53 protein-coding genes and 1 pseudogene are annotated in these 56,603 nt (G+C 67.3%); 29 read left to right on the plus strand and 25 right to left on the minus strand.

Annotation, left to right across the window (positions count from 1 at the left end):
- Positions 1–6 precede the first annotated feature (6 nt).
- Complete coding sequence (gene ada, locus OXS49_RS11300; RefSeq protein WP_267424265.1) at positions 7–1,083, minus strand: bifunctional DNA-binding transcriptional regulator/O6-methylguanine-DNA methyltransferase Ada; 1,077 nt, start codon at positions 1,081–1,083, stop codon at positions 7–9.
- Between the two features lie 201 nt (positions 1,084–1,284).
- On the opposite strand from ada, the gene OXS49_RS11305 reads away from it, so the two are divergent.
- The gene (locus OXS49_RS11305; protein ID WP_267424191.1) at positions 1,285–2,328 is read left to right on the plus strand and encodes a hypothetical protein; all 1,044 of its coding nucleotides are present in this window, start codon (positions 1,285–1,287) and stop codon (positions 2,326–2,328) included.
- Positions 2,329–2,446: 118 nt separating this feature from the next.
- The gene (locus OXS49_RS11310; protein WP_267424193.1) at positions 2,447–3,064 is read left to right on the plus strand and encodes a class I SAM-dependent methyltransferase; all 618 of its coding nucleotides are present in this window, start codon (positions 2,447–2,449) and stop codon (positions 3,062–3,064) included.
- 38 nt (positions 3,065–3,102) lie between these two features.
- Here OXS49_RS11310 and OXS49_RS11315 read toward each other — a convergent pair whose 3' ends face one another.
- The 3 genes from OXS49_RS11315 to OXS49_RS11325 form a co-directional block, all read right to left on the minus strand.
- Positions 3,103–4,611, minus strand: a complete 1,509-nt coding sequence (locus OXS49_RS11315) for a hypothetical protein (protein ID WP_267424195.1) — start codon at positions 4,609–4,611, stop codon at positions 3,103–3,105.
- A 179-nt stretch (positions 4,612–4,790) separates the two neighbouring features.
- Positions 4,791–6,044: a glycosyltransferase family 2 protein gene (locus OXS49_RS11320; RefSeq protein WP_267424197.1), complete on the minus strand. Its 1,254-nt coding sequence runs from the start codon at positions 6,042–6,044 to the stop codon at positions 4,791–4,793.
- Positions 6,045–6,269: 225 nt separating this feature from the next.
- The gene (locus OXS49_RS11325) at positions 6,270–7,016 is read right to left on the minus strand and encodes a YebC/PmpR family DNA-binding transcriptional regulator (protein WP_244007778.1); all 747 of its coding nucleotides are present in this window, start codon (positions 7,014–7,016) and stop codon (positions 6,270–6,272) included.
- A gap of 196 nt (positions 7,017–7,212) precedes the next feature.
- Here OXS49_RS11325 and OXS49_RS11330 point away from each other — a divergent pair, with 196 nt between their 5' ends.
- Together OXS49_RS11330 and OXS49_RS11335 are read left to right on the plus strand one after the other, a co-directional pair.
- Entirely contained in the window at positions 7,213–8,253 is a 1,041-nt protein-coding gene (locus OXS49_RS11330; RefSeq protein ID WP_267424200.1) for an SDR family oxidoreductase, read from the plus strand.
- A 103-nt stretch (positions 8,254–8,356) separates the two neighbouring features.
- Complete coding sequence (locus OXS49_RS11335) at positions 8,357–9,331, plus strand: MBL fold metallo-hydrolase (protein ID WP_267424202.1); 975 nt, start codon at positions 8,357–8,359, stop codon at positions 9,329–9,331.
- Here the strand turns inward: OXS49_RS11335 and OXS49_RS11340 are convergent.
- From OXS49_RS11340 to OXS49_RS11355, 4 genes are all read right to left on the minus strand, one after another.
- Entirely contained in the window at positions 9,328–10,080 is a 753-nt protein-coding gene (locus OXS49_RS11340; RefSeq protein ID WP_267424204.1) for an HAD-IA family hydrolase, read from the minus strand. The genes OXS49_RS11335 and OXS49_RS11340 overlap by 4 nt on opposite strands.
- Positions 10,074–10,760, minus strand: coding sequence for a ribulose-phosphate 3-epimerase (gene rpe, locus OXS49_RS11345; protein WP_267424267.1), 687 nt, complete (start codon positions 10,758–10,760; stop codon positions 10,074–10,076). Before rpe ends, OXS49_RS11340 begins: the two co-directional genes overlap by 7 nt.
- 224 nt (positions 10,761–10,984) lie before the next feature.
- Positions 10,985–11,845, minus strand: a complete 861-nt coding sequence (locus tag OXS49_RS11350) for a phosphoribulokinase (protein WP_244007768.1) — start codon at positions 11,843–11,845, stop codon at positions 10,985–10,987.
- A gap of 22 nt (positions 11,846–11,867) precedes the next feature.
- Complete coding sequence (locus OXS49_RS11355) at positions 11,868–12,923, minus strand: class 1 fructose-bisphosphatase (RefSeq protein WP_244007766.1); 1,056 nt, start codon at positions 12,921–12,923, stop codon at positions 11,868–11,870.
- A 182-nt stretch (positions 12,924–13,105) separates the two neighbouring features.
- Here OXS49_RS11355 and OXS49_RS11360 point away from each other — a divergent pair, with 182 nt between their 5' ends.
- Both OXS49_RS11360 and OXS49_RS11365 read left to right on the plus strand, forming a co-directional pair.
- The gene (locus OXS49_RS11360; RefSeq protein ID WP_244007764.1) at positions 13,106–14,053 is read left to right on the plus strand and encodes a LysR family transcriptional regulator; all 948 of its coding nucleotides are present in this window, start codon (positions 13,106–13,108) and stop codon (positions 14,051–14,053) included.
- A complete protein-coding gene (locus tag OXS49_RS11365; RefSeq protein ID WP_267424207.1) occupies positions 14,050–15,291 on the plus strand; it encodes an FAD-dependent oxidoreductase in 1,242 nt (413 codons plus the stop codon). The genes OXS49_RS11360 and OXS49_RS11365 overlap by 4 nt, the downstream gene beginning before the upstream one ends.
- Positions 15,292–15,298: 7 nt before the next feature.
- Here the strand turns inward: OXS49_RS11365 and OXS49_RS11370 are convergent, their stop codons facing one another.
- From OXS49_RS11370 to OXS49_RS11380, 3 genes are all read right to left on the minus strand, one after another.
- Positions 15,299–16,540: an MFS transporter gene (locus tag OXS49_RS11370; protein WP_267424208.1), complete on the minus strand. Its 1,242-nt coding sequence runs from the start codon at positions 16,538–16,540 to the stop codon at positions 15,299–15,301.
- Positions 16,541–16,623: 83 nt separating this feature from the next.
- On the minus strand, positions 16,624–17,535 hold the full coding sequence (locus OXS49_RS11375) for an amino acid ABC transporter substrate-binding protein (protein WP_244007758.1): 912 nt from the start codon (positions 17,533–17,535) through the stop codon (positions 16,624–16,626).
- A 281-nt stretch (positions 17,536–17,816) separates the two neighbouring features.
- Positions 17,817–18,713: a LysR family transcriptional regulator gene (locus tag OXS49_RS11380; protein WP_244007756.1), complete on the minus strand. Its 897-nt coding sequence runs from the start codon at positions 18,711–18,713 to the stop codon at positions 17,817–17,819.
- A 97-nt stretch (positions 18,714–18,810) separates the two neighbouring features.
- Here OXS49_RS11380 and OXS49_RS11385 point away from each other — a divergent pair, with 97 nt between their 5' ends.
- The gene (locus OXS49_RS11385) at positions 18,811–19,437 is read left to right on the plus strand and encodes a glutathione S-transferase (protein WP_244007754.1); all 627 of its coding nucleotides are present in this window, start codon (positions 18,811–18,813) and stop codon (positions 19,435–19,437) included.
- Positions 19,438–19,445: 8 nt separating this feature from the next.
- Positions 19,446–20,360, plus strand: a complete 915-nt coding sequence (locus OXS49_RS11390) for a pyridoxamine 5'-phosphate oxidase family protein (protein ID WP_267424209.1) — start codon at positions 19,446–19,448, stop codon at positions 20,358–20,360.
- A gap of 7 nt (positions 20,361–20,367) precedes the next feature.
- Here OXS49_RS11390 and OXS49_RS11395 read toward each other — a convergent pair whose 3' ends face one another.
- Positions 20,368–21,021, minus strand: a complete 654-nt coding sequence (locus OXS49_RS11395) for a glutathione S-transferase family protein (protein ID WP_267424211.1) — start codon at positions 21,019–21,021, stop codon at positions 20,368–20,370.
- Positions 21,022–21,206: 185 nt separating this feature from the next.
- Here OXS49_RS11395 and OXS49_RS11400 point away from each other — a divergent pair, with 185 nt between their 5' ends.
- The 5 genes from OXS49_RS11400 to OXS49_RS11420 all read left to right on the plus strand — a co-directional run bounded on the left by OXS49_RS11400 (position 21,207) and on the right by OXS49_RS11420 (position 26,820).
- Complete coding sequence (locus OXS49_RS11400) at positions 21,207–21,587, plus strand: response regulator (protein ID WP_012320502.1); 381 nt, start codon at positions 21,207–21,209, stop codon at positions 21,585–21,587.
- Between the two features lie 68 nt (positions 21,588–21,655).
- A complete protein-coding gene (locus OXS49_RS11405; protein WP_244007748.1) occupies positions 21,656–23,629 on the plus strand; it encodes an AI-2E family transporter in 1,974 nt (657 codons plus the stop codon).
- Between the two features lie 122 nt (positions 23,630–23,751).
- Positions 23,752–25,371, plus strand: coding sequence for a hybrid sensor histidine kinase/response regulator (locus OXS49_RS11410; protein ID WP_267424213.1), 1,620 nt, complete (start codon positions 23,752–23,754; stop codon positions 25,369–25,371).
- 18 nt (positions 25,372–25,389) lie between these two features.
- Positions 25,390–25,701 carry a plasmid stabilization protein gene (locus OXS49_RS11415; RefSeq protein ID WP_267424215.1) on the plus strand — a complete coding sequence of 104 codons (312 nt, stop codon included), beginning with the start codon at positions 25,390–25,392 and terminating at the stop codon, positions 25,699–25,701.
- 657 nt (positions 25,702–26,358) lie between these two features.
- A complete protein-coding gene (locus tag OXS49_RS11420; RefSeq protein WP_244007742.1) occupies positions 26,359–26,820 on the plus strand; it encodes a hypothetical protein in 462 nt (153 codons plus the stop codon).
- A 39-nt stretch (positions 26,821–26,859) separates the two neighbouring features.
- On the opposite strand, the gene OXS49_RS11425 is transcribed toward OXS49_RS11420, so the two are convergent.
- Positions 26,860–27,756: a 2-dehydropantoate 2-reductase gene (locus tag OXS49_RS11425; protein ID WP_267424268.1), complete on the minus strand. Its 897-nt coding sequence runs from the start codon at positions 27,754–27,756 to the stop codon at positions 26,860–26,862.
- Positions 27,757–27,767: 11 nt separating this feature from the next.
- Entirely contained in the window at positions 27,768–30,869 is a 3,102-nt protein-coding gene (locus tag OXS49_RS11430; protein WP_267424218.1) for an FAD-binding and (Fe-S)-binding domain-containing protein, read from the minus strand.
- Between the two features lie 115 nt (positions 30,870–30,984).
- Here OXS49_RS11430 and OXS49_RS11435 point away from each other — a divergent pair, with 115 nt between their 5' ends.
- The 6 genes from OXS49_RS11435 (at position 30,985) to rpmG (ending at position 36,418) form a co-directional block, all read left to right on the plus strand.
- Positions 30,985–31,323, plus strand: coding sequence for a hypothetical protein (locus OXS49_RS11435; RefSeq protein ID WP_244007738.1), 339 nt, complete (start codon positions 30,985–30,987; stop codon positions 31,321–31,323).
- A 130-nt stretch (positions 31,324–31,453) separates the two neighbouring features.
- Positions 31,454–33,775, plus strand: a complete 2,322-nt coding sequence (gene rnr / locus OXS49_RS11440; RefSeq protein ID WP_267424220.1) for a ribonuclease R — start codon at positions 31,454–31,456, stop codon at positions 33,773–33,775.
- A gap of 23 nt (positions 33,776–33,798) precedes the next feature.
- Positions 33,799–34,263, plus strand: a complete 465-nt coding sequence (locus tag OXS49_RS11445) for a DUF983 domain-containing protein (RefSeq protein WP_267424222.1) — start codon at positions 33,799–33,801, stop codon at positions 34,261–34,263.
- Positions 34,220–34,963, plus strand: a complete 744-nt coding sequence (locus OXS49_RS11450; RefSeq protein WP_244007732.1) for an NUDIX domain-containing protein — start codon at positions 34,220–34,222, stop codon at positions 34,961–34,963. Before OXS49_RS11445 ends, OXS49_RS11450 begins: the two co-directional genes overlap by 44 nt.
- The gene (locus tag OXS49_RS11455) at positions 34,960–36,144 is read left to right on the plus strand and encodes an MFS transporter (RefSeq protein ID WP_267424224.1); all 1,185 of its coding nucleotides are present in this window, start codon (positions 34,960–34,962) and stop codon (positions 36,142–36,144) included. Before OXS49_RS11450 ends, OXS49_RS11455 begins: the two co-directional genes overlap by 4 nt.
- A gap of 106 nt (positions 36,145–36,250) precedes the next feature.
- Positions 36,251–36,418: a 50S ribosomal protein L33 gene (rpmG, locus tag OXS49_RS11460; RefSeq protein WP_160532473.1), complete on the plus strand. Its 168-nt coding sequence runs from the start codon at positions 36,251–36,253 to the stop codon at positions 36,416–36,418.
- 129 nt (positions 36,419–36,547) lie between these two features.
- Here the strand turns inward: rpmG and OXS49_RS11465 are convergent, their stop codons facing one another.
- A complete protein-coding gene (locus OXS49_RS11465) occupies positions 36,548–36,898 on the minus strand; it encodes a hypothetical protein (RefSeq protein WP_267424226.1) in 351 nt (116 codons plus the stop codon).
- Between the two features lie 1,132 nt (positions 36,899–38,030).
- Here OXS49_RS11465 and OXS49_RS11470 point away from each other — a divergent pair.
- Entirely contained in the window at positions 38,031–38,903 is an 873-nt protein-coding gene (locus OXS49_RS11470; protein WP_267424228.1) for a MipA/OmpV family protein, read from the plus strand.
- On the opposite strand, the gene OXS49_RS11475 is transcribed toward OXS49_RS11470, so the two are convergent.
- Positions 38,873–39,226, minus strand: coding sequence for a helix-turn-helix transcriptional regulator (locus tag OXS49_RS11475; RefSeq protein ID WP_267424229.1), 354 nt, complete (start codon positions 39,224–39,226; stop codon positions 38,873–38,875). The two genes, OXS49_RS11470 and OXS49_RS11475, sit on opposite strands and share 31 nt — an antisense overlap.
- A gap of 156 nt (positions 39,227–39,382) precedes the next feature.
- Between OXS49_RS11475 and OXS49_RS11480 the strand changes: the two genes are divergently transcribed.
- Positions 39,383–39,670 carry a hypothetical protein gene (locus tag OXS49_RS11480; protein ID WP_267424230.1) on the plus strand — a complete coding sequence of 96 codons (288 nt, stop codon included), beginning with the start codon at positions 39,383–39,385 and terminating at the stop codon, positions 39,668–39,670.
- A 516-nt stretch (positions 39,671–40,186) separates the two neighbouring features.
- On the opposite strand, the gene OXS49_RS11485 is transcribed toward OXS49_RS11480, so the two are convergent.
- Complete coding sequence (locus OXS49_RS11485) at positions 40,187–40,468, minus strand: hypothetical protein (RefSeq protein WP_267424231.1); 282 nt, start codon at positions 40,466–40,468, stop codon at positions 40,187–40,189.
- Positions 40,469–41,318: 850 nt separating this feature from the next.
- Between OXS49_RS11485 and OXS49_RS11490 the strand changes: the two genes are divergently transcribed.
- The 3 genes from OXS49_RS11490 (at position 41,319) to OXS49_RS11500 (ending at position 43,102) form a co-directional block, all read left to right on the plus strand.
- Complete coding sequence (locus OXS49_RS11490) at positions 41,319–41,531, plus strand: hypothetical protein (RefSeq protein ID WP_267424232.1); 213 nt, start codon at positions 41,319–41,321, stop codon at positions 41,529–41,531.
- A gap of 174 nt (positions 41,532–41,705) precedes the next feature.
- A complete protein-coding gene (locus OXS49_RS11495) occupies positions 41,706–41,978 on the plus strand; it encodes a DUF1488 family protein (protein WP_267424233.1) in 273 nt (90 codons plus the stop codon).
- A 782-nt stretch (positions 41,979–42,760) separates the two neighbouring features.
- Positions 42,761–43,102 carry a hypothetical protein gene (locus OXS49_RS11500; protein ID WP_267424235.1) on the plus strand — a complete coding sequence of 114 codons (342 nt, stop codon included), beginning with the start codon at positions 42,761–42,763 and terminating at the stop codon, positions 43,100–43,102.
- 9 nt (positions 43,103–43,111) lie between these two features.
- Here the strand turns inward: OXS49_RS11500 and OXS49_RS11505 are convergent, their stop codons facing one another.
- Together OXS49_RS11505 and OXS49_RS11510 are read right to left on the minus strand one after the other, a co-directional pair.
- Complete coding sequence (locus tag OXS49_RS11505) at positions 43,112–43,411, minus strand: PilZ domain-containing protein (RefSeq protein WP_267424237.1); 300 nt, start codon at positions 43,409–43,411, stop codon at positions 43,112–43,114.
- 128 nt (positions 43,412–43,539) lie between these two features.
- The gene (locus OXS49_RS11510; protein ID WP_267424239.1) at positions 43,540–43,917 is read right to left on the minus strand and encodes a hypothetical protein; all 378 of its coding nucleotides are present in this window, start codon (positions 43,915–43,917) and stop codon (positions 43,540–43,542) included.
- An 845-nt stretch (positions 43,918–44,762) separates the two neighbouring features.
- Between OXS49_RS11510 and OXS49_RS11515 the strand changes: the two genes are divergently transcribed.
- Positions 44,763–45,941: a glutathionylspermidine synthase family protein gene (locus OXS49_RS11515; RefSeq protein WP_267424241.1), complete on the plus strand. Its 1,179-nt coding sequence runs from the start codon at positions 44,763–44,765 to the stop codon at positions 45,939–45,941.
- 319 nt (positions 45,942–46,260) lie between these two features.
- On the opposite strand, the gene OXS49_RS11520 is transcribed toward OXS49_RS11515, so the two are convergent.
- Complete coding sequence (locus OXS49_RS11520; RefSeq protein ID WP_267424243.1) at positions 46,261–47,178, minus strand: LysR substrate-binding domain-containing protein; 918 nt, start codon at positions 47,176–47,178, stop codon at positions 46,261–46,263.
- Positions 47,179–47,278: 100 nt separating this feature from the next.
- Here OXS49_RS11520 and OXS49_RS11525 point away from each other — a divergent pair.
- From OXS49_RS11525 to OXS49_RS11540, 4 genes and pseudogenes are all read left to right on the plus strand, one after another.
- Positions 47,279–48,456, plus strand: a pseudogene (locus OXS49_RS11525) (alanine racemase).
- Positions 48,457–48,539: 83 nt separating this feature from the next.
- Complete coding sequence (locus OXS49_RS11530) at positions 48,540–48,860, plus strand: RidA family protein (RefSeq protein ID WP_267424270.1); 321 nt, start codon at positions 48,540–48,542, stop codon at positions 48,858–48,860.
- 58 nt (positions 48,861–48,918) lie between these two features.
- The gene (locus OXS49_RS11535; protein ID WP_267424245.1) at positions 48,919–49,554 is read left to right on the plus strand and encodes an HAD-IA family hydrolase; all 636 of its coding nucleotides are present in this window, start codon (positions 48,919–48,921) and stop codon (positions 49,552–49,554) included.
- Positions 49,555–49,978: 424 nt separating this feature from the next.
- Positions 49,979–50,374 carry a GFA family protein gene (locus OXS49_RS11540; protein WP_267424272.1) on the plus strand — a complete coding sequence of 132 codons (396 nt, stop codon included), beginning with the start codon at positions 49,979–49,981 and terminating at the stop codon, positions 50,372–50,374.
- Between the two features lie 393 nt (positions 50,375–50,767).
- On the opposite strand, the gene OXS49_RS11545 is transcribed toward OXS49_RS11540, so the two are convergent.
- The 5 genes from OXS49_RS11545 to dctA form a co-directional block, all read right to left on the minus strand.
- Positions 50,768–51,925, minus strand: coding sequence for an alpha/beta hydrolase (locus OXS49_RS11545; protein ID WP_267424247.1), 1,158 nt, complete (start codon positions 51,923–51,925; stop codon positions 50,768–50,770).
- A 137-nt stretch (positions 51,926–52,062) separates the two neighbouring features.
- Positions 52,063–52,797: a haloacid dehalogenase type II gene (locus OXS49_RS11550; RefSeq protein WP_267424249.1), complete on the minus strand. Its 735-nt coding sequence runs from the start codon at positions 52,795–52,797 to the stop codon at positions 52,063–52,065.
- A gap of 276 nt (positions 52,798–53,073) precedes the next feature.
- Positions 53,074–53,628: a hypothetical protein gene (locus OXS49_RS11555; RefSeq protein WP_267424251.1), complete on the minus strand. Its 555-nt coding sequence runs from the start codon at positions 53,626–53,628 to the stop codon at positions 53,074–53,076.
- Positions 53,625–55,070 carry a thioredoxin gene (locus tag OXS49_RS11560; protein ID WP_267424253.1) on the minus strand — a complete coding sequence of 482 codons (1,446 nt, stop codon included), beginning with the start codon at positions 55,068–55,070 and terminating at the stop codon, positions 53,625–53,627. The genes OXS49_RS11555 and OXS49_RS11560 overlap by 4 nt, the downstream gene beginning before the upstream one ends.
- 117 nt (positions 55,071–55,187) lie before the next feature.
- Entirely contained in the window at positions 55,188–56,570 is a 1,383-nt protein-coding gene (dctA, locus tag OXS49_RS11565) for a C4-dicarboxylate transporter DctA (protein WP_267424255.1), read from the minus strand.
- Positions 56,571–56,603 lie beyond the last annotated feature (33 nt).

Here is a 56,603-nt window from a genome sequence, read left to right on the forward strand (position 1 = left end):
CTTTGCTTAGGGCGCCTCCGCCTCGCGCTGGAGCAGATCGCGCTTGCGCGCCACACCCCAGCGATAGCCGGAGAGCGCACCGTCCGAGCGCACCACCCGATGACAGGGGATCGCAACCGCGATTGCATTCGCACCGCAGGCCTGCGCCACGGCCCGCGTCGCAGCGGGGAGCCCGATGGCGCGGGCGATCTCGGCGTAACTCGCGGTCGACCCCACGGGGATGCGCCGCAGCGCTTCCCAGACCCGCTGCTGAAAGGCGGTGCCGCGGATGTCGAGGGGCAAATCGAGGCCGCGCCCCGGCGCCTCGACCAGACCGATGACCCGCGCCATCCAGTCCTCGAAGACAGGATCGCCCCCGACGATCTCCGCGCCCGGGAACCGGTCCTGAAGATCCTGCAGGAGCGGCTCCGGCGCGTCGCCCAGCAGGATCGCGCAGATGCCCCGATCGGTCGCCGCCACCAGGATCGCGCCCAGGCTGCAGGCGCCGATTCCGAACCGGATGCGCAGGCCTGCCCCGCCCTTCCGATAGACGGCGGGGGCCATGCCCAAGCGCGGGGCGCCCTCGGCGTAGAAGCGGCTCGCCGCGCCGTAGCCGGCCTCGTAGAGCGCCTCGGTGACCGAACGCGCCTCGGGCAGCCGGGCGGCGAGGCTGGCAGCCCGGTGCGCGGCGGCGTAGGCCCGGGGCGTCACGCCGGTGGCGGCCTTGAACACCCGGTGGAAGTGATAGGCGCTCATCCTCGCGGCCGCGGCGAGTGCGGCGAGGGTCGGCGCGGACTCCGCCGTCTCGATCAGCCGGCAGGCGCGGGTGATCGCCTCGGCCTGGCGCTCGGCAAGGCCCGGCGCATCGGGCCGGCAGCGCAGGCAGGGCCGGAAGCCGGCGGCCTCCGCCTCGGCGCAGGTTCGATGGAAGCTGACGTTCTCTGGCCGGGCGGCCCGCGCCGCACAGCTCGGCCGGCAGTACACGCCGGTCGTGCGGACCGCGTACACGAAGGTGCCGTCTGCCCGGGCGTCGCGGGCGGCAAGCGCCGCCCAACGGTCGGCATTCGGATCCGTCGCCGGATCGGGGCTCGGAACGAGGCTCATGGCGACGGCGCTCTGCGGCTGGGCGGACGCGGTGAGGATGGGCATGACGGACACAACCGGGCGAGACGGAGGAACGATGCGTCATCCTGGCCGTCCGCCGCCGGCCCGGCATCCCGCGCCTTGCCGCCGAATTCGCGGCGCCAGCGTCCCAGATCCGGGGCGATGCTGTAAAGGCGGACGACCTGCCGCACGAGGGTGACCGTGGCGCCAAACAACACCGACCATATCCACGTCGGACAGGACGGGTGGCTGTTCCTGAAGACCGGGACGAACGACGTCCTCGGCCAGTACGAGCGGCCCGAGGAGACGACCGAGCTCGTCTGGCAATGGCGCAGCCTCATCGCGACGCGGGAGCGGCGCCTGCGCGCCATGGGGACCCTCTACCGGCACGTCGTCGCCCCGGAGAAGCTGATGGTCTACGATCACCGGCTCGACGGGATCACGATCCGGCCGAGCGCTTCGCCGGCCTACCGGCTGCTCCACACCGAACCGCCGTCGCGTCGCCTCAGCGGCCCGTTCGGCCTCTACGCCGCCTGGCGCAGGCGTCGTCGCTGGCGGGAGACCTGCATCGACCTCGTGACGCCGCTGCGCGCGGGACGCGACGCGACCGACCTCTACTGCCGGACCGACACGCACTGGTCCTTCGAGGGCTGTTATTGCGCCTACGCGGAGATCTGCCGGGCGCTCGGCGCCGAGCCCCGGGCGGATCTTCGGGACCGGCCCTCCTTCGAGACCGACCACGACGGCGATCTGGGCAGCGCCTTCGATCCGCCGCGGCGGGCGCGGTCACGGACCGTGATGATCCAGCAGGATGCGGTGCGGACCTATGCCAGCCCGATCGTCGAGACGCGCGAGAAGGCGGGCCTCCTGCATACGCTGCATGTCGGCGCGCATGTGGTCTACGGCAACGCCAAGGCCACGGATCCGCGCCGCGTGGTGCTGTTCGGCGATTCCTTCTCGCACGTCATGCCGTACATGCTGACGATCCTGCTGGCCGAGACCTTCAGCGAGCTGCATTTCGTGTGGAGCACGTCGCTCGACTGGTCCTATATCGCGAAGGTCCGGCCCGACATCGTGCTCACGGAAGTGGCCGAGCGCTTCATGGTCCAGTTGCCCGACGACACATTCTCGGTGGAGGCCTACGCCGAGGAGCGGTTCGGCGCGGAGCTGGCGGCAGCCCGTGCCGAGCCCGTCCGGACACGCGCCTCATCGCAACGTCGATGCACAAGCGAGACGACCGGATAGCGCGGGCGACAAGCCAGGCGCCCCGAGGAACGCGATATGTCCCTCACGCATCACCTTTCAGACCATATTCGGAGTTTAGCGTTTCGCCTGACAGCAATGATGTCGAGGGAGCCGGCCGTTGAAGGCGTTGATCGGAAAACTACACGGTGATCTGATCTTCGACAGGCGAACGCGCGTTCTTGCCGAATCCCTGACCGGTCTGCTGCCCCGTGACGCGACCGTTCTCGATGTCGGCTGTGGTGATGGAACCATCGCCGGCCTCTGTCGTACGATCCGGCCCGATATCCATGTCGAAGGCATCGACGTCTTCGTGCGGCCCAGCACGGTCATCCCGGTGAGCGCCTTCGACGGAAAGACCCTGCCGTTCCCGGATCGGTCCTGGGATGTCGTCACCTTCATCGACGTTCTGCACCACACGGAAGACCCGGGGCAACTTCTCCGGGAAGCCGCGCGGGTCGCGCGTCGCTACGTCATCCTCAAGGACCATCTGTCCGAGAACAGCTTGGACCGCCTGTCGCTCTCATTGATGGATTGGATCGGCAACGCGCCTCACGGTGTCGCACTGACGTACAACTATCAATCGTCGCAACAATGGATAAATCTGTTCGCGCGCGCGAATTTGCAGGCCGACGCTGAGACCAGCGATATTCCCTTATATGTCTTTCCTCTGAATTTATTCTTCGGCCGGAGACTTCACGTCATCACACGGCTTCGCCCTGACCACCCGGGCTCATAGCCAAGGCTGGAAGCGATTGACGCGGCAGAAGCCAGACCTCAGCTGGCCATTGCGCCCGGTGACGGAACACGCCTGTTCTGCCGAAACCAAGCCGCAATCAGCAACGCCAGAAGAGGGATCAGCCAGATAACGCGCGCTTGGTAGCGGGCGAAGACACCGGATACGGCCCCGCAGATCATCGCGTTCACGATCACGCCCACCACGATGAGCACCACGGCACCGGCGAACGGCGGAACCGGATCCGATCCGCCCGGCCGCGCAGGCACGAAGAGATCAAAGCATCGTGTCTTGACCGTCGACCACACGATGAAGATCCAAGCCACCATCACGACGACAATATGAACGATTGCGACAAACAGAGGATTCGCCCGGACGTCACAGCTCTTCGGGATGGCGTCGCAGGATTGCAGATCGGGCACGATGCGCTGGATCGCCGTTCGATCCCACCACGCGAGTTTGAGGAACCGTGCGGGCGAGCTCATCGGCTCGGCAACATAGAAGGTCATCAATTGCTGCAGCCCATTCTGCAGAAGGCGCGTGATGACGGCTACGGGATCACACGCGACAACCGCCGATACGAAGGCGGGCTCCTCGTCGCGTAGTCTGGTCCTGATCTCGTAGGTCGAGGTCGAGAAGATCCCCTTCAAAGGGTCATCCGACCAGAGGATCTCGTCCTCACTGGCCACCGGCCTATTCGTAAACCGGCATAGTGTCGGGCTGGCCCCACCCGGACAAGCGGACGCCAGATAATCTCGGCCCGGTCCGTCGGCGAGGAGGCGCGCCATGAGGAAGGGCGGCGTCCGCTGCGCGACCCCGACATCCGCGCGGTAGATCGCGCCGAACGCCCAATTCATCGAAACGGCCACCAGGATGGACATGGCGAGCCAGCCCGCGCGGCCCGCGACGAGCCGCAGCGGTGTCTTGAACACGGCCAGGATCGCGAGGGCGGCGACCGATAGACTCGCGGCGAGTGCGATATTGGCGGCATGAAACGTGAGGCTCGCCACGAGCAGCACCCACAGCATGGAGCGCTCCCATGGGGTAAGCTGCGCCGGACAGAAGGCGAGGATCGCCAGGGCAATGATCAGCAGTCCGGCGTAGAGATCCGGCATCGCGAAGGCTGCGAAGAACGGCAGGCTTGTGCCGAGCCCGAGCATCAAGATCACAGACTGGTAGAAGATCGGCGAGGCCGCCGGCAACATTGCGCGGATCAAGATGCAGATCGACCACGCCGCCAGGAAGGCTTGGCCCGCAGCAAGCAGCCACAAGGTTCCAAACCTGACGGCCAGAACAAGAACGAGGCCGTAGAACGGGGATCGGCCGCCCGCGATCGTCGCAGGCGTCTTGTCGCGCATCGCGTGCGATTCCGGCATGACCGAAGTCGGATCCGTCAGGCGGTTCCTGTCGAGATCCGGCAGCGCGATGCCCAGACGCCAAGCCAGATACTCTCCTTGCGAGTAATACTGCACCGTGTCGTTGAAAACTGATGGCCTTCCGTTGGCCGCCGCGACGGCGAACAGCACGGCACTGGCGAACAGGACATGCATCCACCAGGCTCGGCGCATGCGTCCGGCCACAACGCCGCGTCCAGCCCGACGACGCCGCGTGGCGGCATCCGAAGATACGGCCGTCATCATAGTCATGACCTTTGACAGGAAGCGCCGCGACAGTCAGCGCGCGCCGTCGCCCCGGTTCTGCTGAGGGCGGAACCGGCAGCGCAACCGGTTCAAGCTGCCGATTGCCGGCGTTCCGCCGCCGACATCTCCACCTTCGGAGCCTCGGATTGCAGGAAATCAGCCTCGTTGCCGCCGATCACGGCGAGGAGAAAGCCGCCGAGTGCATTCTGAGCGCCGACCACCAGAAGCGTCGTCCCCGCCACCGCGGGCAGGACGCTGCCGATCGGGCCGTAGCTGTTCCGGGACCAATACCAGATCACCAGTGCGAGGATGGCTACGCCAGCCATGAAGGTGATGAGGCCGGCCCCGAGCATCGTTTCCAGTGAAACCCAGCTTGTCCATCGCGCATGACGCCGACTCGGTCTGCGGTATCCCTCGCGCGCACCGTAGAGATGCGTCGCCGCCGCGAACAGACTCAGGTTGTGGGCCAGTCCAAGCATCGCGCCAGCCAGGATCACCCAATAATTGCCAAGGAAGAACGTCCGTTCTTGACCCAGAGCCAAGGCGGCCGCGGCCAGCAGCAGGATTGCAAGCCCGCCGCTGGCGAGGAGAGCCGCGGGGGCAGCGAAGATCCCGGTCGGGCTCAACATCAGCAGGTATCGCAGGTGGCGCCATCCGTCCCGCCACGGGCGCAGGTGCGAACCACGGCCGCGACAATCGCGCGACAGGGTCGCCGGACTCTGGGTGATGCGCTCGCCGTTCAGGGCCGCTTTGATCACCATCTCGCTGGCGAACTCCATGCCGCTCCCGCGCAGCTTCAGCCGGCGATGGCACCCCTTCGTCAGAGCGCGCAAACCGCAATGCGCGTCCTCGATGCCGGCCCGGAACAGCAGGTTCAGGATGCCGGTCAGCACGGGGTTGCCGATGTAGCGGTTCTTCCACGGCATGGCACCGGCGGCGATGCCGCCCTGGAAGCGCGAGCCCATGCAGAGATCGGCGCCGGAGCGCAGGGCCATCACCATGGCGACCGCATCGCGGAAGTCGTAGGAACCGTCGGCGTCGCCCATGACGAGGTAGCGGCCTTGGGCCGCCTGAAAGCCGCCGTTCAGTGCAGCCCCGTATCCGCGCCGGGAAACCGCAATCACGCGGGCACCGGCCGCGGCCGCAATCGCGCGGCTCTCGTCGATGCTGCCGTTATCCGCGACGATGATCTCACCGTTCAGCGCGTGCGTTTCGCTGAGCTGATCCAGGGCCGCGCGCGCCGTCGCCAGGGCGGAAGGCAGGGCCTGCTCCTCATTGAGACACGGAATGACGATGGAAACGTCGATCGGGCCCGCGCCTGAAGTCCAGTCGTTCCGACCCATAGAAACCGTCCGAGCTGCTCATCGGGCACGCTACGGAACGAGAGCCTGCGGTTCGGTTAACCAAATCGGCATCGGCTGACGTTTGATTTGATCTCCGCCCGATGTGACCCATTCGATCGTGAAGGGGCAGCGGAGGCCGTACATACCGGCCGAAGGCGTCATCCCCTCACACGACAGCGGCGGTTCCAAACTGCCTCGCGGAAGAACCGCCCCGTTGCGCCGCGCTCAGTCCTGCAGCTTGGCCACCAGTGCGTCCGACAGGGCGAAGTTCACGTAGACGTTCTGGACATCGTCCTGATCCTCGATCACCTCGACGAGGCGGATCAGCTTCTCGCCGGTCTCGTCGTCGACATCGATCGTGTTCTGAGCCTTCCAGATCAGACCGGTGCGGTTCGGCTCGCCGAAGCGGGTTTCGAGGGCCTTGGCGACATCACCGTAGGAATCCTGGGCGCAGATCACCTCGTGGCCGTCCGGGCCGGAGCTCACGTCGTCGGCGCCGGCCTCGATGGCGGCCTCCAGCATCGTGTCGGCATCGGCCACGGAGGCCGGATAGGCGATCACGCCGACGCGGTCGAACATGAACGCGACCGCGCCGGTCTCGGCGAGGCTGCCGCCCGACTTGGTGAAGGCGGAGCGCACGTCCGAGGCGGTGCGGTTGCGGTTGTCGGTCTGCGCCTCGACGATCAGGGCGGCGCCGCCGGGGCCGTAGCCCTCGTAGCGGATGTCCTCGTAGTTCTCGCCATCGGCGCCAGCGGCCTTCTTGATCGCGCGCTCGATATTGTCCTTGGGCATGTTCTCGGCGCGGGCCGCCAGGATCGCCGCCCGCAGGCGCGGGTTCATCGCCGGATCGGGCGTGCCGAGCTTGGCCGCCACGGTGATTTCGCGGGCGAGCTTGCCGAACACCTTCGAGCGGACCGCGTCCACCCGGCCCTTGCGGTGCATGATGTTCTTGAACTGGGAATGGCCTGCCATGGCGTGTCGGACTTTGTTCTTGGGCGCGGGCGAGCTTGAGGACCCCGCCGACGCGGCTGTGAGGTCGCCCGCGTTATAGGCCGCCGGGTTTCGCCGAAGCAACGCGGTCGCCCAAGCTGTTCGTGATCGGAGAAAAGCGGAAAGATCGCCGCGGTCGAGCGTTGCCGCAGGGAATGTCTCTCGCGCCAGGGATGCGATGTCGAGCCGGAACGGACGTAATACGGTGATGGTGGCAGGCGCGAGCGCCGGCGTCGGACGCGCAGTCGCTCACGAATTCGCCCGGCACGGCTGGAACGTCGGTCTGATCGCCCGGGGCGAGGCGGGGCTGCGCGGCACGATCCGCGACGTGGAGCAGGCCGGCGGCCGGGCCTTGGCCTTCCTGGCGGACGTGGCCGATGCCGACGCCGTCGCGCAGGCCGCCGACGAACTCGCCGAGCGGTTCGGCGGTATCGACGTGTGGGTCAACAACGCGATGGTGACGATCTACGCGCCCGTGCAGGACACCAAGCCGGAGGAATTCCGGCGGGCAACCGAGGTCACTTATCTCGGGCAGGTTCACGGCACGCTGGCCGCTCTGCGGCACATGGTGCCGCGCGACCGGGGCACGATCGTCCATATCGGCTCGGCGCTGGCCTACCGGTCGATCCCGCTCCAGGCCAGCTACTGCGCCGCCAAGGCCGCGGTGCGGGGCTTCGTCGACAGCCTGCGCAGCGAATTGCTCCACGATGGCAGCCGGGTGCGACTCACGATGGTGCAGCTGCCGGCGGTGAACACGCCGCAATTCGATTGGGCGCGCTCGCGGCTGCCGCGCAAACTCGAGCCGGTGCCGCCGATCTACCAACCCGAGGCCATCGCCCGCCACGTGTACCGGGCGGCCCACGACGCGCCGCGGGAATTGTGGATCGGCGCCTCGGCCTGGAAGGCCATCGTCGGAAACATGCTGATCCCGGGCTGGATCGACGGATACCTTGCCCGGCACGGCTATCGCGGGGAGATGACCAGCGTGCAGGCCCAGAAGAACCGCCCCGACAACCTCTACGACCCGGTCGACACCGATCCCGGGGCACATGGGCGCTTCGATTCCCGTGCGACCGCGCATGTTACTGCAGCCGACCCACGCTGGCTCAAGCTCGGGCTTGCGGCGGCTCTGGGTGTCGTCGCCGGCACGATGCTGTTCGCCACCGAGGCGCACGGACGGAGCGAAGGGCAAGCAGATCGCCGGCTTGGCAGGGATTGACCCTTCGAGGTTCACTCGCTGGTGCGCGGCATCGTGACTCCGTCGGCTTTGCGGAGTTTGGTGCCTCGCATCCCACTCGGCTTGCGGCTATCGGAAGAATCAGATGCCGATCACGACCCGTCGCGAGTTCATGCGGAGCGCGATCGCCGGAGGCACCCTCCTAAGCCTCGGTGAGCATGCGCGGGCCACGGCCCCCCTCGGCGGACCCCAGGCGCCGGGCTACTATCGAATGCGCCTCGGCACCTACGAGGTCACCATCGTCAACGATGGCGCGCGAAGCTTCCCGATGCCGGACCGCTTCGTGCGCAACGTCCCGCGGGACGAGGCGCTCGAAGCCGCGCAGGCCGCCTACATGCCGCCCGGTCAGGTGACGGTGCCGTTTAACCCGACCCTGATCAACACCGGCTCGAAGCTGATCCTGATCGATACGGGGAACGGGCCGGTCGCGGGCGGGCCGGTCGGACGCCTTACGGAAAACCTGGCAGCCGCCGGGGTCAGGCCCGAGGATGTAGACCTCGTGCTGATCTCACATCTTCATCCGGATCACACGAACGGGCTCAAGACCGCCCAGGGTACGCTCGCCTTTCCGAATGCCGAGATCCGGGCGGCCTCGCCCGATTGGGCGTTCTGGATGAGCGACACCCACATGGCCCAGGCCGCCGATCCGGTGACACAGGCCTACTTCGCCAACACCCGGAAGGTTCTCGCCGATCTGAAGGACCGGGTCCGCACCTTCGCCTGGAATGAGGAGGTCGCTCCCGGGATCACGGCGCTCGCCGCCCCCGGGCATACTCCGGGCCATACGGCCTTCGCGGTGGCTTCCGGATCGGACCGGCTGCTGATCCAGTCCGACGTGACCAACATCCCGGCGTTCTTCCTGCAGCACCCGGACTGGCACGTGATGTACGATTACGATGCCGATCAGGCACAGGCGACGCGGCACCGCTTCTACGACATGGCCGCAGCCGAGAAGTCCTTGGTGGTGGGTTATCACTTCCCTTTCCCGTCGCTCGGCCACGTGGAGCGGGCCGGGTCGGGTTATCGTCTGGTGCCTGTCGCCTGGAGCGCTGCGCTCTAATCGTCGGATGCCTCATGCCACCGCATGAGGCCCGCCAAGTCTACGACGCCACCCGGCCATTCCACCCCACCGATGTGCTGGTGCGGCTGCCCCGGCTCTCCGAGATCCGAGACCGCCGAGAAGGCTCCGTCGAGCTTGTGGCTGCCGGTATAGCGACTGCGGGTCGCCAAGACCGGAAGGCCGGCGGCGCGCGCCGAACTGATCCCGGCGGCCGAATCCTCGACCGCGACGGCCTCCGAGGCGGCGATGTCCAGGCCGGCGAGCGCCAGGAGAAACACGTCCGGGGCGGGCTTCTTGCGATCCGCCTCGTCGCCCGCCGCGATCACGTCGAAGGGCGCATCGCCCGGCGGAAAGTTGATGGCCAGCAGTCGGTCGACATTCGGCCGGCTGGTGGTGGTGGCGACGGCGAGCCGGATGCCGGCCGCCCGGGCCTCGGCGATGAGCCGGGCGATACCGGGTCGCAGCGGCAACCGGCTCTCGGCCACAAGTGCGCCGTAGGCCGCCGTCTTGCGGGCATGAATCTCGGGCGCCAGCGCATGGAACGCTTCGGCTCCAGCCGGCTGCTGCGTGTCGATGTAATGGGCGAGCCGTTCCTTGCCGCCCATCACGGTGAGCAGATCGGCGTAGAGCGCCGCGTCCCAGTGCCAGGGAAGGCCCAGTTCGGCGAAGGCGCGGTTGAACGCCTGCCGGTGCAGGTCCTCGGTCTCGGCCAACGTGCCGTCGACGTCGAAGATCAGCGCCCTCAGCACGAGAGGTCGCGGCCGGAGGCGCCCTCCGCGCCATCCCGGATCGCCGCGATACGCTCCGCATAGGCGCTCGGTCCGCCACTGAAGACGGCGTTGCCGGCCACGAAGGTGTCGGCGCCGGCGCGGCTCGCAGCCCGGACGGTCTCGGGGTCGATGCCGCCATCGACCTGGATCCGGATGTCGCGGCCCGCCACCATCGCCCGCACCCGCGCCACGGATTCCATGGCGCTCTTGATGAAGCTCTGGCCGCCGAAGCCGGGATTGACGGTCATCACCAGCACGAGGTCCACGAGGTCGAGCACCGGCTCCACCACGGCGGCCGGGGTGCCGGGGTTGATCGCCACGCCGGCGCGCTTGCCGAGGTCACGGATCGTCTGGAGCGAGCGGTGGATGTGCGGTCCGGCCTCGGCATGGACCGTGATGCCGTCGGCACCGGCCTCGGCGAAGGCCGCGAGGTATGGATCCGCCGGGGCGATCATCAGGTGGACGTCGAAGTACTTCTGCGTATGCGGGCGCAGCGCCTTCACCACCGGGGGGCCGAAGGTGATGTTGGGCACGAAATGGCCGTCCATCACGTCGAGATGGATCCAGTCGGCCCCCGCTGCGTCCACGGCGCGGGTTTCCTCCGCGAGCATCGAGAAGTCGGCCGAGAGGATCGAGGGGGCAATGATGGGAGGAAGCATCACGGGTCTTTCAGCAACGGCGGGCTCGGATGACGGTCAGCACACAGGCCGATCCGGTTCGGACCCTCATCCTGAGGTGCCGCGGAGCGGCCTCGAAGGAGGGCTCCAGGGATCGCGCGGCCGGCTGAAGGGCTCCTTCGAGGCCTCCGCTGCGCTTCGGCGCCTCAGGATGAGGGTCTGGGCGAGATCAACGTTTCGGTTCGGTCCAAGATGCCCCTCCCCTGTCAGGCCAGCCGGCGTCGCCGTTCGACGAGTTGCATGATCATCGGCGTCAGGATCAGCTGCATGGCGAGATCCAGCTTGCCGCCCGGGATCACGATGGAATTGGCCCGGCTCATGAAGCTGTCGTGGATCATGGAGACCAGGTAGGAAAAATCGATCCCCTTCGGGTCCTTGAACCGGATCACCACCATCGACTCGTCGGCGGTGGGGATCCAGCGGGCGATGAACGGGTTCGAGGTGTCGACCGTTGGTACACGCTGGAAGTTGATGTCGGTGAACGAGAATTGCGGGCAGATGGTCTGCACGTAATCGGGCATCCGCCGCAGGATCACGTCGGTGACGGCGTCCGTGGAATAGCCGCGGAACGACCGGTCCCGGTGCAGCTTCTGGATCCACTCCAGGTTGATCACCGGCACGACACCGATCTTCAGGTCGGCATAACGGGCGATGTCGACATCCGGGTCGGCCACGCAGCCGTGAAGGCCCTCATAGAACAGGAGATCCGAATCTGGTGGGAACGCCTCCCACTCCGAGAAACTACCCTCGGCGATCCCGTAGGCCTGCGCGTCATGCTGGTCATGGGCGTAGTGACGGGTCCGGCCGGTGCCATTTTCGGCGTAGCTGCGGAACACCGCCTCCAGCTCCGGCAGCAGGTTCGCCCGCGGCGCGAAGTGCGACAGGGTCGGCTCGCGCGCCATCATGGCCCGCATCGTGTCCCGGTCGAAGGCATGGAAGCCGTCGCCCTCGATGAACACCGCCCGCACGTCCTCGCGGCGGAAGATCTGCTCGAAGGTGTTGCGCACCGAAGTGGTGCCGGCCCCTGAGGAACCGGTCACCGAGATGATGGGATGACGCGCCGACATCGTTTACGACTTCACGGCGCGGTTATGACCGCATCAGGCCGCGCTGGCCGAAGAGTGGCGAGCGGCCGGCATCGGGCTTGCCGCCCCCGTAATAGGTTGCGACGCAATCCACCTCCTCGGTGGAGCCGCAGACCAGCGGGGCGCGCTCATGGATGCCGGTGGCTACGAGGTCGAGGATGCGCGTCTGACCGTCCGTGGCCGCGCCGCCGGCCTGCTCCACCAGCATCGCCACGGGGGCGACTTCGTAGAGCAGCCGCAGGCGGCCGCGGGCGTAGTTCTTCCGGGCATCGCCCGGATAGAGGAACACGCCACCCCGGGTCAGCACGCGCTGAATGTCGGCCACCAGGGAGGCGAGCCAGCGCATGTTGTAGTCCTTGTCGCGCGGGCCCTCGGTGCCACGCTGGCAATCCTCGATATAGGCCTTCACGGGGGCGTCCCAATGCCGGGCGTTCGAGGCGTTGATGGCGAATTCCTTGGCGGAGGTGGGCACCGCCATGGCGGGGCTCGTCAGCTTGAACGTCCCGTCCTTGCGGTCGAGCACGTAGGATTGGGTGCCCTGGCCGAGCGTCAGGACCAGCGCCGTAGCCGGGCCGTAGGTCACGAAGCCGGCTGCGATCTGCGCCGTGCCGGGGGTCGTGAACGAGGCAAGCGGATTGGCCGGGTCCTTGATCGACGGCCGGATGCCGAAGATCATCCCCACCGCCATGTTGACGCCGATGTTGGAAGACCCGTCGAGCGGATCGATCGCGACGGCGAGCGGCGCGTCCGGGTTCAACCGCATCACCTCCTCGGCCTCCTCGGAGGCGACCTCGGCCACGGGGGCGCCCCGCAGGGCGGCCGTCACACTCTCGTGAGCGATCACGTCGAGCGCCTTCTGCACGTCGCCGTCGCTGTTGTGCTCGCCCGCCGCCGCGAGGTCGCCGCCGAGCGACCCGCGCCCGATCCGCTCGCTGATCTCCGCCGCAGAGCGCGCCACCGCGGCGATCACCACGGCAGCATCCTTCAGCGCCGGGTCGGCCGCCACGGCCTGCGCCAGGCAGGCCTCGAGGGGCGTCCCGATCGCCGTTGAATTTGCCATCGGCCTATCCTTCCTGCTCGGATCCCGCCCGCCGGGATCGCGCGTTCCGCGCGGGCTCTGTAGCGGCCGCTCCGCCGGCAAGATAGCGGTCCCGGCCCTTGGATCGACAGGAACCGGTAGCCCGGCGTTCAAGATTTCTGTGCGATCTTGTATGAAAGCACAAAAAATACGAGACCTCGGCGATGCGCAACCTCTCCCTCAAGCAGCTTCAGGCAGTGGCGGCGGTGGCCCGGCTCGGCACCATGACACGGGCGGCCCAGGAACTGAACGTGACCTCGGCCGCGCTCTACGCGCGCATCCGCCAACTGGAGGAAGAAGCCGGTTTGCTGCTGTTCGACCGGACACCGGGCGGTCTGAAGCCGACCGATGCCGGCCGCGAGATGCTCTGGGCGATCGACAGCATCAACACCGTGCTGGAAACCTGCACCGACCGGTTGCGGACCCTGCGCGGCGCCGAGGGCGGACGCGTCGCGCTCGGCGTCGTCTCGACCGCGAAGTATTTCGCGCCCCAGGTGATCGCCGGCTTCGTCAAGAAGCATCCGGGCGTCGAGATCAGCCTGTCGGTGCGCAACCGCGGCCAGACCGTGGAGGCGCTCCGCGGCTACGAGATCGACTTCGCCCTGATGGGTCGCCCGCCCCGGGATTTCCCGATCGAAGCCGCCACCTTCGGGCCCCACCCGATCGTGCTGATCGCGGCCCCCGACCATCCCCTGGCCGGCAAGGCCGGCCTGACCCGCGAGGATCTCACCGATCAGCCGTTCTTCCTGCGGGAGGAAGGCTCGGGCACGCGGATGGTGTTCGAGGAATTCATGGCCGGCGTGCTGGTCAAGCGGGCGCCGCTGGAGATCGACACGGGCTCGAACGAGACCATCAAGCAGGCTGTGATGGCCGGGCTCGGCATCGCGCTGCTCTCGGTGCACTCGGTCGCAGCGGAGTTGGACAGCGGGCGCCTCGTGCTCCTCGACGTGAGGGGCCTGCCGATCCGGCGCGACTGGTACGCGGTTCGCCGCGCCGACAAGGTGCTGGGTCCGGCGGCTTCCGCGGTCTGGTCCTACCTGATGACGGAGGGCGCGCGCAGCCTTCCTGGGGTCGCGCAGAGCGGCCTCGCCCTCGCTGGAGCCCAGGCGTGAGCCCGGCCGGGATCGTCGTCGCGGGCGCGGGCCAGGCGGGCTTCCAGCTCGCCGCCTCCCTGCGCGAGGGCGGCTTCCGGGAGCCGATCACCCTGGTGGGCGACGAGACCGCCCTCCCCTACCAGCGCCCGCCCCTGTCAAAAGCCTACCTCGCCGGCAAGACCGACCGGGAGGGCCTGTTTTTGCGCCAGCCCGGCTTCTTCGCCGAGCACGCGATCATGCACCGGCCGGGGATCCGTGCCACCGCGATCGATCGGGCGGCCCAGCGGCTCCACCTGTCGGACGGCGACAGTCTCGCCTACGATCACCTCGTCCTCGCCACGGGCGCCCGCAACCGCCCCCTGTCGGTCCCCGGGGCCGATCTGGGTGGCGTACACCAGCTGCGCGGGCTGGCGGATGCCGACGCATTGAGGGCGGAGATCGCGGCGGCCCGGGCGATCGTGGTGGTGGGCGCGGGCTTCATCGGCCTGGAATTCGCCGCCGTGGCGGCCGGGCGCGGACTCCCGGTGACGGTGATCGAGGCGGCCGCGCGGCCCATGGCCCGGGCGATCTCGCCCGAGATGGGGGCGTTCTTCCGGACCGCCCATGAAGCGATGGGCGTGCGCTTCGCCTTCGGGGCCGGCGTGACGGCGATCACCGGCCGGGACGGCCGCGCAACTGGTATGTCCCTTGCGGACGGACGGGAGCTCCCCGCCGACCTCGTCCTCGTCGGCATTGGCGTGCTTCCGAATGGCATCCTCGCCGCGGAGGCCGGGCTGCCGGCCCAGGACGGCGTCCACGTCGATGCCTTCCTCGCCACCCCGGATCGGGCCATCTCGGCGATCGGCGATTGCGCCCGGTTCCCGAGCCCCTTCGCATCCGGGCTCACGGCCGACGGCACCGTGCGGATCGAATCCGTGCAGAACGCCATCGACCAGGGCCGGTGCGTCGCGGCCCGGCTGCTGGGCAAGCCCGCCGCCTACGGTGCCTTGCCCTGGTTCTGGAGCGACCAGGGCCCGCACAAGCTGCAGATCGCCGGGCTGTCGGGTCCCGACGATGCCAGCGTGGTCCGCGGGTCCGGGCCGGCCTTCTCGGTGTTCCGCTTCCGCGACGAACGCCTGAGCGCGGTGGAATCCGTCGACCGGGCCGGCGACCACATGGTTGCCCGGCGTCTCCTCACAGCCGGGACACCGCTGACGCCGGATCAGGCGGCCGATCCGGGCTTCGATCTCAAGGCGCTGGCGATGGGGCGGCCCTGAGGATCACTCACCCCGGGAATGCCACCGGCGCCGGCTTCTGCCGCAAGGCATAGGCGGTGCCGATCCCCAGCGCCAGGATGGTGACGGCGCAGCCCATGAGCGCCCCGAACTGACCGAGCCGGACCAGCGCCTGCCCAATCACCGCGACGCCGAGCGCCTGTCCGCAGAAGAACGAGAACGCGTGGAGCGCCACCGCGGAGGCCCGCGCCTTGGGCGCGACCTCGGTCACCTGAGTCTGGTAGGTGTTGTGCAGCATGTAGAAGCCGAGCCCCATGGCGGTGAGCGCGGCGCAATCGACCTGCCACGTGCCCGCCAGTCCGACCACGGTGAGCGACGCGCCGCAGATCAGGCCGCCACCGATGAGCATCCGCGGCAGGCCGAGCAGCCGCACCAGCAGCCCAACCAGCGCCGAGTAGATCAGGCCGCCGACCGCAAAACCGGCCAGCACGAGGCCGGCCTCGCGTGGGCCGCCCTCGCCACGGGCCTCGATCAGCGGCGCGAGGTGCGGAAAGACGCCGAAGATCGCGATAGCCTCGATGAACACCGCCGAGAACAGCACCCGCGCCCGGGGATTACGCAGGATCGTCCGATAGCGCGTCACCGCCTCGCCGAAGGCCGGGCGGCGGGCGGGGGCCCGGCCGGCCCGGTCGAAACCCAGCACCGTTGCAGCGCACGCGAAGGCCGCCACGGCGGCTGTGACCGCGAAGACGCCGCGCCAGCCGATCGCCGCCTCGATCAGGCCCGCGAAGGTCGAGCCGGAGAGCTGGCCGAGGATCACCGCGACCAGGAAGCGCCCGATCGCCACTTGGCGGCCCTCCATCGGCACGCGGTCGCCGAGCAGCGCCAGGGAGAGCGGGATGCAGCCCCCCGCCGCCGCACCCGCCAGCATCCGAAGGCCGAACAGGCTGCCGATATCGGGGGCGATGCAGCACAGGGTGAGGGCCACGGCGAGCACCGCGAGGCAGGTGCTCATCACCCGCTCCTTGCCCAACGCGTCGCCGACCGGCCCCAGCACAGGCTGGATGAACGCGTAGGGCAGCGCGAAGGCGGTGGAGAGCAGCGCCACCGTGTGGGCGTCGCTGCCGAGATCCCGGGCGAGCACGCCGACGAGGGGCTCCACCGAGCGCAGCGCGAAGGTGCTGCCGAACCCCGCGCAGGCCAGCACGACGATCAGGCGCGGGATCGATGTGTCCGGCGGCGCGGCGCGGGCGGTCGCAGGGGTGAGAGCCGGCTCTGTGCTGTCGGTCATGGGGGCGCTTCGCGACGCGGACCAAGATCGGTCAAGCCGCATCGCATCTCCCCGGCCCGAGCGGAACCCCGATATGCGATAGATCAGTGCGCGTAGAACGCAGGATCCGAATCGTCCGTCGGGTGGGCGAACGCCCAGCGCAAGGCGGTGGACAGCGGCACATTGTAGGTGAGGCCGCGCGGCGGCACCGGCTTCAGGAACCAGCGGTCATAGATCGTCTGGATCTCGGGGCTGCGGTAGAGGTCGGCGGTGGCCCGGTCCACCACCGCCTTGAAGGCCGGATCGTCCCTGCGCATCATGATCCCGTAGGGCTCCGGGTTGGACAGCGTCTCGTCGCTGACCACGTAGGCGGCCGGTTCCTTGGACTGGGCCGCCACGACGCTGAGCTGCACGTCGTCCATCACGAAGGCCGCCGCACGGCCGGTCTCGACCATCAGGAACGCCTCCGGGACGTCCTTGGCGGCGATCACCGTGATGCCGAGCTTGCGCTCGTTGTTGGCTTTGATCAGCATCAGGATGTTGGTCGAGCCGGCCACCGACGAGACGGTCTTGCCGCGCAGATCGTCCAAACTGGCGATGTGCTGATCCTTCTTGGAAACGAAACGGGTGGCGGTCAGGAAGTGGGTGTTGGTGAACGCCACCTGCTTCTTGCGCTCGGCGTTGTTGGTCGTCGTCCCGCATTCGAGATCGACCGTGCCGTTGGTGATCAGCGGGATGCGCGATGAGGAATTGACGAACTCCATCCCGACCTCGAGGCCCGGCCGCTTCAGCTCGCGCTTCACGGCGTCGGCAATCTTCATGCAGATGTCGATCGCGAAGCCGACCACCTTCTGGTTCTGGTCGATGTAGCTGAACGGAGGCGCGGTATCGCGCACGCCGAGGACCAGCCGGTTGCTGTCTTGGATCTTCTTGAGGGTGCCGGTGAGGGCATCTGCCCGGGCCGGCTGCGACATGGACAGCGCGACGAGGGCCGCGAGGAGAGACAGCAGACGCATGGGCTGGCTTGATCCGATCGTCGCGCGTCGGGGCAGTCGACCGGTCGTAACCGGTGGAGCCCGAATGCGCGTCCGATCAGGCTCCGAAAGGCCTATCAGCAAGAGTCCGGCCGCGAAGAGATCGGAAGCGTCGATAAAGACACATCGTACCGCCGCCCAAGCCGATCACGCGACCGTATTCGCTGGCGCAGCGAAGTGACCCAGTCGAGCGCGCCCCACCGAACGGGCGCCACCCCGGATTGCTTCGCTGCACGCGCAAGGACTCTGGCGCCCTCAACGGGTTAGCCCACGGCCTCGGCGCGAAGCACGGGCAAGGCCCGGAGTGCCGCGGTGGCGAAGTCCAGGAAGGCGTTCACCCGGGCTGGCCGGAAATCCGCGCTCGGGGTCACGAGTTGCACCGGCACCGGCGGCGGCTCATGAGCGGCGAGCAGGCGCACGAGGCGACCGGCCGCAATGTCCTCCGCTGCTTGGTACGACAGGACCCGCGCGATACCCCGCCCCGCCCGGGCGGCGATCAGCGCGGCTTCGACCTCGTTGACGATGAGGCGCGGCGCGAGGCGCACGCGGTTCACCCCGAAACGCCATTCCCGCAGCCCCGAGCGCCCGACGCCCAGGATGGTATCGTGCTCGGCGAGATCGGCGGGCTTGCGTGGCGTACCCCGGGCGGCGAGGTAATCCGGGCTCGCCACCACGATCTGGCCAACCTGCCCGACGCGGCGCGCCAGGAGGCGCGATTCGGCGAGCTGCCCGATCCGCAGGGCGATGTCGATCCCCTCGTCCACGAGATCGAGGTTGCGGTCGGCCAACACGAGTTCGACCTGCGTCTCCGGATAGGCGTCGAGGAAGCCCGACACGACCGGTGCGACGTGCTTGCGTCCGAACAGAACCGGCGCTGTGATCCGCAGGAGGCCCCGCACCACGTCGCCCGACGCCCCCGACACGGCCATCTCGTATCCCGCAAGAAGGCCCCGGGCCCGCTCGGCGAGATCCAGGCCAGCCTGAGTCGGGGCAAGGCGCCGTGTCGTACGCTCCACGAGGCGGCTGCCTGCCCGGGCCTCGAGGCTGGCAAGTGCCCGGGTCGCCGCCGCGGCGGAGCGGTGCAGCCGCCGCGCTGCCGCGCTGAGGCTGCCGGCATCGACGATCGCGACGAAAAGAGCGAGTTCGTCCAGGCGATCCATCGATTGTTGTGACCTGTGAAATTCTGATTGCCAGAGACTCGGGATTTTCGCCGGTCCACGCAAGGGCAATATCGGTCCCGTCAGGGAGACGCACACGATGACCGAACCCGATCTCACCCTCTACGGCCTGCGCCTCTCGGGCCATTCGCACCGCGCCGAGCTGTTCCTATCCCTGCTCGGGCTACCCTTTCGCTTCGTCGAGGCTGCGAGTGCCGCGCAGCGGGAGGCGGCAGCCTTCGGGCGGCTCAACCCCCTCGGCCAGATCCCGGTTCTGACCGACGGCGACGCGGTGATCGCCGACAGCAACGCGATCCTGGTCTATCTCGCTGCGCGCTATGCGCCGCACAGCGGCTGGATGCCGGGTGATCCACTCGGCGCCGCGCAGGTCCAGCGCTGGCTGTCCATTGCGGCCGGAGAGGTGCGGTATGGGCCGGCGCTCGCCCGGCTGATGGTGGTGTTCGGCGTCCAGGCCGACCGCGCCACCGTCCATGCCGCGGCGGCCCGGATCCTCGCCTTCATGGACAGCCATCTGGCCGATCGCCGATACCTCGCGACCGACCGGGCGACGCTCGCCGACATCGCCTGCTATTCATACGTCGCCCACGCACCGGAGGGCGGTGTGTCGCTGGCGCCCTACCCGGCCGTGCGGGCGTGGGTCGCCCGCGTGGAGGCGCTGCCGGGTTTCGTCCCGATGCCGGCTTCCCCCATCCCCGAACCCGTCTGAGGTGTGCCATGGCGAGCTTCCATGCCGACGAGATTCTGGCTCAAGCGCGGGCCGGCCACGTCCTCGGCGAGACCCCGGCGATCCGCGCCTTCATGCCCGAGCAGCACCGCTTGTTCTTCGCGGGCCTGCCCTACCTCTTCGCGGGCACGGTGGACGCGGACGGCGCGCCGATCGCCACCATGCTGACAGGGCAACCCGGCTTCGTGCGAGCGCCCGACGCGACGCACCTGACCATCGCGGCGCCCCTCGACCCGGCCGATCCCGCGGCCCGGGCACTCGTGCCCGGCGCCGAGGCCGGCCTGCTCGGCCTCGATTTCGCGACGCGTCGGCGCAACCGGGTCAACGGCCGCATCGTGCGGCGCGACGGGGATGGGGTGACGATCGCGGTCGCCCAGAGCTTCGGCAATTGCCCCCAATACATCCAGAGGCGCATGGCCGACCCGGTGCAGCGTTCGCCGGGGCCGATCGAACTCCTCTCCGCTCTGGACGCGGACGCCGCGGCCCTGATCCGCGGCGCCGACACGTTGTTCGTTGCGACCCGATCCCGGGACGGCCTCGCGGAGGGCGGCGGTGATATCTCGCACCGGGGCGGCCGGCCGGGCTTCGTCCGGGTCGACGGTGACGTGCTGACGGTGCCGGACTTCTCCGGCAACCGCTACTTCAATACGCTGGGCAACCTCCTTGGCGAGAACCGGGCAGCGCTCCTGTTCCTCGACTTCGCGCGCGGCGACCTCGTGGTTCTACAGGGGCGCACGGTGATCGACTGGAGCGGCATGGGAGCGGCGGACTTCACGGGCGCGCAACGCTCTTGGTCGTTCACCGTCGAACGTGGCTGGCGGCGGCGGGCCGCCGTGCCCCTGCGTTGGAGCCAGCCCGAGCCGGCGCCGCAGCTCGCACGCACCGGCATCTGGGAGACGGCGTGACAGCCCGTCAGTCCGCCCCGGCCTTGGCGGCCGCCTCGTGCTCCGCGGCGAGTTGTGCGTCCGCGGCTGCCATTGTCTGGAAGGCAGGCCGGGACCGGACCCGCTCGACATAGCTGGTGAGCACCGGGTCGGGCGCGACAAGGCCGAAGCCCGTGGTCCAGCCGAGGGCACTGCCCCACAGGATGTCGGCAGCGCTGAACCGGTCGCCGAGGAGGTAGGGCCCCGGCGTCAGCGCCTCGGTCACACGCGCGATCACGCTGTCGTAGTCCGCGTAGGCCGACATGGCGCGCGGACCGGGCTCCCGCTTCAGGTGGCGGTCGATCACCGCGGGCTCGAAGCACGAACCGTAGAACACCATCCAGCGCAGGTAGACGGCGCGCGCCGGGTCGGTCGTGGCTGGCGCGAGACCGGCATCCGGGAACAGGTCGGCCAGATAGAGGTAGACCGCCGCCTGCTCGGTGACCAACGCGTCGCCGTGCCGGATCGCCGGCACCTTCGCCATCGGGTTGATGGCGCGGTAGGCCTCCCGGAGATGCTCGCCGGCGCGCATGTTGAGCGTGTGGAGCCGGTAGGGCACGCCCAGCTCCTCAAGGAGCACGCGCACCCCGGACGAACGGGTATTGGGCGCGTGATAAAACGTGATGTCAGCCTTATCCGCCACGCTGCTGTTCCCTGAAGTTGCCGATTCGGGTCGCGGCACGCTCTTACCGGCTGACTGCCGGGTCAACTGGTGATCGAAGCCCCCTTCTCCGCGGACCGGAATCGCGGCAGGAACGTTGGGCGATTGTGCGATGCCGCGCGTTGGCCGGTCGGCCGGCACGACGCGAGCCGGGGATTCGAGTTCTGATGGCGAAGATTCTGCTGGTCGAGGACCACGAAGAGATTTGGGACTTCCTGTCCCGGCGGCTCAAACGGCGCGGCTACGAGGTGATCCTGGCCCATGACGGCGAGGCCGGCGTTCGGCAGGCCCGCTCGGGCCAGCCCGACGTGATCCTCCTCGACATGAACCTCCCGGTCCTCGACGGCTGGTCGGTCGCCCGCACGCTGAAATCAGGCACCGACACGCGGGCGATCCCGATCATCGCCCTCACTGCCCACGCGATGTCGGGGGATCGCGACAAGGCGATCCAGGCGGGCTGCGACGACTATCATCCGAAGCCCGTCGACTTCTCGAAGCTGCTCAGCCAGATCAGCGCCGCTCTGGGCGAGACCGCACAGGCGAGCTGAGGCGGATCCGTTCGCCCTCGAAGCCGTTCCCACCCGACCCCCGCGTGTGAGAAGTTTGGAGCGTGTCCGTGAGCGAGGATCCCGTCACTGCCCAGCGCCTGCGGGAGGGCCTTCCGGTCTTCGTGACGCTGGCGTCGCTCCTGCTGGTCGTGGCGACGATGGCGGCGCTGTATCTCGGGCGCGATATCCTTGTGCCAGTGACGCTGGCGATCCTCCTCAGCTTCGTCCTGGTGCCGGCGGTTCGCCTGCTCCGGCGCCTGCGCGTGCCCCGCGTGGCCGCGGTGATGCTGGTGGTGGTGATCGTGTTCGGCGCGCTGTTCGGGATCGGCAGCTTGATCGCCAGCGAGGCGTCCCAGCTCGCCGCCGACCTGCCGCGCTACACCCAGACGATGCGCACGAAGATCAAGGACCTGCGCGGGGCGACTGCCGGAACCGGCAGCCTCTCGCGCATCGTCGACATGGTTCAAGATCTGAGCGCCACGTTGCAGCCGCCGCCTGCTGCTGAGATCAAGGGTGAGCCCGGCTCGCGCACGCACCCGCTCACCGTGGAGATCACCCCCGCCCGCGCCAACGTGGTGGACACGCTCCAGACGTTCGCCGGCCCCCTCGTTCACCCGCTGGCGACGACGGGTCTGATCCTGATCTTCACGATCTTCATTCTGCTGCAGCGCGAGGATCTGCGGAACCGTGCGATCCGGCTCGCGGGCGGCTCGGAGGACCTTAGGCGGACCACGGCGGCGATCGACGATGCCACCGGACGGCTCAGCCGCTTCTTCCTGGCCCAGCTTGCCCTCAACCTCGCGTTCGGCGTCGTGATCGGTGTCGGTCTTTGGGTGATCGGCGTGCCGAGCCCGACCCTGTTCGGCGTGCTGGCGGCGATCCTGCGGTTCGTGCCCTATATCGGCGCTGCGATCAGCGCGCTGTTGCCGCTGATTCTCGCCGCCGCGGTCGATCCCGGCTGGTCGATGGTGATCGCCACCGCGGCGCTGTTCCTCGTGGTCGAGCCGATCTGCGGCCACGTCATCGAGCCGCTGCTCTATGGTCATTCCACCGGCCTCTCGCCGGTGGCCGTGATCCTGGCGGCGACGATCTGGACTTTCCTATGGGGACCGATCGGCCTCGTGCTCGCGACCCCGCTCACCGTCTGTCTCGTGGTGCTGGGGCGGCACGTGGAGCGGCTCTGGTATCTCGATGTGCTGCTCGGCGATCAACCGGCCCTGTCGCCGCCCGAAATCTTCTACCAGCGCATGCTGGCCGGCGATCCGGCCGAGGCGATCGACCAGGGCTGGCAGTTCCTGAAGGAGCGTGCCCTGGTCACCTACTACGACGAGGTTGCCCTCGCCGGCTTGCTGCTTGCCCAGGAGGATATGTCGCGCGGGACCCTCGACCGCGAACGCCAGAAGGAGGTTGGTGGGGCGATCCGCAGCGTCGTGGACCGCCTTGGGACCGCGCCGGTCGCGCGGCGGATCCGGCGTTCATCGGGACGCAGCCCCGATACCGAGACCGCAGCGGCGTTGGCCGCGATCGGACCCGACCGGCAGGTGGCGGGCATCGTTCTCACCCGCGAGGATCTGGCGCCCCACTGGCGCAGCGAGACGCCGGTTCTGTGCGTGTCGAGCCGCGGCCCGTTCGACGAGGCGGCGACCCTGATGCTCAGCCAGATCCTCGGCCGGCATGGGCTGGCTTCGCAGGTCATGTCGATGGCGGCGATCCGCGCCGGCGAGCGGCCCGAGAATCCGGAGGGGCTCGCGCTGATCTGCTTCTCCTATCTGGAGCCGGTGAGCCTCTCGCAGATCCGCTTCACCGTCCGTCAGGCGCGGGCCGCAGTGCCGGGCGTGCGCATCCTCGTGGGCTTCTGGCGCGAGCGCGACCCGGCGACGCTGGAACGCCTGCGCCGGGCGACGTCGGCGGATTTCCTCGTGACCTCGCTCAACGAGGCGCTGTCGGCGGTGCTGAGCACATGCCGCGAGCCGACGCGACGGGTCGCTCCCGTTTCGCAGGTCCCGCTGCCCGATCCGGTCCCCACGACGGCGACCGCCTGAGCGTTCAACTCGGAGAACCCGTTCGGTCGACTCCGCGTTGCTGACCACCAGGGTCCACACCGGCAGGTCATGAAAGGCCGCCCGGCCCCGCTTCCACGGCTTCAAGGTGAAGACCGCCTCGCATGTCCGAGACCCCAGAAACCCCACCCTCTGGCCCCGGCCCGCAGGTTCGGGACAGCGCGCCGGGCGACGTCACGGATCGCAAGAGCGACATCTTCTTCGCGGCGGTCGAGACGACGCGGATGCCGATGATCGTCACCGATCCACGCCAGCCCGACAACCCGATCATCTTCGCCAATCGTGCCTTCCTGGCGATGACCGGCTACACGCCCGAGGAACTGATCGGCCGCAACTGCCGCTTCCTGCAGGGTCCGGAAACCGACCGCGAGTCGGTTGCGCAGGTCAAGGCAGCCATCGCCGAGAAGCGGGAATTCGCCACCGAGATCCTGAATTACCGCAAGAACGGCTCGACCTTCTGGAACGCGCTGTTCGTCTCACCGGTCTACAATGCCGATGGCGAGCTTGTATACTATTTCGGCTCGCAGCTCGACGTCTCGCGTCGCCGCGACGCCGAGGAAGCGCTCGGCCAAGCGCAGAAGATGGAGGCGCTCGGCCAGCTCACGGGCGGTATCGCGCACGATTTCAACAACCTGCTGCAGGTGATCGTCGGCTACGTCGACATCCTGGCGGCCGGACTCGAGAAGCCGGATGCCGACCGCGCCCGGCTGGGTCGCGCCACCGACAACATCCGGCAAGCGGCCGAGCGCGCGACCACGTTGACGCAGCAATTGCTGGCTTTCGCCCGCAAGCAGCGGCTGGACGGGCGCGCGGTCAATCTGAACACCCTCGTCGAGGGGATGGGCGAGATGGTCGCGCGCTCGGTGGGCGAGGCGGTCAAGGTCGAGCTCGATCTCGCACCGGATCTCTGGAACTGTCGTGTCGACCCGACCCAGGCCGAGGTCGCGATCCTGAACGTGCTAATCAACGCCCGCGACGCGATGCCGGACGGCGGCACGGTACGGATCTCCACGGAGAACAGCGAGGTCGCGGCCAGCGGCAGGGAGATCGGGCCCCTGCGCGCTGGCCGCTACGTCAGCATCGCGGTCCGCGATACCGGCACCGGCATTCCACCGGCTGTGCTGGCCCGGGTGATGGATCCGTTCTTTACCACCAAGGAGGAGGGCAAGGGCACGGGCCTCGGCCTCTCCATGGTGTACGGCTTCGCCAAGCAGTCGGGCGGCGCGGCACAGATCGAATCCACCGTGGGCGAGGGCACGACGGTCCGTCTCTCGTTCCCCGCGACCGATGGGGCCGTCAACACGCCGCCGAAAATCTCCCTGCGGTCCGTCGACCGTCAGGGAACCGAGACGATCCTGATCGTCGATGACCGCGAAGATGTCGCCGAACTCGCCCGCACCATCCTGCGGGATTTCGGCTATGTGACGCTGGTGGCCGGCAATGCCCGCGAGGCGCTGGAGATCCTCGATTCCAGCGAGCGCATCGACCTGTTGTTCACCGACCTGATCATGCCGGGCGGCATGAACGGCGTGCTGCTCGCCCGCGAGGCGCGGCGGCGCCAGCCTAAGCTCAAGGTTCTGCTGGCGACCGGCTACGCGGAGGCCAGCCTGGAGCGAACCGACATCGGTGGTTCCGAGTTTGACCTACTCAACAAGCCTTACCGGCGCACGGAGTTGGTCCGCCGCGTGCGGGCCATCCTCGACGGTCCGACCGGGGTGGGCTGAGCGCACGGGAGTCGCGCGATGGCACAGGGCGACAAGTCGAAGTACACGGACAAGCAGAAGCGCAAGGCCGAGCACATCGCCGAATCCTACGAGGCCCGCGGCGTTCCGGAGAACGAGGCGGACGCCCGCGCCTGGGCCACCGTCAACAAGGACGACGGCGGCGGGAAGAAGCCCGGCGGCTCCGGACGCGGCAAGCACACCAGTCATCCGGCCGCTCACAAGGGCGGCGAAGCCGGCGGAAAAGCGTCCAGCGGGCGAACGGCCGCTGAGCGCTCCGCCTCTGCCAAGAAGGCAGCCGCCACCCGGAAGGCCAACGCCGCGGGCGCGTGATCCAGGGTGTAGGTCTGGAGCTTTTTCACGACAGATTGTGGCCGAACCGAAGACCGCCCATCCGACCATCGGCCGGACCGACGTCATCGATACGGTCTCGACCTGAAAGAACCGTCGGAAGATTTCAGGTCCGAACGGCGGGATGAACGGCTCCGCTCAAGCGCACCACACCGTTCCAGGAGATTCGCCCTTAAGTTGCGTCCTTGAAAGCGCGTGATAATCCCGCCCGGTCTCAGGCTTTTGGCGCACGCGAGACGGCGGGCCAATCGGGATAGATTACATTCGTGGGCAGCGTCTCGGATTTTTTCTCAGATCCTGGATTCGAACCCGGGGACCTTTGACGCGCCCCGATCCATCTGAGAATTAGGGCTTCACTTGTAGAGGCTCCGCGTTTGCTCGTTTTCGGCATAATGCTGGCCCATACAGCAGCGGATCTTGCCCGACGCCGATGAGTACGACACATACCACAGCCCTCGACTGATAATTAATTGTCAAATCAGCTATTTGCACCCGAATTTCGCAAAAAGCCGCTCCGAAATTTGTATTCATTCAATGTCGCGTCGCATGTTAGGGGGCTAGCGGCGGACCAGCGCCTATGTTGTGCTCCGGCGACGGGTAGCGCCCACGCTGGGCGAATTTGACCAGAGGGATTTCACGATGACCGGCGCCAAGACTGACTTCCTGTGCAGCGAGGGCGTCCAAGAGCTTTTAAAGCTCACGAACCGGCAGTTCGTCGGCTGGGACGCCGCCCTCCGGAGCGAATCGGGTCAGACTACGGATGCCGGGGACGCCATGGATCTCTGGCACATCCTGTCATACTTGGCGCTGCAGCCCGGACTCAGGGTCGAGAAGAAGCTTGCCTTCGGCAGCATCAAGATCGCGTCGTTGAGACCGGAAACCATTCGGAAGTACGTCGCGAAGGCGCAGCGTCTCGGCTTCATCGCGACCATCGACTCGATGGGCTCACGGCACATCCAACTCACCCCCGCCGGCGTCGCCGTGGTTGCGGACACCATGGACCAGTGGATCGTCGATTTCGGAGAGATCCAGCGGCGGTACTTCACGGCGGAGCCCGCGATCCGGTCCGACAGGATGGTGGCCGAAGCGGGCGTCTTCTGATCGCGCGGCGGGCAATACCGCGCGTGGCGTACTCCGTACTCAGCCGCTGCCACGTGCCTCGGCGAGCTTTACGAGCGTGTGCAGCATCCGATTGGCCGGCGTCGGGATACCCAAGGCGGCTCCCATGCGCACCACATAGCCGTTCAGGTGGTCGATCTCGCTGCGGCGTCCCCGGGCGAGATCCTGCGCGGTTGAGGAACGCTGATCGGCCATGGTGGTGCTGAGGCTGAGCACGTGGTCGAGGATGTCGGCCGGCACGGACACCCCGGCCGCTCCGGCCACGGCGACGCATTCCTGCACCACGTCGGTCATGCTCGCGACTACGCCGACTCCCCGCACCAGTTGACCGTAGGGGAGCTGTGTCAGCGCCGAGAGGGCGTTGTAGGCGCAATTGAGGATCAGCTTGCCCCAAAGGGCGTCGATGGCTCGGGCCGACACGCTGGTCGGGATGCCGGCTGCCGTGAAGGCGGCGGCAATGCGCCCGCTCTCCGCCGAGGCGCCAATGATCAGGTCGCCCCGCCCATTGTGGCGGACGCGCCCCGGCCCAACCATCTCGGTGGCGACGTAGACCGCCACCGGCACGACGGGATGCCCGAGGATGGCGGCCAAGCGCTCGGCATTGTCGACGCCGTTCTGGAGGCTCAAGACCACCGTAGCGGGATCCAGGTGCGGGGCGATCATCGCACCGGCCGCTTCGGTGTCGCCGGATTTCACGCAGACCAGGACGAGGTCCGCCCCGGCGACCCCGTTCCCCTCCGTGGTCGCTTGCACGGGGACGGCACCGGTTCCGGCCCCGGTGTCGAGGACCAACCCCGGCGCCCGGACCGCCTCGACCAGGGCGGGGCGTCCGATCAGCGTGACCGCGTGGCCGGCTTTCGCCAAGAGGAACCCGTAGTAGCAGCCGACCGCGCCGGCTCCCACCACGGCGACGGTCAGGCCCGTGCCGCTCACGTCGCCGCAGCCGCCGCGCGCTCCGGATGGAACGGCGCAGCGCCGACCTCTGAACGGATATGCTCGAGAAGCGCCTGGGCCGGGTGGCGCAGCCGCACGCCGTCGACCAGCTTGGCCTGGGACCGGCAGGAATAGCCATCGGCCAGCAGCGTGCAGCCGGGGGCCTCGGCGACGTGGCGGGCCCAGCTCAGGCCGTAGATCGTCTCCGAGGTGGCGCGATGGCGGGCCTCGTGCCCGTAAGTCCCGGCCATGCCGCAGCAGCCGGCCGCCGGCACGTCGAGCCGCAGCCCGAGATGCGCGAACACGGCCTGCCAGTCGCGCACCGCCCCCGGCGCGTTGGTGCGCTCGGTGCAGTGGGGCAGGAGCCGCATGGTTCGACCGCCCTGGCGCGACGGGATCCGGTCGAGCTGGGTCGCCAGCCATTCCTGCAGGAGATGGACCTTCGGCAGGTCATCGCCCAGCACCTGCACGTATTCGGACCGGTAGGTCAGCGCCATCGACGGATCGATGCCGACCAAGGGCACGCCCTGCTGGGCGAAGGCGCGCAGCATCGCGGCGTTGGAGCGCGCGACGGCGGCGAACCGGGCTAGAAAGCCGTGGACGTGCAGCGGCTTGCCGTTCGGCCGGTAGGGCATCAGCCAGGGCCGGAAGCCGAGGGCGATCAGCAGCGCGCAGGCGTCGGTAACAACGTCCGCGTCGAAATGGCTGGTGAAGGCGTCTTGCACCACCAGCACCGCCGTCGCGCGCTCGTGCGGGCTCAGCCGCGCCAATGCTTCGGGGCTCGCGACCGCGACACCGAGACCGGCCAGCTGCGTCCGGAGATCGAGCGGCGACAGGTTGGGGATCGCGACCAACCCGGCCTTGGCCAGGGTCAGGCGTGCGATCGGGTTGGTCAGGAGGGCATTGCTCAAGCGCGGCGCCCTGGCGGCCAGCGGCAGCAGCGATTCCAGCGCCGCCACGAGGTGGTCCTTCAGGGGCCGGGCGTAGCGTGTGTGATAGAGCGCCAGGAACTTCGCCCGGAAGGTCGGTACGTCGACCTTGATCGGACAGGACCCCGTGCAGGATTTGCAGGCGAGGCAGCCATCCATCGCCTCCTTGACCGCGTGCGAGAAATCTTGGACCGCGTGCGAGAAATCTTGCCGCTCCGACCGCGGCCTCAGGGCACCCAACAGGGTGGCGGCCACGTCGCGGAACCAGCCGGAATGCTGCCGCGCCAGCTCGGCGCTCGGATCGAGGCCGTCCGCCGTCGCCTGGCGCAACCACTCGCGCATCAAAGAAGCGCGACCCTTCGGCGAATGCCGGCGCTCTCGGGTCGCTTTCCAGGATGGGCACATCGCCTCGTCGGCATCGAAGGAGAAGCAGGCGCCGTTGCCGTTGCAGTGGAGCGCCTCGTCGAAAACCTGCCGGACCGGCGCCGGGATGGTACGGTCCTGCTCGCCCCGGCGCGGCACGCCGTCGATCCGCGTGAGGCTCTGTCCCCGCGCCGAGGCGATCTTGCCCGGGTTCATCCGGTCGCCCGGATCGAAGGCCCGCTTGATCGCCTCCAGTGCCGGCATAAGAGGCCCGAACGTCTCCGGCACGAACTCGGACCGAAACCCCTTGCCGTGCTCGCCCCAGAGCAAGCCGCCATACTTGGCGGTGAGCGCGACGACGCCCTCGGTCACCTCTCGGATCAGGCCGTTCTGGTCCGGATCCTTCAGATCTATGGCCGGCCGGACGTGCAGCACGCCGGCATCGACGTGGCCGAACATGCCGTAGCGCAGCCCCTTGCCGTCGAGGAGGGCGCGGAACTCCACGATGTAGTCGGCGAGCCGCTCCGGCGGGACGGCGGTGTCCTCCACGAAGGGGATCGGCCGGGCATCGCCCTTGGCGGCGCCCAGCAGGCCCACGGCCTTCTTGCGCATGGTCCAGAGCCGCTCGATCGCCGCCCCCCGGGCGATGGCGAAGCCCAGGCGCTTGGTGTCGGTGCCGCGCTCAACCGCGAGCATGTCGGTGAGCCGCGTGAGGGCGGCCTCCACGCCGGCCTCGTCATCGCCGACGAACTCCACGAGGTTGATTCCGTCCACTGGCCGCCCGGCCGGATCCTCGGGGAAGAAAGCCCGCACCTCGGCCCAGATCGGGTCCTTGCGGGCGAGCGCCAGCACGGTGGAATCGATGGTCTCTACGGAAGCCGCGCCGAAGGGCAGCAGCGCCTGCGCGTCGCGAAGCGCCGCATCGAAATCCACGTAGGAGAGCGCCACCAGCACCGCGGCCTTCGGGATCGGCAGAACGTTCAGCCGCGCCTCGGCGATCAGCGCCAGCGTGCCCTCCGAACCGCAGAGTACGCTCTTGAGGTCGAACCGACCCGCGGCATCGCGCAGATGCGCGAGGTCGTAGCCGGTCAGGCAGCGGTTGAGCTTGGGGAAGCGCTCCTCGATCAAGGTCGCGTACGCGGTGACGACGGCGTCCACGGTACGGTGGATCTCACCGACCCGGTCGTTGCGTCCCTTGGCGGCTTTGAGGCCCTCTCCATCCAGGGGCTCGGCGGCCCAGACCGTGCCGTCGGTGAGCACGCAGGTCAGCGCCAGAACGTGGTCCCGGGTCTTGCCGTAGAGGCACGAGCCCTGCCCGCAGGCATCCGTCGAGATCATCCCGCCGAGGGTGGCGCGGTTCGAGGTGGAGAGCTCGGGCGCGAAGAACAGGCCGTGCTTGGCGAGTTCCCGGTTGAGCTGATCCTTCACGACCCCGGGCTCGACCCGGACGCTTCGGTTGACGACGTCGATCTCCAGGATGCGGTTCATGTGCCGCGAGGTATCGACCACGAGGCCGTGGCCAAGAGATTGGCCATTGGTGCCGGTCGCCCCGCCGCGGGGCCGGATCACGATCTCGGAGAAGCGCGGGTCGTCGAGGAGCTTGGCGATGCGCACAAGGTCATCGCGGGAGCGCGGGAAAGCGACGGCCCCCGGCTCCACTTGGTAGATCGAGTTGTCGGTGGCGAAGACGGTGCGGTCGGCGTCGGACAGCGACAGGTCGCCCTCGAAGCCGCGCAGCCGCAGCTCCGCACAGGCCGCGGCGTAGAGCGGCACGGCCTCGGTTCGGCGAGTCAGGACCGGGATCATGCCTGCCTTCTACACCGCGCCGATCGCCAGGAAAGATCGGCGGTTCTGTCACACCGGCCTGTTTCCGGATGGCATCCGGCTTGCCACGCCTTCGGACCCTTCGGAATGGATACCCATGAACGCGAGCGTGGAACGGGTCAGGGATGCCCTGGCCGAGCTGATCAAGGCAGCCCTGATCTCGGACGATGCGACAAGCCTCGCCTGCCGGGATGCAGGCCGCGCCAAGCTCGCGGCACTCGCTGGCGATCCGCCCGACCCGGCGAGCCTGCGCATGGATGGCGCTTGGACGTTGGCGATCCAAGCGGCCGAGACGCCAGAACTGGCGCCGCAAGAGGGGCAGGTGAACCTGACTTTGCCGCGCGCCTGCCCGTTCAGCCTGACTGAGATCGTGTCCCCGGGCTTCGACGTGGATCAAGCGGTCGAGAATATCCGCAAGATCGCCTCGACCGGTTGATCCAGCCTGTTGAGGAAAGCCGGCCCGGCGTTGCCGTGGGCGCTCCGGGGACCCATCTTGGAATGTCGGGACCGGATTGGTCCTGAGCCCACTTGGGCTTCGTTTTCCGAGAACCAGCCGGCACCACCTTTTGGCACGTCGCACCACCACCCCGGGGGCCGAGCCCGCCGCTCCGCCGCCCATCCCCACCCGTGAGCAGATCCTCGCCTTCGTGGCCGAGTCGAAGGAGCCTGTCGGCAAGCGCGAGATCGCCCAGGCCTTCGGCATCAAGGGGGCCGCCAAGATCGAGCTGAAGCGCATCCTGAAAGAGATCGAAGAGGATGGCGCCCTCGACCGCGGGCGCGGCGGTCTCGCCCCGGCGGGCCACCTGCCGCCGGTGGTGCTGGCCGATATCCGCTCGCGCGACCGCCATGGTGATTTTCTGGCCGTCCCCGTCGAGTGGACGGGCACCGGCAAGCCGCCCGCCATCGTGCTCATGCAGCCGCGCGGCCCGCGCAAGGGCACTCGGCCGGCGTCCGGCATCGGCGACCGCGCTCTGATCCGGGTCGAACGCGACCCCGAGGGCGGCTACACGGGCCGGGTCATCAAGGTCATCGGGAAGAACAAGGCCGAGATCCTCGGCGTCTACCGCGCCGGCGCGCAGGGCGGCCGGATCGTGCCGGTGGAGAAGCGCTCGCAGGGCCGCGAGATCCTGATCCCACCGGGCGAGGAGGGGCAGGCCCGCGACGGCGACCTCGTCAGCGTCTCCCTAGAGCGCGAGACCCGGTTCGGCCTTCCCAAGGGGCGCGTGCGTGAGCGGCTGGGCTCGCTCGGCTCCGAGAAGGCGGTGAGCTTGATCGCGCTGCACCTCCACAACATCCCGCACGTTTTTGCGGATTCGACCCTGGCCGAGGCGGATGCCGCAGAACCCGCGACGTTGCAGGGCCGAGAGGACTGGCGCGACCGGCCGCTCCTGACCATCGACCCGCCGGACGCCAAGGACCACGACGATGCCGTCATGGCCGAAGCCGATCCCGACCCGGCCAACCCGGGCGGCTTCATCCTCACCGTCGCCATCGCGGATGTAGCGGCCTATGTCCGCGCCGGATCGAGCCTCGACCGGGAGGCGCTGGAGCGCGGCAATTCGGTCTACTTCCCCGACCGGGTCGTACCGATGCTGCCGGAGCGGATCTCGAACGACCTGTGCTCGTTGCGCGAGGGCGAGGATCGGCCGGCGCTCGCCGTGCGCATGGTCATCGCCGCCGATGGCGAGAAGCGCCGCCACGGCTTCCACAGGGTGATGATGCGCTCCCGCGCCAAGCTCGCCTATGCGCAAGCGCAGGCCGCGATCGACGGGCAGCCGGACGCCGCCACCGCCCCCCTGCTGGAGCCGGCTTTGCGCCCCCTCTGGGCGGCCTACGCGGCCCTGCGCGCGGCCCGAGACCGCCGGGGCCCGCTCGCCCTCGACCTGCCCGAGCGCAAGGTCCTTCTGTCCCCGGACGGCGCGGTCGATCGGGTGATCGTGCCGGAACGGCTCGACGCGCATCGGCTGATCGAAGAGTTCATGATCCAGGCGAACGTCGCCGCAGCCGAGACCCTGGAGCAGGCGAAACAGCCGCTGATCTATCGCGTCCACGACGAGCCGGCGCTCGAAAAGATGCGGGCGCTCGGTGAGGTCCTGGCCTCGGTGGGCATCAAGCTGCCCAGGGAAGGGGCGCTGCGGCCCGCCCTGTTCAATCGGATCCTAGCGACCGTCGCCGAGACCGAGCACAGCGTCTTCCTCAACGAGGTGATCCTGCGCAGCCAGGCCCAGGCCGTCTACGCCGCCGAGAATCTCGGGCATTTCGGCCTGAATCTGCGGCGCTACGCGCATTTCACCTCGCCGATCCGGCGCTACGCCGACTTGATCGTCCACCGGGCGCTGATCACCGCCTGCCGGCTCGGCACAGATGGGCTCGGGAGTACGGTCTCACTCGGCGAGCTGGCGCAGATCGGCGAGCAGATCTCGGCGGCCGAGCGCCGCGCCATGGCGGCCGAGCGCGAGACCATCGACCGGCTGATCGCCCACCACCTCGCCGACCAGATCGGGGCCAGCTTCGAGGGCCAGATCGCCGGCGTGACTCGGGCCGGGCTTTTCATCAAGCTCGACGGGACCGGGGCGGACGGCTTCGTGCCGGTCTCGCAGCTCGGCGCCGATTATTTCCGCCACGAGGAGGGCCGTCACGCCCTGGTGGGCGAGCGGACCGGGGAGACGTTCCGCCTGGGCGACCGGGTCGAGGTGCGGCTCGTGGAGGCGGCACCGGTGGCCGGGGCGCTGCGCTTCGAATTGCTCAGCGAGGGCCGGTCCCGTTCCGGCGCCCGCAAGCCCGGCCCGGGCAAGGCGCCCGGTGGCCGGCCGTTCAAGGCGGCCCCGCCCGGCCGTCCCGCCGGCATCCGCAACACTGGGACGCGCCATCGCGGCTCGCGCCGCTGACCGGGCCGTTGTAGACCCTGGACATGGCCGCCGACGCGATTCCCCTGCGCACCCGTCTCGTACCCGCGATGGCCCGAGGCTTCATCGGCCGCTGCCCGCATTGCGGCCAGGGGCGGATCTTCGGCCGCTTCCTCAAGGTGCGGCCCGAATGCGATGCGTGCGGCCTGGAGTTGCACCACCACCGGGCGGACGATCTGCCACCCTACGTGGTGATCTTCATTGTCGCCCACATCGTGGGCTACCTGATCCTGGAGACGGAGAGCGCCTACGAGGTTCCCCTCTGGGTTGAGATGGGAGTCTGGCCGGCCTTCACGCTCCTGTTCGCGCTCATATTGCTCCAACCGGTCAAGGGTGCCGTCGTCGGGCTGCAATACGCCCTTGGCATGCACGGCTTCGCCACGCTACCGCGGAGCCGCCCCACCCCGGGGTCGGAGGAGACACGCCTTGCCGCTGCCGCAGCAGGAGCCCCAGATCGCCACCGCCTCTGAGAGGAAGCCTGCCGCGGCGCGCCTGCGCCCGCGGGACGCCGCCACCATGATCGTGATCGACCGGCGGGGACGGGGCGGCCCGAAGGTCCTGATGGGCCGGCGCAACCCCAACCTCGCCTTCATGCCGGGCAAGTTCGTTTTCCCGGGCGGCCGGATCGAGCTCGGCGACCGTCACATGCCGGTGGCCGGCGCCCTGCCCGACTACGCCGAAGCGGCGCTGACCCGGCAGGTCTCCCGGCCACCCCATCATCTCGGCCGGGCGCTCGCGCTCGCCGCAATCCGCGAGACCTACGAGGAGACCGGCCTGCTGCTCGGCACGACCGAGCACGGCGCGCCGGAGGAGACGCCCGCGGGCTGGGAGGGGTTTGCCCGGCACGGCGTCCTGCCGGATCTCGAGGCGCTGCACCTCGTGGCCCGGGCGATCACGCCGCCGAAGCGCGTACGCCGGTTCGACACGCGCTTTTTCGCGGTCGATCATCGGATGGTTGCGGCAGAGGAGCCGGGCCGGGTTCAGGCCGACGCGGAGTTCACCGAACTCGCCTGGGTCCGCCTTGAGGCGGCCCGCAAGCTCGACCTGCCGTACATCACCCGCGCCATCCTGGACGATCTGGAAGCTCAGATCGCCGCCGATTTCGCCCCACACCGGATGATCCCGTTCCATTACGAGCGCTACGGCCGGCGCGAACGGGTAGCCTTGTGAACCAAAAGGACGTGGAGAACGCGGGACGGCGCGGAATCAGCTCGGAGGATGTGGCGGCCATCGCGGCGGCCGTCACCTGCGTCACCGTCGTGGGCATCGGTCTGAGCCTGTCGATCCCGCTCCTGTCGATCGAATTGGAGCGACGGGGCGCGTCGAGCACGCTGATCGGGATCAACACCGCGGTGGCGGGCATCGCCAGCATCTGTACGGTGCCGTTCGTCCCGCGGCTGGCCACGCGGATCGGGGTCGCCCCGCTGCTCGGCTTGGCGCTGATCGTCGGAGCGGCCAGCCTCACTTTGTTCCCGATCCTGCCGGGTATCGCGCTCTGGTTCCCCCTGCGCTTCGTCTTCTCGATGACGCTCGGCGCCCTATTCGTACTCTCCGAGTACTGGATCAACGCCGCTGCCCCGCCGGAACGCCGGGGCCTCGTGATGGGCATCTACGCCACCGTCCTGGCAGCGGGCTTCGCGGTCGGCCCGCTCCTGCTGGCGCTTGTCGGCACCGAGGGGCTGGCCCCCTACGCGACCGGCGCCGCCCTCATGCTGGCCGGCGGCCTGCCCATCCTGCTCGCCCGGGGGCTGTCGCCGACGATCGAGCCGGGTTCGGGCCGAAGCATCTTCAGCTACCTGCGCCTCGCCCCCGGCGCGCTCGCGGCTGCCCTCGCGTACGGAGCGGTCGAGACTGGGATCTTCGCGATCCTGCCCCTCTACGGACTGCGCCTCGGCTATGACGCACAAGGCGCGGCCGGGCTCGTCAGCCTGATCGCGCTCGGCAATGTGGTGTTCCAGATTCCGTTCGGTTGGCTCGCCGACCGGTTCAACCGCGGTGCGGTGCTGCTCGGCGCAGGTCTCGCGGGCGCCGCCGGCTCGGCGCTCATCCCGTTGACGGCCGGGAACCCCGTGGCGTTCGGCCTGCTGCTCCTGGTCTGGGGCGGTATCGCCGGCACGCTCTACACGGTCGGGCTCGCCATGCTGGGTGACCGCACGCCGGCAAACGATCTCGCCGGCGCCAACGCGGCCTTCGTGGTGCTGTACAATGTCGGGCTGATGTTGGGGCCGCCGGTGATCGGCGGCGGGCTCGACCTCATACCGCCGCACGGCTTCGCGCTGGCGCTGCTCGCCCTGTTCCTGGCCTTTGCAGGCGCCCTCGCCGTGACGGAGCGTCGGCGCGTCCACTCTTGACCTGAACGGCGCGATCGGGCATTCACCCGCCCGTATTCGGCCGGGTCCTCCCGGCCATTTGCGTTTCGCTCACGCGGAATGCCGCACCCTGCAGGAGCGCCGCGCCATGGCCAAGGCCGTCACCGTCAAGATCAAGCTCATGTCGACCGCCGACACGGGCTACTTCTACGTCACGAAGAAGAACTCCCGGACGCAAACCGAGAAGCTGTCGATGCGCAAGTACGACCCGGTCGCGCGCAAGCACGTCGAGTTCAAGGAAACCAAGATCAAGTAAGCACTCTGGCGCTAACGTATTGATTTGATTAGCAAATCCGCTCCATAATTGGGGCGGTTTTCTTCGTTGGGGTCACAATAGGATCACACAACGAACGCGATACCGCTCTCTGGAAAGCCCCTCACGAAATCAGCCCTCGTGCTCAGGACTAACCTTCTTCGGCACCCAATCCAGCTCGGTCGCGACGTCGGCTTCCACCGTGATCCCATCGCCCAGCCGGTGCGCATTCTCGGCCAGCAAGCGTCGGGCAGCCTCATAAGCGGCCTTGTTCCCTTGGCAGCTCTGCTCGATCTTATCGATCCCTTCGGCCTGCGTTCGGGCTTCATCCCATCGCATGACCCGCACGAAGGCGTACCAGCCGCCCTTGCCTGTCCTCTGTCGAGTTCGGCTGTCCTTCAAAAGGTCGACCTCCGCTGCGAACGCCTCGTACAGGATTCTTTCCTCGTCACAGATCCTGGCATCGCGGCGCGGCTCGGGCACGCGGCCTTCCGACGACTAGTCGTTGAGCTGCTCGAGCTCGCAGTCGATTTTGCAACGAACGGCTTAGATGTTGGAGAAGCCTTGCTCGCCGTCGCGCGAGAGCGAAGACGTTTTCGTGGCCGGACCAATGGCTAGTGCAGTGTCACCCGGTCAGACAGGAACCCCGGCATATTTCGGTGCTGCCGGCCGCCGCGGTCCTTGCCGAACCTTTGACGCGCAGGCGATCGCGCGCTGAGCCGTCCTGCTGCGCGAGCGTACCTGTCGATCCATAAGGAGCGGCGACCACCATATACTGAGCGCACCGCTGACCATGCGGAACAGAAGGGTAGTCCCAGCACCAAACCCTGACAGGAGGCAGCTACTCTGCAGCTGCTCCGACACTGTCGGCCATCTTCGCTCCCCGCGTGCCGAGAGGCTTAGGCTCGCCCACTGTCGTGTCCTCGGCGGTCTGGCGCTCCGTCTCGGCGTTCACCTGCGCGCCCAGCAGCACAATCGTCGTCGAATCATAATCCTTGTGTCGGCGGTTCAAATCCGTCCCTTGCTACCATCGATTTAGCCCGCCCGGTCAATGACTTGGCGGGTTTTTCAATGCTCAAAGCGTCTTCCGCATGGCTTGCAACATGCCGCAACGCGGGCTTAGCTTTTACAACGGGTTACAGCTGGGCGTAGGTTGGTCCGTGCAACGCGGATGCAACACGGCATTGATCGAGATCACCCTCGACCGAGCAGCATGACGAGGTCGCCGCTCACGTAGCTTTTGACCAAATTAGTAAGCCGGTGGCGGCCAGAAGGAGCCATGCGGACACCCGGGCGATGCCGGCCGCGGGTGTACGTTCCTCCTCATAATTGTGGGCAGCCTGAGCCAGAATCGCGGACCACAGCGCGGTCTCAAGGCTTAAGACGGCGGCCAACCACGGCGACATGAGCGTGCCTCATCGAATGCCGTACCCGGGCACGCTGTAGGAGAGTCCCACCCGTAGGCAGAAGTGTGGCTCGCTCACCGGCAGTAGCTCGATCGCATCGCATGAAACGTTGCGGAATCATCACGGGCAGCTCGATTGCGTGACATTCAGTGGGAGGACGGGCCCTTGAGCAATGCGGCCGGGATGAAACTGCAGCATAAAGCGTGGCCATGATTTTACCGCTCCAGCGCCTTTCGCGTTTCTGCGCCGTTTTCGGCGCTGGCGCACTTCTCACTGCCTACGGCGCCGCGGGCGCGCGTGCTGCGGATCTCGGCGCGGTGATGCCGCGCCCGATACCAACCTTTGCGCAGGTCGATCCCACCACGTGGATCGTGACGCTCAGTGGCTCGCTTCAGGTCGTACCGCGGTATCCGGGGTCGAGCGACTACACGGCGGTTGGCTACCCATCGATCGATATCCGCCGGGTCGGCGAGCCAAGGCGTTTCTCGGCGCCCGACGACGGCTTCAGCTTGTCCCTCTACGATGATCCGATGTTCCGGATCGGCCCCACCGTTCGGGTGGTGCCGGGCCGCTACTACGGCGATGACCGGGCACACTTGCTTGGCATTCGTGATGCACGTTTTGCGCTCGAGCCCGGTGTATTCGCGGAGTTCTACCCGGTCTCCTTCATCCGGACGCGCGTTGAGGCTCGGCAAGGCGTCTACGGCCATCACGGCACAGTCGGCTCGGTGGCGGCCGACTACCTGATCCCGACGGATAAGCTCCTGTTCTCGATCGGGCCGCGCTTCAACATCGGTGATGCCAGCTTCGCCCGGAAATATTTCAGCGTATCGCCGTCCGAGGCGGCGATCAACGGACGGGTCACCACGTACGATCCGCGCAGCTTCTATTCGGCGGGTGTAATTGGCGCAGTGACCTACACGCCGAACAACACCTGGGCGTACACGGCTTATGCCGGCTACACCCGCATCCTTGGCGCCTCCGCAGACAGTCCGCTGGTGCGCCGCCCCTTCGGCACCCCCGATCAGTTCCTGTTCGGTATCAAGATCGACTATTCGTTCACGACACCAGCATTGCTTTGAGCCAGACGTTCTGCTCGGACGTAGATTGCACGGGCGAGGCGGGGTGATAGACCGCTTGTGTTGCCAGAGTAGAGCCAGTTGAAATCGAGGCCTTCTTCTGAGAACACCTCAAACAATCTCACCGCTTGTTCTGGTTTTATTAGGTTCCTGCCTGCTTCAAAGTTTTGGTATCGGGTCCTGCTTAGGCCGCACTTGGCTGCAAAAGCAGTCATGCCAAAGCCCAACGCTTCTCGCGTGACGCGCAAACGAGAACCGATGGCTTCCCGTGATACCTTTGAATGCATGCCGTAGCAGTCAAGCAGCGCCGTCATGGGCTCTGGCATTGGCGCCTCCTCGCTTGTTGCAGTTGTGACATGGGCGTAGGAGCGGCGCGAGTTCCCGAATGTGCGGGATGGCCATGGCGCTTGCCAACTTCTTCAATCCAGGGCGCGGTTCCTGCGATCGAAGGACGTACAGCGCTACCTTTCAAAGAGGAGCCCGTGGATCGTCCCCGCCGCGTCGGCCGGCCTTGGTACGTTCCAGAGCAATACGAGGCGTTGCGCACTAGCCTTGTGGACGGTGGCAAGCCGCCGCCCGAGTACGAGATGTGGAGCGTAGCAACTGAGCGAGTGGAGCGGAAGGTACGGCGCAGCGGCGTCGAGGTCGTGCGCGTGCCGATCGAGGCCGACGTCTTCACTGCATGGTGCGAACGCGCCGGGCTCTCGCGAGATGCCTTGGCACGGGCTCGGTTCGCGGCCGTGGCGCTGGAGGTGGAAGCTATGACCTGATCGGCTGGCTTTGGATTGGGTTGATTGAGAAGATCAGCCTGGACCAGAGCAGTTGGCGATGAAGCTAGGACAGAAGATGAGCGCGGAACAGATCGTGCTGATGCTGCGCCAGATCGAGGTCCAGACGGTTCAAGACAAGAGCATCGCCGTCGCCTTCAAGAAGGCAGATACTCAAAGGTTTTGAACCCTCCACACGGATGCGCGTCATCCAAGCCTCGACGGGATTTCGTCGTCGCTCTCATGCGTCGGCTCGCGTTCCGGCAAGGTGTCAAAGAAGAGGGCCACCTGGGCCCAATCCCATAAAACACGTGGTCCAAACTCCTTCGGGCATGGCTTCATACGCTCGCCCACCATCTCGTCGAAGGTGGTCGTGGAGGCGCCGGCGTTACGAGCCGCTTCAAGGCGCGAGAGTCCTCTAGGGGCGAACGGCTACGGCGGCCGCTCCACCTGCTCCGGCGCACAGACGCTACGCGGCACTGCGCCCTCCCCGCTCTTTCAGCCCAGCGTGGCGTGCCATCAGAAATCCCCCGGTGCGACTTGGCAGCAGTTGATCCCACGGGCCAGGTACATCCGGACCATCGTCGCCCGGTCCTCGAACACCAGTTCCGGCGTCCGACCCTTGTCTAGCCATTCGGCCTTCAGCACCGTGTCGGGCCGGTGGTCACCCGCGGCCCGCGTCCGGATTGGGATGTGCTCCAGACCGTGCTCAGCCAGCCACGCGGTTGTCTTGTCCTTCACCTCGTCGGAGCGGCCGGACCAGATCTCGACCTCAGCGCCGGTCGCATCGAGCGCGTGCAACGTGCGGATGATCGGCTGGCAGGGCTCATTCTAGTCGCAAGCTGCGTAGAAGCCACGCCAATCCTTATGCCGCCCGGGCCTGTTCAAGAAATGCGCGCGGTGCTCGGTCAGGGCGAGCGTGCCGTCCAAATCGAACACGACGAACATGTGTTTCTTCTTATCGGCGCGGATTCCATGTTGGGGTGGGCGGCTTCGACGCGCTTCTGGACAAGTTCGTCGCGCTCTCGGTCAAAAGCTCAGCTCATCCCCCCTCCCGGTGTGGAGCGCGTCAGCCGCGGCGAGCCTATTCCGGGAACACGCTCCTCTGCTGAGCGCTTCGTTCAGAAAGGTCCAACCCGCATTGACGCTGCAACCACCGAAAAACAACGGGAGGTACACTTGGCTCGCGATGACACTGGAGGGGCAGCGCTGACCCCGAAGGAAGCTGCTGCGTCGGAGCGCATCAGCATGAAACGGCTGGGCAAGAATGGGTGCCCGGAAGATCGGCCGTCCGATGGAACGACTGTGCCGGACGATAAGTCTCCCGGTCATGTCGTTGAAGCTGAGGAACCCGGTCTGATCGATTCCAACAGGGGGATGTAGCTCGTCAGACGCCATCTCGCGCCTCCATAACCCTGCTCAGACCACGGAACGGCCGGACGACTTGGCTGCCATCCTGGCGCTTGATTAAGCCGTTGTGCGAGGCGCGGCAGCGGCTGCAGGCCGATCCGCCCGCCCTGCTAGTCGGCGCAGCGAATCCAGCGCCAGTCCGGGCAACTGAAGCTGCTTCGAATGCGTCGCATTGATCATAGCAATGAAACCGTTCGATCATCGGTCGTGTGGTCTGCTCATCCGCGAGGAGGCCGGAGCCATGACGATCACCACCTCGATCGATGCAGTCGGACTGTTGAAAGCGACGGATTTGATCCAGTCGGCGAGGGCCGAAGCTGCGATCGCGCATCGCGCCGGTCTGCATACTGTGACGATGGTCGTGCCCGAGTCCAACGAAGCAGGCTCCCAGGCTCGGAGGGATGCTCGAGGCCTGCCAGTGCCTCCGAAGCGTGTGGTCGACATCAGCGTTTAAGCCTGACCAACCCACATAATCGCATCTCAAGAGGTCATCGCGCGTGATCGTGCTGTCGGCCAAGGGCCTACTCGGCTGCGGCGAGGATGGTTTCTTGGGAGACGGACACGCGGGCACCGATTGACTACCCGACAGCGTGGTCGGATGCGAGAAGGCAGAGTTCGGTGGTTCACCATGCCGTTGGAGCGTTACGAGGCGGGCCAGCCGGTCATCGACGAGGAGACGCTCGACCACGTGCGCTTCGGCATGCTCGACAGTCGGGTAATCCCCTGCCGGATTCCGATTGAGCTGCTGCACGCTCTGACTGATGCGGACGATCTCACGTTCGACCCGCTTGTCGTCTTCCTGAACTACCGCACCGAAATCGAGGACGTTGCGATCAACAAGTACGAGCGCGAGGGTGCGCCGAACGATATCCTCGAGCTCGACGATACGGACTTCGTCTAGGACGACGCGAGACCGGAGCTCGACCGCTTTGATATGCTGGACGGGGGCGGCGAGCATCATGCCGCCGCTTCAGGTGTAGGATCTGCGAAGAGGGGGTGGTGGTCCGCTGGCGCAAAGCTGATCGCACGATAGATTGCGGAGGCCGGAAGTTCGACGCACGAATATTTCAATTGAAACCGTTCGGAAATCTGCAGGCAAGACAGATTCTCTAATACCGAGGGATGACCGATCTGTTATCTAAGGTCTTGCTGTGGGTGGCCGCCTTCCTTTTCATTGGGGCCGCGGTAATCCTGGTCGCGGCCTTGACGAGGCAGTCTCGAAACAACGCAAAGCCCTTGAGGCATGCGCCACACGCGTCGCAAAAACCGGACGAGCGACTTGTGGGTCGTTGAGGCGTGCGCGTTCATGCCGCTGTAGCCGCAGCCGCAGCCGACAAGGATGTGCGCTTGCGCATGCCGGACCGCGCCAGACGGCACCAGATACGAGCCAGAAATGATGCTGGAGGCGGTCATGGACCGGTCGGACAACGTCGTGCAGCTTCGCCCCCGAGGCGCACCGAGCCGTGCTATGGCTCGGAGTCGCCCTGAGCCCGAACGCGGCCTGACCGATGTGCTCGTTGTCGGTGGAGCGCTGGCCGGGCTGATGCTCATTGCGCAGCAACTCGTGCTTGGATTAAGTGCTGGGTGAGCCATCGTCATCGACCCGCTTCCTGAGTAGCGGGCCGGGGGTAGCGCGGCGACGAGCCGCTGAAGCTGATCGGTGCCCGGCCCGTTGATGTCGCGATGTCCGATCCGCTGATGCCGCTGATCGCGGCCGCCACGTTCGTCGGGGTCGGCTTGTTGATCATTTACGCCGGGCGCGAATACGACGACGCGATCCGGCACACGCTCTCGGTCTTCGCGCTGGTGATCGGACTGCTGGTCCTGATCGGCGTGACGGCGAAGTTGCGCTCGATGATGGGCGTCGGTCGCATGTCGCATCGGATCGAGGCTCGATCGCAGGTCGACCCAGTGAAGCCGGTTCGCACCGTGCAGATACCTGATCCCGGACAGCGATCCGCACTGGCCAAGGCGATCGGGCTGGGAGTGCCCCGCGGTCAGGCGAAGCGGCAGGAGGCGGAGTAGGCCGGTGCCTCAGTGCCAAGATACCGGCGGCTTGAGCGCTGGCTTCACCAGCCAGGCGGTCACCAGCACGTCGGCGATGCAGCCGATCTGGTCAGCCTTTCGCCAAGCCGCGCGACAGACGAGCGCCTCACCGGTGTCGTCGAAGGAGAGGATGAAGACTTCCGGTAGGGTTTCGGTGTTTGGCAACGTGACCCGGATGCCGGTCGCTGAACGGTCGGCAATGATGCAGGGAACGGTCCTGTGCTCGTCGACCAGGATCATGCCGGGGATGTTGAGGCAGGTCCGATCTTTTGCACGACGCTCAATCATCGAAGGTGCCCTCGGCCATTCCCGCATATAATGCACGTCAAAGGTGGAGGGCCACCAACGAGGAACACTCGAATTGTTCGGATCTGGGTCGAATACGGCATGCCGCTATTCGACGTCGCCGGCCTCGATCATGCGGCGATAGGGCGAACGACCACATCCTCGGCGTAGACGAGGGTTGCCATGACGCCAGACTGTATTTGGGTGAAAACTACGTCGAGATCACCGATGCTGTGCATCAAGACGGCGCACGAGAGGGCGACGATCTGCGTGGTGCAATCGGTTCCCTCGGTAAGGAACTCGCGGATCGCATCGACGAAGGATGCTGTGACGTCGCCCTTCCGCGATGCCCTGAGCACCTGCTCGCAGTCTTCTCGCAGCGGGGCGATCTCGCCATCCACAACCGAAACCCATTGCCGGGTATCGTCGTAGATAAGCCAGCGCACCGACCCCTGAGCGACCGGGGCCAGTCCAGCTAGATAGCGCCGAGCGGCCGCGTCATCGAACATGGTGTGGGCTTAAACTCTCGCCGCCTCGAACTCCAACGCCGAGCGATATGATAAGGGCGATCGGCCGGGCAACCGGCTTCCGTCGCTGCAACGGCACCCGAATTCAACGCGCCACAGCGAGTGTTGGTCGACGACAGTTCCTCGAATGGGACGACTGAGCTGCGCACGACGCGCGATCGGACGGGCGGTGCTGGCGCCGATCGCCACGACGCTCTGTCGTTCAGGGCTGGATTTCTCCGACGGTATTGCTGCCACTTACACATGCTGCATGAGCGCTCAATTATCCATGGGAGGGTCAACCTAGATTTTCAGCGCCGCAATCGCCTTCAGAACGAAAAAAGTAACCGACACTTTGGTAACGTCTGGTTCGAAAACTGAGGATCCCCGATGCTGCGGCGCGGCGCTAAACCGATCTTCGGCCGTCGCGCTGCTTGGTCACCGGGTCCGGGCCCAGTGGGCGAGCGCAGCAGGCCGACTCTGAAGCGATCGCATCAGGTCACCCTTGTGCTGCTCGGCTCAACGGCACTCGCCGGCTGGCAGTACAGTCGGACCGCCCCGGCGAGCCACCAACCACAGCAGGTGGTGGAAAGCCCGGCCCAACCGAAGTGTGATCGTGGCGGGAGCTCCGCCTCACCGGGATGCGGCGATGGGCGATCACCCGCGCAGGATCTCACCGGCAGGAGCACCGGGACATCGACATCCGGCGGCCATGGTGGATTTTTCGGTTCCTTCCATGGTGGTGCACCGTCCGGGGCATCCGGAGCGAGCGCCGCCACGGGCACCACGACGTTCGGCGGCTTCGGCGGATCGGGCCGTGCTGTGGCCGCGCACGGCGCAGGTGGATAATGCGCCGCCACATTCTCAGCCCACGTGAAGATTGGCGCGCGGTCGCCGCGGACGCCGGCTACGACTTCCACACCAGCGAAGACGGTCACGCTGTATGGTGCGAGGACGCTGTCTACGCCTTCACCCTTGAGCAGATCGAGCAGGACCTGGAGGCGCCGACCGTAGAGCTGCACCGGCTGTGCCTCGACCTCGCCGCCGAGATCGCAGAGAGCCCGGCGCTGATGACGCGCCTCGGTATCCCGGACTGGGCTCACAGCCTCGTGACGCGCAGCCACCGCGCCCGCGAGCCGCACCTCTACGGTCGCTTCGATCTCGCCTACGACGGCACCGGGCCGGCGAAGCTCCTGGAGTACAACGCCGACACGCCGACCGCCCTGTTCGAGACGGCAGTGTTCCAATGGCGCTGGCTGGAGGACATGCGAGCCAGCGGCGCGCTGCCGACGGACGCGGATCAGTTCAACTCGGTTCACGAGCGACTGCTCGCCCGTCTGGTCGAGATACGGTCCCAGATCGGCGACGCGCTGCACCTGACCTGCATGACCGAGTTCCCCGAGGACCGCGGCACGGTAGGCTACCTCGCGGACTGCGCCGCGCAGGCCGGCCTGAAGGTGCGCCTCGTCGACGTGTCGGACATCGGCCTGCGCCAGGAGGGAGGCCACCAGTCGTTCATCGATCGCGGCGGCGAGCCAGTCCGCCTGCTGTTCAAGCTCTACCCGTGGGAGTGGCTCTTGCGAGACAGCTTCGGCCCGGCGATCGCCGCCAGCGGCACGACCTTCGTCGAGCCGGCCTGGAAGATGGTTCTGAGCAACAAAGGCATCCTGCCTCTACTCTGGGATCGACACCCCGGCCATCCGAACTTGCTGCCGGCCTACTTCGAGGATGACCCGCAAAAGTTCGAGCTCGGCATGAGCTTCGCCCGCAAACCGCTCCTGGGCCGCGAGGGCGCCAACGTCACCATCGTTTTAGACGGCGAGGTCGCCGCGGTCGAGGATGGCCCCTACGCCGGGAACGGCTACGTCCGACAGGCTTTGGCGCCGATCCCGGAGTTCAATGGCCGACGCGTGGTGATTGGATCGTGGGTCGTGGGCGACAAGCCAGCTGGGATGATCCTGCGCGAGGGCGCGGGGCCGATCTCGAACGATACATCGCAGTTAGTGCCGCACTTCATTGCGCCGTGATCGAGAGCGGCACTCAGCTGGAAACCTTCGACAGCAAATGTCTGCACAGGGTGGATTTCCGCCAGTCCGCTTTCGGGCGGTTAAGCATAAGAGCGGACATCACCACCGCGCCCGCACACGACCCTTTGCGGAAGATGGGAACGTCCGCTTACGGGTTAGTCGGTGAGTCCGAGGTTACGAGCGGAACGAGTGATTTCTCACCATTCCTCTTTCGAGCAGCCATACGTCGAGGCGGACATCGACACCGCGGCCGCTGCCTCTCATCTGCTGCGACGAGGGAGTGTGTTCCAAGTGTAGAGATCTGCCGCCAAACCTTTGTTCAGCGCCAAGGCGCCGGCTCTAGGGATCGCTGAAGCGCGTCGAGGAACCGGTCAGTGCGCGCCGCGCGCGCGCGCCGACGCGTGCCCAGGAGCGCAACGACCGGGGCCGACGGTAAGGCGTAGTCGGGTAGCAGCCGGATCAGTCGACCGGCCCGGACATCCTCAATCAGATCCCACTCCGAACGCACGATGATACCGCGCCCCGCCAAGGCCCAGATCCGCACGACTTCGCCGTCGTTGCTGGCCAGACTCGGCTCGATCCGCACGCGGTGCACATCAAGAGCTTCGACGGATCGAAACATCCATAGGGTCACGTCCTCATCATTCTCCCGCAAGGCGATGCAGGCATGCGCGCGCAAGGCACCCGGGGTGTCCGGCACCGCGTGACGATCCAGGTAGCTCGGTGCCGCACAAGCCCAGCGCTCGTTCGGGGCGAGACTGCGCATGATCAAGCCCGGGGCCGCGTGTTCTATCTCGCCGACGTGGATCGCGAGATCCCAACTGTCGCTGCCGGGCACCCCTCCGAGCCGGTCGGACAGGGCGAGATCGATCTTCAGTTCCGGATGTTCCGCTTGGAAGGCGGCGACCACCGGTGCCACGTAGCGGCGACCGAACCCGAGCGGGGCGAGGATGCGCAGATGCCCCCGGACCTCGCCGCGGCGCTCGGCGAGCGCATCGTCGATCTCACTGAGACCCTCCAGGACCTGGCGTCCGCGTTCGGCGAGCAACTCGCCCTCGTCGGTCAACGTCAGGTGCCGCCCCGAGCGATCGAGCAGCTGGACGCGGAGCCGGGCCTCCAGGGCCCGAAGCCGCTGGGTCACGGCCGGCGGAGAGACGTTCAGGTCGCGCGCGGCAGCGGCCAGGGACGAAGCTCTGGCAACAGCAGCGAAGAAGCGAAGGTCGTCGGTCGTCAGCATTCAGGCCGGACTTAATCCGAAATGCAGCCGGCGTTAATGGCGGACGGCTGCCTCCCGTGCTCTGTCTCGTCTTGTACCTGCCGACGAGGCCAGCCCACCAATGCCCGCAGTCCCGATCCGCCAGACGTTGCCCGCCGAACCCGGGACGGCCTTGGACCAGCTCGACACCCCCTGTCTGCTGCTCGACGAGGCGAAGCTGCGCGCCAACGTCGAGGTTATGCGGGCGCGCCTCGCGCGGCACGGCGTCGCCTTCCGTCCCCACCTTAAGACTGCCAAATCCCTCGATGTCGGCCGCATCGCCATGACGGCTCCGGAGGGACCAGCCATGGTCTCGACCCTGCGCGAGGCGGAGCACTTCGCCGAAGGGGGTGTGCGGGATCTCGTCTACGGCGTCGGCATCGCGCCGGCCAAGCTCGATCGCGTCTTCGCCATCCGCGCGCAGGGGGCCGATCTCGCCCTCATCCTCGACAACCTGGAGCAGGCGGATGCCATCGTCGCGCACGTCCAAAGCCGCGGCGACGCGCTCTCCGTCCTGATCGAGGTCGATGCGGACGGTCACCGCTCCGGTGTGGCACCCACCGACCAGGACCTGCTCGTCGAAATCGGGCGGCGCCTAGTGAACGGAGGCGCGGCCCTGCGCGGTGTCCTCCTCCATGCGGGTGACAGCTACGCGCTGCGCGATCCCGCGGCTTTGGCTGCAGCGGCCGAGGCCGAGCGCGTGGCGGCCGTTCTGGCGGCCGAGACTCTGCGTGCCGCGGATTTGCCCTGTCCCGTCGTCAGCGTCGGCTCCACGCCGACCGCCCGCTACGCGCAGGACTTGACCGGCGTCACCGAGGTTCGCGCCGGGGTCTTCATGTTCGGCGACCTCTACCAGGCCGGGGTCGGTTCGGTGGCTCCAGCTGATATCGCCCTCTCCGTCCTCGCCACGGTGATCGGCCACCAGCGGTCCAAGGGCTGGATCATCACGGATGCCGGCTGGATGGCGCTGTCTCGCGACCGCGGCACCGCCAGGCAGGCCGTGGACCAAGGTTACGGCGTCGTCTGCGACCTTAAGGGCCGGCCCTACACGGATCTCATCGTCGCCGACGCCAACCAGGAGCACGGCATCCTCGCGCTGCGGCGCGGATCCGAGGCGGCTCTTCCCGACCTGCCGATCGGAGCACGGGTGCGCGTCCTGCCGACCCTGCCTGCGCCACCGGGGGGCAGCACGAACGTTACCATGTCCTCGACGGAACCGGCCGCGTGTCCGCGGTCTGGCCCCGCATCAATGGCTGGTAGGAACCGGCACCATGACCGATCCCATCGCGCATATTGCAGCATCCGCCGTCTCGGCTCCCGTCGGTCACTACGTTCATGCGACCGTGTGGCGTGACCTCGTGTTCGTCTCGGGACAGCTCGGCTCCCGCCCGGACGGCACGCATACCGCCGACCAGCCCTTCGACGTGCAGGTTCGGCAAGCCCTCGCCAACGTCCTCGCCATTCTGGAAGAGGCGGGATGCGGGCCGCAGGAGGCTCTGCGGGTCACGGCCTATATCGTGGGCGTCGAGAACTGGCCCGCCTTCAACCGGATCTACGCTGAGGTGTTCGTGGAGGCGAAACCGGCCCGCACGGTCGTTCCGGCGCCCCAGCTCCACCACGGCTACCTTGTGGAGATCGAGGCGATCGCCGCGCGTACCGCGTGACGATGGCCTGCCGCACGAACACCTATCCTTTTGCTACGCAACGACCTGGAGACACGCGATGCCAGAGCAGCGCTACGATGCCGTCCTCTTCGATCTGTTGACCGCCCTTCTTGACAGCTGGTCTCTCTGGAACTCCGTGGCCGGGAGCGAGGATCTCGGTCGGCGCTGGCGCGCCGAGTACCTGCGGATCACCTATCGCACCGGTCGCTACCTTTCGTACGAGGATCTCGTCTCCCAGGCTGCGGAGGCGGTAAGCCTGCCGGGCAGCGCACCGACCGAACTTGCCGAACGCTACGGCGAACTGCGGCCCTGGCCGGGCGTAACGCAGACCCTGCAGGACCTCACAGCCAAGTCCATACCGCTCGGCGTCGTGACGAACTGCTCCGATCGCTTGGGACGGATCGCGGCCGATTGCGTCGGCGTCCCCTTCGCAACGGTGGTGACGTCCGAGCGGGCTGGGTTCTACAAGCCCGATCCTCGTCCATACCGGCTCGGGCTCGGCGAGTTGGGCGTCGATGCCGCCCGCTGTCTGTTCGTCGCCGGCTCGGCCTACGATCTCGTCGGGACGGCGGCAGTCGGTCTGCCGACCTACTGGCACGATCGCGTCGAGATGCCGGCTCCCGAAGGTGCACCGGCGCCCTTGGTCCACGAATCATCGTTGGATCGCTTGCCAGCACTCATCTTCGATCAATAAAGGCTCCCATGGAAAGCCTTGGCCTCATCTGCATTGGAAGGCACCGAGACGTATAACGCTTTTTTCTCCGAGGCGCCGGTAACGCACCCGCCATGGTAAACGGCAATGTTGGGTCGGAGGCGCACCGTCTGCTTTAGGGCGAAGGATCAGGGTCCGCTCCTCACCAATTTTGTTGAAAAACTTAGAGGTAGCGCTTCAGGCGTCATCCAAAGACGACGCTTCGAAGAATTTTCGTCTCTCATTGTCCATGCAATGCCACTGCCGCAGCGATTTTATGGCAATGCGATAGCAGAAACTTCTCCGGCCCGCCCGGTTCGCAGTGCCGCCGCGGCCCAGGCCCGAGTTTTTCAACATAATCGACCCAAAGGCGACATTCCAACCTCATATCGCTATGGGCTACAAACCCGACCGAGAGATCGAACTCATGCTCCTAGGACGCTGCCACTGTGGCTCCATCCAGTTCCAGATACCGGATCAGGCCATAGCGAGTTCCGTATGCTACTGCGGTGATTGCCGGAAACAATCAGGCGCACCCCTACTGGCATGGGCCATGGTATCCAAGGATACCGTGTCGATCATCGGTAAGCCGAAGGTCTACAACTCTTCTGAGGGCGGGCGACGATCGTTCTGCGGGTCGTGCGGCACCGGACTATTCTTCACGAACGCACCCCTTGAGCAGTTGGGGATGATGCAGGTGAGGATCGCAGTCCTCGATAATCCTGACGCAATCACTCCGCAGATGCAGGTGCAGACGGCGGAGCGCGTGAAGTGGGTGACCTCCGTACACGAGCTTCCCGCCTTCGAGCGCTTCCCAGGCTGAGGGAGGACCGCTTTCCACCCCGAGCAGAAGTTGCCGGAGGGCTGACGAACGGCTGCTTTGGAGAAGCGCCAATGGCGGTCCGAGCGACCGGGTTGGGTCGGTAGGAGGCCGTCCGCTTTTACAGCCGATCGTCTCCAGAGCGGCCGTTCCGCTTCCGGCCAAACTACGTCACGCCGCGGCGCCATCGCTTACAAGACCGGACCTTCGGCAAAGCGCCCATCACGGCTGTTCCAATCACCGGGAGCCGCCTCCAAAAGCGGACATCGACGGCCCGGCGTCCTTCGGCTTCCGCGGAAGACTCACGGGGCTATCCAGGATCAGCTTCTCTGTCGCGCAGGTCGTTGTCGGTGGGTACCTCTCCACACCGCGAACCGGCTCCCATGATGCAGCTTGTCATCCCGGGACGGGATGGCGCCGCAGGAACTCGAGCAGGATCGCGTTGAACCGCTCCGGCTGCTCCTGCTGCACCCAGTGCCCCGCTCCCTCAATCAGGTGAACACTATCCATGCGGGTGCAGGTCGTGGTGCGCATGCGCTCGATCGCGCCGGGCTTGCGGTACGTGCCCCAGTCCGCCGCGCCGGAGATGAAGCGGGAAGGCACATCGATTGAGCGGCCGGTGAACAGCTCGATCTCCGAGCGGCCGATCAGGCCGGTGTGGCAGCGGAACCAGTTGAGCCCGCCTTGGAAGCCCGTGCGACCGAAGGCGGCCGTGTAGGCGGCCAGGTCCGCCTCGGGTAGCCAACGGTTGGCGGCGATCTCGGCCGGCGTCGGCATGTCGGGCGCGACGGTCGCGGCCATGCCGACGCCCGCGTCCATGATGTAGTAGGTCGGCAGCGTGGCGAGCTCGGCCGCGGATCCGGTGGCGAGCGGGTGCGGCCGGTTGCCGAGCCAGTCGGCGCTCTTCACGTGGAAGTAAGCGCGCAGGAAGTCGTGCAGGCCCTGGCGCGAGCGGAGCATGTCGGCGTTGGCGCCCGACGTCCCGAACCACACCATGCTGTCCTGTCGAGGAGGCGATAGGGCCGCGAGTTGGGCGGCCATCGACGGCTCCGGCGGCGCGGGGGGCTTGGCGGCCGTGTCAAACGGGATCGCGGGAGGTCCGTCGAACGGGAAGCTCATCATCACGAGGGCGCGGAACACGTCGGGACGGACGAGCGCACAGTAGGCGGCGACCATCGATCCGAAGTCGTGTCCCACGACCAGGGCGACCGAGTGGTGCCCCAACGCCTCCACGACGCCGAGCGCATCGCGGGCGTAGCTGTGCGTGCGGAAGGACGCGACGTCGCCGTCATAGCGGTCATCCCACCCCGTGGTCCCGCCGTAGCCGCGCTGGTCGGGGGCGATCACGTGGTAGCCGGCCGCGGCAAGCGGCAGCATCGTCCGGCGCCAACTGAAGGCGAGATCCGGGAAGCCGTGGAGCAGCAGAACCGCCGGGCGCCCGGGCGTCTCGTAGCCCGCCTCGAGCACGTTGACGGTCAGCCCGTTGATGCCCGCGAGGCTGCGCTGCCGGATCCCGTCGGGCAGCTTGATGTCCTCTCCATCTTTGAACGTCATGGCGATGTCTCCGGCGAAAGGGCCAAGGCGTGACGAGGCCCTCGCCTGCCCGATGGGCCAAGACAGCGAGGACGCGGCCGCGACACCTCCTAGAACGGTCCGGCGCGTCAGCTCGGCCTGGGAAGCCGGTCGATCCCTCATGGGGCACTCCGGTCACGGACCGGCGACGGACCGCGGCCCGCACCAGCCTGGACGATGCGGTCGGCGACGGTGTCGAGATCGTCCGCGACGATGTCCGGCGCGCGACCGAGCGCGACCGGCGCGTTCCCGGGCCGCAGCACGAGCGCCGTCCGGTAGCCCGCCGCGGCGGCCCCCAGCGTGTCGAAAGCGTGACAGGAGACGAGCCACAGGTCGGACGACGCGATGCCCAGCGTCGCGGCGAGGTCGGTGTAGCTCTCCAGCGCCGGCTTGTAGCGGCGGACGCGGTCGTCGATGCTATGGAGCGTGCCAAAGAAGGCCCTGATCCCAGCATGGGTGAGCTGGGCCTCGACGGCGGCCGCGGGATTGTTACTCGGCGTGACGAGGCGGTAGCCGGCGCTCTTCAGATCGGCCAGGGCCTTCGGGGTGTCGGCGTAGGTCGGCATCTCTGCCGAGAGGCGCCGCAATGCGTCGAGATCCGCCGGGGCCACCGTGCAGCCGCTCGCCTGGGCCAGCATCCGCAGGACGGCCACGCCGACCGTGCCGGAATCGGCGTATTCGCCCGACAGGGTCAGCGCCTCGGAATAGAGGATGACGTGGTTGAACCACGTACGCAGCGCACCCGTGTCGCCGAAGATACGGACAAAGACCGGTGCGAGTGCGCCGAAGTCGAGGAGGGTCTCGTTGACATCGAAGACGATGACGGGATTGGCCGAGGCGGCGCTCGTGTTCATGGGGTAATCCGTCGTAGATGCGGAACCTGTCGGCGCTCGCAGAATCGGCGTTGCGGCCAAGACAGCGACTAGCGTTCGGCGATCCGGACAGTGGCCGGGGTGCGTTCCGACATTCGGCCCTCCACGGAGATGGTCGTGCGTCGCAGGTGACGGAACTCCGTCGAAGCTGGGATGCGCCGTTAGCGGCCGGCCGCGCGGACGGCAGGGCCGGCACGCTCCGCGCAGCGTGTGTCAGACTGCACAAACGGGTTTCGCCCGCCCGGGCAGCACTGCGCGTCATGCAGCTTCCGAACGCGGCGTCAGGTCTACCTCCGCGGTGATAGCCCGCAGGATCGCCTCGAAAGCTTGGTCGGCGGACCGGTGAAGCTCCGCCGTGGTCTTGTTCTGCATTGGATGCGAGACGTAGACCGAGGCTGCATCGAGGCCGATCGTCGATTTCTGCGACTCGAACGCCTGCTCGAACTCGGTCGTCAGCACGCTGACGCCCGTCAGGCCCCTCTTGTCCAGGTCATTCAGATCATGCGTCGAGCAGGACGTGCACGAGCCGCAGTCGGACAGGGCGATGACGACGGCCTGGCAGTGATCCGCGATGTCCTTGATCATCTCGCGCGGGGCGACCCGCGTGTTCGTCGGCTTCTTGTAGCGGCGGGTGGCGATCCCCCGGTCGCGGCACAGTTCCTCCAAGCGGTCGATGAACTCGTCGCCCCGCATTTTGCCGATGTCCATCAGGGCGACGGTCTTGCCCCGAAGCGTGTCCAACGGCTGCAACCGCGCGCGCAGGGCCGACGCGGTCTCGGCGGTGGGGTCGCGCAGTAGGATACCTTCTTTCACAGGACAATCTCCTTGGTCACAGGTTTCGACTCGTTGCGGAAACGGCCCCCAGTCCAGCCGGCGCAGATGGCGGAGAACAGCCCCGCCTGCCCACCGGCCTGGACGATGAGGAGACCCTCGGGCCAGAACTTGTTCACCAGCTCGTTCCGGCGGCTGACGGCGATCCCCTCGCCGACACCATGGGCGCCCTGGATCACGTCCTCGCCCGGGCGGACCATGGCCTTGTGCAGTTCCTCGGTGATCCGGCTGCGGTCCCAGCCGGCGTCCCGGAAGATGGCGTAGTGCTCGGGCACGAGCACGAGCAGCGCGTTGGTGAACTCGCACAGCTTCCAGTGCCCGACCGCGAGCAGCGACATGGCGAGCGACTTGGTCAGCTCCTCCGGAGTGCGGGAGCGCTGATCGAGGAAGCCCTGGATGCCGTCACCCTGGAACAGCGTCACCGCGTTCTTACCGGCAGGCACGCCACGCGCGACCGAGAGCGGCTCCCAGGTTGGATCCCCCTCATGCTCGGCGAAGCAGAAGGTGTACTTGCCCGGACCGCCGAGCACCGCCCTGTCGAGCTCGCCCGGTCGCCCGCCGCCGACGTTGCGGATGATGAGCTGCAATGCCCGGCCGATCGTCGCGTTGGCCCGGTTACCCTGCCCAAGGCAGTTTATCCCGGAGTTCATGCCAATCTCGCGGGCGATCGGGCCGTTTACGACGATAATCGGACCGGAGAAGCAAGTCGTGCACAAGAGGCCGTGCATCGTGAACAGCGGGTCAAGCGCGGCCTCCAGCGCAGCGAGGATCACCGGCATGTACTCGGGGCGGCAGCCGGCCATCACCGCGTTGACGGCGACCTTCTCCACCGTGATCGACGCAAGGTTAGGCGGCACGTCGCCGATGACGTCGTTGGGCCGGCGCGAGGTGCCGTCGAGCATACGCAAGATACGAGCATCGGTCGGCGGCACGACCGGAAGCCCGTCACTCCAGCCGCGGTCGTAGGCGGCCTCGACCGGATCGTCGTAGCTCCCGAGCAGGATCGGCCGGGACTTGAAGTCGACGACGCCGTACTTCGCCCGCAGAGTGTCGTACACGCCCGGCTCCCGGGACTTGGAGCCGCATCCAGGCCGCATGACGGGCAAGTCCGCCCCGAGGCCTGGGAGCCCGGTGATCTCCTGCCAATCGCCGCGATGCCACCCGAAGGTGCGCGACACCTCCTTGCCCGAGCTGAGGCGGATCAGAGTCGGCACCGTCTCGACGTCATGGCGGAACGAGTGCTCCAAATCGGTGTCGTCGATCGCTCCGGCGCCCGCAGGGAAGCTCGGATTGTCCTGCGTGTAGATGACGGTGGGGAACACCTGGGCGACATCGCCGAGGATGCCCTCGATCATCTGACAGGTCTCGCAGCCCTGTTTGACGAAGACGATGAATTCGTCAGATGGTCTGTCATGCGCGTTCACGGTTTCACCTCCGGGTTTGATCTCTGATCTTCGGGCTCGGCGCAGAGGTCCGCGCCGCGTCCGGGCCTGTCCGCGTTCGCCGGGGCGGTTGCTCCTCCGGGCGAGCCGATCGAGCCGTCACGCTCTCTCGGTCGACAGGGCGGCCGGCTCACCCTCGACAGCAAGGCGCGCCGAAGGCTGCGCCCCCGTCGCGGCGTGCCGACGGGACCGGCTGAGGTGGAAGGGCACGCCAGGCCCGAATGCCTCGGCGTAGGCGATTTCGGCGGCTGCCGGATCAAACTCACCGCTCATCTTCGCCACGACGACGGTCGCGAGGCTGTTGCCGATGATGTTGGTGACGGTGCGCGCTTCGGACATCAGGCGGTCGATGCCGACGATCAGCAGGAGGCCTTCGACCGGAAGTATGTGAGTCGCCGACAGCGTCGCCGCCAAAACCACGAACCCCGACCCGGCTACCGAGCCCGATCCCTTCGAGGTGACGAGCAGGAGGAGCAGCAGGCTAAGTTGCTGACCGAAGCCCATGTCGATGCCGTAAGCCTGGGCGATGAACAGTGCCCCCATCGAGTAGTAGATCGCGTTGCCGTCGGCGTTGAAGGAGTAGCCGGTCGGCAGCACGAGGCCGACGCTGGGCTTGGAGCAGCCGAGACGGTTGAGCTTGGTCATGAGGCGCGGCAGCACGCTCTCCGACGAGCAGGTGGCGAAGACGATCAGCACCTCCTCACCGACGTACCGGATGAACCGGAACAGGCTGAACCCGTAGGCCCGAGCGATCGCACCCAGCACGACGACGACGAAAAGGGCGCAGGTGATGTAAACGCCGAGGAGGAGGTATCCGAGCGCTAGGATCGAGCCGATGCCGTAGCGGCCGACCGTGAACGCCATGGCGCCGAACGCGCCGAGCGGTGCGAGCCGCATGATCATCGCGACGAGCTGGAACAGGACGTCGTTGGCGGCCTGCGCCACTACTACGAACGGCTGCGCCCGCTTGCCGACGAGCACCGCCGCGCAGCCGAATACGACCGCGAAGAAGACGATCTGCAGGAGGTCGCCCTTCGCGAAAGCTGCGACCGCATTGTCCGGCACGATATTTGTCAGGATCTCCGACATGTACTTGCCGGCCGGCGTGCTGGTGTACTTGGACAAGTCGACGGCCGGGGCGCCCACGCGGCTGCGGTCGAAGCCGTCGCCCGGGCGGATGACGTTAACGACCACCATGCCGATGATCAGCGCGAGGGTGGACACGATCTCGAAGTAGAGGAGCGCGTATCCGCCGACGCGCCCGACCTTCTTGAGGTCGCTGACCCCGGCGATACCGATGAAGATCGTGATGAACGCGATCGGCGGGATCACCATCTTGATGAGCTTGATGAAGGTGTCGCTCACGACCTGCATGGATACTGCGAGGTCGGGCCAGAGCACGCCCAGTGCCGCGCCGGCGATGAGGGCCGTGATGACCTGTGCGGTGAGGCCGGAGAACCGGCGTCGAATGGCGATTGGCATGGGGACCCCGCTAGTGGAATGAGCGCGTTTCAC

Origin of the sequence: Methylobacterium sp. GC_Met_2 (genome assembly GCF_026540795.1) — a bacterium.
Lineage (GTDB): Bacteria > Pseudomonadota > Alphaproteobacteria > Rhizobiales > Beijerinckiaceae > Methylobacterium.

What these genes read in the sequence shown, in the direction of transcription:
- ada (WP_267424265.1), bottom strand. Translation starts at nt 1,083, where the DNA reads ATGAGCCTCGTTCCGAGCCCCGATCCGGCGACGGATCCGAATGCCGAC.
- OXS49_RS11315 (WP_267424195.1), bottom strand. Translation starts at nt 4,611, where the DNA reads ATGCATGTCCTGTTCGCCAGTGCCGTGCTGTTCGCCGTCGCGGCGGCC.
- OXS49_RS11320 (WP_267424197.1), bottom strand. Translation starts at nt 6,044, where the DNA reads ATGGGTCGGAACGACTGGACTTCAGGCGCGGGCCCGATCGACGTTTCC.
- OXS49_RS11325 (WP_244007778.1), bottom strand. Translation starts at nt 7,016, where the DNA reads ATGGCAGGCCATTCCCAGTTCAAGAACATCATGCACCGCAAGGGCCGG.
- OXS49_RS11330 (WP_267424200.1), top strand. Translation starts at nt 7,213, where the DNA reads ATGTCGAGCCGGAACGGACGTAATACGGTGATGGTGGCAGGCGCGAGC.
- OXS49_RS11335 (WP_267424202.1), top strand. Translation starts at nt 8,357, where the DNA reads ATGCCGATCACGACCCGTCGCGAGTTCATGCGGAGCGCGATCGCCGGA.
- rpe (WP_267424267.1), bottom strand. Translation starts at nt 10,760, where the DNA reads ATGCTTCCTCCCATCATTGCCCCCTCGATCCTCTCGGCCGACTTCTCG.
- OXS49_RS11350 (WP_244007768.1), bottom strand. Translation starts at nt 11,845, where the DNA reads ATGTCGGCGCGTCATCCCATCATCTCGGTGACCGGTTCCTCAGGGGCC.
- OXS49_RS11355 (WP_244007766.1), bottom strand. Translation starts at nt 12,923, where the DNA reads ATGGCAAATTCAACGGCGATCGGGACGCCCCTCGAGGCCTGCCTGGCG.
- OXS49_RS11360 (WP_244007764.1), top strand. Translation starts at nt 13,106, where the DNA reads ATGCGCAACCTCTCCCTCAAGCAGCTTCAGGCAGTGGCGGCGGTGGCC.
- OXS49_RS11370 (WP_267424208.1), bottom strand. Translation starts at nt 16,540, where the DNA reads ATGACCGACAGCACAGAGCCGGCTCTCACCCCTGCGACCGCCCGCGCC.
- OXS49_RS11375 (WP_244007758.1), bottom strand. Translation starts at nt 17,535, where the DNA reads ATGCGTCTGCTGTCTCTCCTCGCGGCCCTCGTCGCGCTGTCCATGTCG.
- OXS49_RS11380 (WP_244007756.1), bottom strand. Translation starts at nt 18,713, where the DNA reads ATGGATCGCCTGGACGAACTCGCTCTTTTCGTCGCGATCGTCGATGCC.
- OXS49_RS11385 (WP_244007754.1), top strand. Translation starts at nt 18,811, where the DNA reads ATGACCGAACCCGATCTCACCCTCTACGGCCTGCGCCTCTCGGGCCAT.
- OXS49_RS11390 (WP_267424209.1), top strand. Translation starts at nt 19,446, where the DNA reads ATGGCGAGCTTCCATGCCGACGAGATTCTGGCTCAAGCGCGGGCCGGC.
- OXS49_RS11400 (WP_012320502.1), top strand. Translation starts at nt 21,207, where the DNA reads ATGGCGAAGATTCTGCTGGTCGAGGACCACGAAGAGATTTGGGACTTC.
- OXS49_RS11410 (WP_267424213.1), top strand. Translation starts at nt 23,752, where the DNA reads ATGTCCGAGACCCCAGAAACCCCACCCTCTGGCCCCGGCCCGCAGGTT.
- OXS49_RS11415 (WP_267424215.1), top strand. Translation starts at nt 25,390, where the DNA reads ATGGCACAGGGCGACAAGTCGAAGTACACGGACAAGCAGAAGCGCAAG.
- OXS49_RS11420 (WP_244007742.1), top strand. Translation starts at nt 26,359, where the DNA reads ATGACCGGCGCCAAGACTGACTTCCTGTGCAGCGAGGGCGTCCAAGAG.
- OXS49_RS11430 (WP_267424218.1), bottom strand. Translation starts at nt 30,869, where the DNA reads ATGATCCCGGTCCTGACTCGCCGAACCGAGGCCGTGCCGCTCTACGCC.
- OXS49_RS11435 (WP_244007738.1), top strand. Translation starts at nt 30,985, where the DNA reads ATGAACGCGAGCGTGGAACGGGTCAGGGATGCCCTGGCCGAGCTGATC.
- OXS49_RS11445 (WP_267424222.1), top strand. Translation starts at nt 33,799, where the DNA reads ATGGCCGCCGACGCGATTCCCCTGCGCACCCGTCTCGTACCCGCGATG.
- rpmG (WP_160532473.1), top strand. Translation starts at nt 36,251, where the DNA reads ATGGCCAAGGCCGTCACCGTCAAGATCAAGCTCATGTCGACCGCCGAC.
- OXS49_RS11470 (WP_267424228.1), top strand. Translation starts at nt 38,031, where the DNA reads ATGATTTTACCGCTCCAGCGCCTTTCGCGTTTCTGCGCCGTTTTCGGC.
- OXS49_RS11475 (WP_267424229.1), bottom strand. Translation starts at nt 39,226, where the DNA reads ATGCCAGAGCCCATGACGGCGCTGCTTGACTGCTACGGCATGCATTCA.
- OXS49_RS11490 (WP_267424232.1), top strand. Translation starts at nt 41,319, where the DNA reads ATGACGATCACCACCTCGATCGATGCAGTCGGACTGTTGAAAGCGACG.
- OXS49_RS11495 (WP_267424233.1), top strand. Translation starts at nt 41,706, where the DNA reads ATGCCGTTGGAGCGTTACGAGGCGGGCCAGCCGGTCATCGACGAGGAG.
- OXS49_RS11500 (WP_267424235.1), top strand. Translation starts at nt 42,761, where the DNA reads ATGTCCGATCCGCTGATGCCGCTGATCGCGGCCGCCACGTTCGTCGGG.
- OXS49_RS11505 (WP_267424237.1), bottom strand. Translation starts at nt 43,411, where the DNA reads ATGATTGAGCGTCGTGCAAAAGATCGGACCTGCCTCAACATCCCCGGC.
- OXS49_RS11510 (WP_267424239.1), bottom strand. Translation starts at nt 43,917, where the DNA reads ATGTTCGATGACGCGGCCGCTCGGCGCTATCTAGCTGGACTGGCCCCG.
- OXS49_RS11515 (WP_267424241.1), top strand. Translation starts at nt 44,763, where the DNA reads ATGCGCCGCCACATTCTCAGCCCACGTGAAGATTGGCGCGCGGTCGCC.
- OXS49_RS11520 (WP_267424243.1), bottom strand. Translation starts at nt 47,178, where the DNA reads ATGCTGACGACCGACGACCTTCGCTTCTTCGCTGCTGTTGCCAGAGCT.
- OXS49_RS11535 (WP_267424245.1), top strand. Translation starts at nt 48,919, where the DNA reads ATGCCAGAGCAGCGCTACGATGCCGTCCTCTTCGATCTGTTGACCGCC.
- OXS49_RS11540 (WP_267424272.1), top strand. Translation starts at nt 49,979, where the DNA reads ATGCTCCTAGGACGCTGCCACTGTGGCTCCATCCAGTTCCAGATACCG.
- OXS49_RS11545 (WP_267424247.1), bottom strand. Translation starts at nt 51,925, where the DNA reads ATGACGTTCAAAGATGGAGAGGACATCAAGCTGCCCGACGGGATCCGG.
- OXS49_RS11550 (WP_267424249.1), bottom strand. Translation starts at nt 52,797, where the DNA reads ATGAACACGAGCGCCGCCTCGGCCAATCCCGTCATCGTCTTCGATGTC.
- dctA (WP_267424255.1), bottom strand. Translation starts at nt 56,570, where the DNA reads ATGCCAATCGCCATTCGACGCCGGTTCTCCGGCCTCACCGCACAGGTC.